We start from the raw sequence: 55,630 nt of genomic DNA, 5'->3' as shown, positions 1-55,630 counted from the left end.
GCCCGCTCGAGGACAAGCGCGTCGCCACCGTCAACCGCATCGCCACCGCCATCGGCCGCACGGCCGAGAAGCCCCAGGGCCTGGACTCCCTGGCCGCCTGCACGCTCACCCAGTGACGTGACAGGCGCTGTGGCCGCCCCGTGTGAGCGCCGGCCGGGGCGGCCACGGTCCCGAAGCCGGTTGCGCGGGCTTCCGCACAACCGGATCGGGAAATTCATTAGACAGGCGAACTAACTACGCTCATAATCGTTAGACATGGGAAAGACTTATGAGCGCATAGACGGCCGGCTCCGCACCTTCATCGAGGAGCAGCCCCTCTTCTTCACCGCGACCGCCCCACTCTCCGGCGACGGCACGGTCAACCTCTCCCCCAAGGGCCTCAAGGGTTCCTTCGCGGTGCTGGACGACCACACCGTGGCCTACCTCGACTTCGCCGGATCCAACGCGGAGACCGTCGCTCATCTGCGGGAGAACGGCCGGATCACTCTCATGTGGTGCGCCTTCCAGGGCCCGCCCAACATCGTCCGGGTGCACGGCCGCGGCGAGCCGGTCTTCCGCGACGACCCCCGCTTCCGGGAACTCCTCTCCCACTTCCCGGACATCGACCCGACGCCGCACGGGCTGCGCGCGATCATCGTCGTGACGGCCGAACTCGTCCGCGACACCTGCGGTTACGCGGTGCCCTTCATGACGTACGACGAGGACCGCGATCTGCACCGCAGGCGCTTCGCGCGCGAGGACGACGCCTCGCTCAGCGCCTATTTCGAGAAGAAGGATCACGTCGGGACCAGCCTGGATGGCCTACCCGGGCTGCCGCTGCCACTGCCGCCGTCTACGGTCTGAGGCATGCGCCCCGGTGTCGTCGCCGCCCTCGCCGCCTCGCCCCTCCTCGTGCTCGGTGCCGCGCCCGAGGGCGCCCCGCCGCTGCCCGCGCGGATGGCGGACACCGGCGGCGGCACCCAGCTGATCACGGCCGTGGCACCCCGGACCGGTGCCACGACCGGCACGGTCACCTGGTGGGACCTGAGTGACGGCCGCTGGGTGAAGGCCGGATCCGCCGCCGCCCGCTTCGGCGCGAACGGCCTCGTCGAGGGCGCCACGCGCAAGCAGGGCACCAACACCACCCCCACCGGCCTGTACGGCATGCCGTACGCCTTCGGCATCAAGGCGGCGCCGCGCGGGACGATGTACACCTACCGTCCCGTGCACCGGAACTCCTGGTGGTGCCAGGACAACGACTCGCGCTCCTACAACCGCTGGACCGAGCCCCTCGCGGCCGACTGCCGGGCCGCCGAGTCGGAGCGGCTCATCTCGTACACCACGCAGTACGACCACGCGCTCGTCGTCGACTTCAACTACCACAAACCCGTCCGCCACCGCGGTGCCGGGATCTTCCTGCATGTCAACGGGCGCGGGGCGACGGCCGGTTGTGTGTCGGTGCCGGCGGACGCGATGCGGCGGATCCTCCAGTGGGCCGACCCCGGCCGCAGGCCGCACCTCGCGATCGGGACGACGAGCGGGCGAACGGCGATCACGCGGTAATGAGTCACTCGATGCACACGGAGCTCGACTGACCGCTGAACACACTGCCGTCGCGGCACGTATCTGTGGGCCAAGGCACAGCCCGTCCGCACGGAGGAACCGTGACCACCACGCTCGCAAGCGGCCGCGCCGCCCGCCGCCAGACGATGCGCCGCATCCGTCCGCGCCGCTCCCCGGCGACCCTCTTGCTGCTCGCCGTATGGGCGGGCGCGGCCGGAGTGCTCTGGCTGTGGTGGAGCAACACCCCGTCCATCGGCGACACCACCGGCAAGATCATCGCCGCGGGCCGGATCACCGGTCTGCTCGCCGGCTACCTGATGGCGCTGGTCGTGCTGCAGATGGCCCGCGTGCCCGCGCTGGAGCGCCGGGTCGGCTCCGACCGGGTGGCGCGCTGGCACGCGATGAGCGGCCGCTACACGCTCTGTCTGACCGTCGCCCATGTCTTCCTGATCATGTGGGGCTACGCCCGCCAGGCCGGCAAGGACCTCGGCTACATCGCCCAACAGACGATCGACTCCGTCAACCAGCTGCCGGACATGGGCAAGGCCGCCATCGGCACCGGTCTGCTGTTCTTCATCGGGATCATCTCCATCGGCGGCATCCGCCGCATGATTCCGTACGACACCTGGTACCACGTCCATCTGCTGACGTACGCGGCGGTGTTCCTGACCTTCTGGCACCAGCTCAGCACCGGCAACGAGTTCGCCGTCGAGCCCCTCGCGAAGACCGTCTGGTACGGGCTCTACGGCACGGTGACGGCGCTGGTGATCTGGTACCGGATCCTCACCCCGATCCGGCTGAACATGCGCCACCGCATGCGGGTCGAGGCGGTCATCGAGGAGACGCCCGGGATCGTGTCCGTGCTGATCGGCGGCCGGAAGCTGCACCGGATGGGCGCGGAGGCGGGCCAGTTCTTCCGCTGGCGGTTCCTGGCGCCGGGCATGCGGTTCAGCTCGCACCCGTACTCGCTGTCGGCGGCGCCCCGGCCGGACATGCTGCGGATCACAGTGAAGGCGATCGGCGACCACAGCGCCCGGCTGCGGGAGCTGACGCCCGGCACGCGCGTGTGGGCCGAGGGCCCGTACGGCGCGCTGACCGCCCAGCGCCGCAGCCGCGGCAAGGTGCTGCTGGTCGCCGGCGGGGTCGGCATCACCCCGATGCGGGCGCTGTTCGAGACACTGCCGGGCGCGTCCGGTGACATCACCCTGCTCTACCGGGCCAACAGCACCCAGGACCTGGCCCTCTGGGACGAGCTGGCCGCCATCGCCGACGAGCGGGGCGCCCGGCTGATGTACGCGGTCAACTCCCCGGACGGGGAACGCCCGGACATCTCGGCGGAGCGGTTGCGCCAGAAGCTGCCGGACATCGACGAGCACGACGTGTTCCTGTGCGGGCCGCCCGGCTTCGCGCAGGGCGTGTACGACGCACTGCGCGGCGCGGGGGTCCCCGCCCGCCGTATCCATCACGAGTCGTTCGAGATGTGACGACGGGAAACGTCAGAACCTTCGGGGTCTTCAGGACCTTCGGGAATCTTCGGGAATCAGGAGTTCAGGAGCGATGAGGAAGACCCATCCCCTTCGGCGTGTCGTGCTGGCCGGCGCCGCCACCGTGTCCGGGATCGTGCTGTTGCTGTCGCTGAAGCCGGGGTCGGATTCCGGCTCCGAGGCGGTGGGCGGCGCGGCACCGGGCCAGTCGATCGGCGCGCAGGAGTCCGCCCAGGGCGGCGCCCAGGCGATCGGCACCGGCACGTTCACCGGTGATGCGGCCGATACGCAGTACGGACCCGTGCAGGTCCGGCTGACCGTGAGCGACGGAAAGATCACCAAGGCCGAGGCGGTGAAGAACCCCACCGGCGGCCAGAGCACCCAGATCAACAACAACGCGATCCCCAAGCTCAACCAGGCCGCCGTGGCCGCCGGGAGCGCGGACATCGACGCGGTCTCCGGGGCGACCTACACCAGCACCGGGTACAAGAAGTCGCTGCAGTCGGCCCTCGACAAGGCGGCGGCGAAGGGCGGCGGCTCGGGGCAGGGCGCGGGGGGCGGCGGGGCCGCGCAGGCTCAGACCGTCACCGGTGACGTGGCCGATACGCAGTACGGGCCCGTACAGGTACGGATCACCGTCAGCGGCGGGAAGATCACCAAGGCCGAGGCGGTACAGACGCCGACCGGCGGCCAGAGCACGCAGATCACCGGCAACGCGGTGCCCAAGCTCAACCAGGCCGCCGTGGCCGCCGGGACGGCGGACATCGACGCGGTGTCCGGAGCGACGTACACGAGCGCCGGGTACAAGAAGTCGCTGCAGTCGGCCCTCGACAAGGTGAAGCCCGCCGGAGGCGGCGCGGCGGCGGGGAGCGGGGCGGAGGCAGGCGCGGGCGCCAGCCCCAGCGCCCCTGCTGGTGCCGGCGGCGATGCCGATGCTGGCGCTGGTGCCGGTGCCGGGCAGGACGCCGGCGGCGGTGTCACCAATGGGACCGGGACCGTCACCGGCGAGGTCGCGCAGACCGAGTACGGGCCGGTGCAGGTCCGGATCACGATGCGCGACGGCAAGATCGTCCAGGCTTCGGCGGTGCAGGCGCCCAGTGGCGGGAAGAGCACCCAGGTCTCCAACAACGCGGTGCCCAAGCTCAACCAGGAGACGGTGGCCGCGGGCAGTGCGGACATCGACGCGGTGTCCGGGGCGACGTACACCAGCGCCGGGTACAAGAAGTCCCTGCAGTCGGCGTTGGACCAGGCCGGTGTCTGAGTCGGTGGCCGAGCACGCCGAATCGGCAGCAGCAGCTCCCGCCGCGGTGCGTCACGTGGAGGAGGTCATGGGGACCGTCTTCTCCTTCGACGTCCGCGGCGGGGATCCCGGTGCGGTCAAGGCGGCACTGGAGGCGGCAGTCGCCGGGCTGCACCGGGTGAACGAGGTGTTCAGCACGTACCGGGAGGACAGCCAGGTGTCGCGGCTGGCCCGCGATGAACTCAGCGTCGGTGACTGTGATCCCGAGGTCGCCGAGGTGCTGGAGCTGGCCGCGGAGGCGGAGCGGCTGAGTGAGGGCTGGTTCAGCACGTCGTACGAGGGGCGGCTCGATCCGACCGGGATCGTCAAGGGGTGGGCCGTCGAACGGGCGGCTCGGTCGCTGGCAGCGGTCGGGGCGAGTGGGGTGAGCGTGAACGGCGGGGGTGACGTCCAGTTGCTGGGCACCCCCGGGCCGCAGCGGCCGTGGCGGGTCGGGGTGGCGGATCCTTTGCGGCCGGGGGGACTCGCGGCGGTCGTGTCGGCTGCCGGGGTGGAGGAGCTGGCCGTCGCCACGTCCGGGACGGCCGAACGCGGCGCGCATATCGTCGATCCGCGGACCGGGCGGTCCGCCGTGACCGATCTGGTGGCGGTGACCGTCGTGGGGCCTTCACTGACGTGGGCGGACTGCTGGGCCACCGCTGCGTTTGCGATGGGTTCGCGGGCGGGGTTGCGGTGGCTGGAGTCGCTGCCGGATGTGGAGGCGTTGCTGGTGACGGCGGGGGACGAGGTGCGGTGCACCGGGGGGTTGGCGGCGCGGTTGGGGTGACCGGTCGGTCGGGGTGGCTGGGGTGGGGTGGGTTGCGCGGGCCGGCGCGGTGGCTGGAGCGGGGGGGATTGCCGGCCCGGCGCGGTGGCTGAGGGCGGGTGGGTCGCGCAGCCCGGCGCTGACGGGGTGCCGCCTGCGCCCACCCGTGCCGCCCCAGGCGGCACGACTGCCCGCAGCTGGGCGGGAAGGTGCGGCCGCCTGCTGGGTGGGCGCTGCCCCTGCGGCACGAATGCCCGCAGCTGAGTTGAGCCTGCGCGCCGCCTGCTGGGTGGGCGCCGCCTGCGGCACGAATGCCCGCAGCTGAGTTGAGCCTGCGCGCCGCCTGCTGGGTGGGCGCCGCCCCTGTGGCACGTATGCCCGCAGCTTGGCGGCTGTGGTCGCCTGCCTCGTCGGTCCGAGCACAGCGGGCGGAAAAAGTTCGCTCGGCGATGTCGAGAACCCGTGGTCGGCTCCGTCCCTGCAGTGAACGCGGCCACAATGGGTCGCATCACACCGAGGAGAACGACCATGGCCAAGTACCTGCTGCTCAAGCACTACCGCGGTGCCCCGGCTGCGGTCAACGACGTGCCCATGGACCAGTGGACGCCGGAGGAGATCACGGCGCACGTGCAGTACATGCGGGACTTCGCGGACCGGCTCGAGAAGACCGGCGAGTTCGTCGGCGAGGTGGCCCTCGCCCCCGAGGGGACGTGGGTCCGGTACGACGGTGAGGGGCGCCCGCCGGTCACCGACGGACCGTTCGCCGAGACCAAGGACCTCATCGCCGGCTGGATGGTGATCGACGTCGACAGCTACGAGCGCGCCGTCGAGCTGGCCGGGGAACTGTCGGCCGCGCCCGGTGCGGGCGGGAAGACGATCCACGAGTGGCTGGAGCTGCGCCCGTTCTACGGCGTGCAGCCCACCGTCACGGAGTGACCTCCTCCATGGACGAGGCCTTGCTCCGCAGCCTCACACCGAGCGTGCTCGCCGTCCTCGTCCGCCGCGGAGCAGACTTCGCGGCGGCCGAGGACGCCGTCCAGGACGCGCTCGTCGAGGCGGTCCGCGTCTGGCAGACCGACCCGCCGCGGGACGCGAAGGGCTGGCTGGTCACCGTGGCCTGGCGCAAGTTCCTCGACGCGACCCGGGCGAACACCGCCCGACGCCGACGCGAGGACCTCGTGGAGGAGGAGCCGGTACCAGGCCCCGCGCCCGCGGTGGACGACACCCTCCAGCTCTACTTCCTCTGCGCCCACCCCTCCCTGACCCCCTCGTCCGCCGTCGCCCTCACCCTGCGCGCCGTCGGCGGCCTCACCACCCGCCAGATCGCCCAGGCCTACCTCGTGCCCGAGGCGACCATGGCGCAGCGCATCAGCCGGGCCAAGCGGACCGTGTCCGGCGTGCGGTTCGACCAGCCCGGCGATGTCGCCACCGTGCTGCGCGTCCTCTACCTGGTCTTCAACGAGGGCTACTCCGGCGACATCGACCTCGCCGCCGAGGCCATCCGGCTCACCCGGCAGCTCGCGGCAGCGATCGACCACCCCGAGGTGGCCGGGCTGCTCGCCCTCATGCTGCTCCACCACGCCCGGCGCGCGGCCCGGACCGCGCCCGACGGCAGCCTGGTGCCGCTCGCCGAGCAGGACAGGAGCCGGTGGGACACCAAGTCGATCGCCGAGGGCGTCGAGATCCTGCAGACGGCCCTCGCCCGCGACCGGCTCGGCGAGTTCCAGGCCCAGGCCGCCATCGCCGCCCTCCACGCCGACGCGCCCTGCGCCGAGGAGACCGACTGGGTCCAGATCGTCGAGTGGTACGACGAGCTGACCCGCCTCACCGACAGCCCCGTCGTCCGGCTCAACCGCGCGGTCGCCGTAGGCGAGGCAGACGGACCACGCGCCGGCCTCGCGGCCCTCGCGCAGCTGGACGACTCGCTCCCCCGCTACACCGCGGTCGCCGCCTACCTCCACGAACGCGACGGCGACCTGGACACGGCGGCACAGCTGTACTCCGAGGCAGCCCAAAAGGCCCCCACCCTCGCAGAACGCAACCACCTAACGAGCCAGGCGGCCCGCCTCAATACACGCCGGTGACACCCACGCCCCGTAAGGGGCGCGGGGAACTGCGCGACAAGCCCCCACCAGCCGCACCCGACACACAACCCCTCAGTGCCCGTTCTGAGCCAACCGCAGCAAATGATCCGCGAGCGCCTGCCCACCCGTAGGATCCCGGCTGATCAGCAGCAACGTGTCGTCACCCGCGATCGTCCCCAGAATGTCGTGCAGTTCAGCCTGGTCGATCGCCGAGGCGAGGAACTGCGCGGCACCGGGCGGCGTACGGAGCACCACGAGATTCGCCGAAGCCTCCGCGGAGATCAGCAGCTCCGCGGACAGGCGCCGCATCCGCTCCTCCTTCGCCGACCCCCCCAGCGGAGCGCGCGGCGTACGGAAACCCCCCTCACTCGGCACCGCATAGATCAGGTCGCCGTCGGTGTTGCGGATCTTCACCGCGTTCAGCTCGTCCAGGTCGCGGGAGAGCGTCGCCTGTGTGACGGTCAGCCCGTCGTCGGCGAGCAGCTTCGCCAACTGGCTCTGCGACCGGACGGGTTGCCGGTTGAGGATGTCCACGATCCGGCGGTGACGCGCGGTGCGGGTCTGCGGCACGGCAGGCCCGCTCGGCTGCTCGTGATCCTGCGCCTGGCTCATCGTCGTCTCATTCTCCGGAATGTCCGTCCCCTTCGGTCACCGTGTCCAGGACACCGGGGAGCGCCCGGAGGAAGGCGTCCACCGCGTCGTCGCCCAGGTTGAGGGGCGGCATCAGTCGTACGACATCGGGGGCGGGCGCGTTCACCAGGAAACCGGCGTCCTGGGCCGCGTGCTGCACCTGTGGCGCAAGCGGCTCGGTGAGCACGATACCCAGCAGGAGCCCCGCGCCCCGGACATGGGAGATCAACGAGTGGTTCAGCGACTCGATTCCGTCGCGCAACCTCTCGCTCTGCCGCTTGACGTTCTCCAGCAACCCGTCGTTCGCGATGGTGTCGAGCACGGCGAGGCCGGCCGCGCAGGCGACGGGGTTGCCGCCGAAGGTCGTGCCGTGGTGCCCGGGCTGGAGCAGTTCGGCCGCCCGCCCGAAGGCCACGGTCGCGCCCAGCGGCAGCCCGCCGCCGAGGCCCTTGGCGAGCGTGACGACGTCCGGCAGGACGCCCTCGTGCGCCATGTACTCGAACCAGTGCCCGGTACGCCCGATCCCGGTCTGCACCTCGTCCAGCACCAGCAGGCTGCTCGTGGCGGCGGTGATCGCGCGGGCCGCCTTCAGATACCCCGTCGGCGGGACCACGACCCCGTTCTCGCCCTGGATCGGCTCGATGATGACGAGGGCCGTCTCCTCGGTGACCGCGGCGGCCAGCGCCTGCGCGTCGCCGTACGGGACGTGGGTGACATCGCCGGGCAGCGGCAGGAACGGGGCTTGCTTGCCGGGCTGTCCGGTGAGCGCGAGCGCGCCCATGGTGCGGCCGTGGAAGCCGCCGTCGGTGGCGACCATGTGCGTCCGCCCGGTCAGCCGCCCGATCTTGAACGCGCCTTCGACCGCCTCGGCCCCGGAGTTGCAGAAGAAGACCCTGCCCTCCCGCCCGAAGAGCTGCAGCAGCCGTTCGGCGAGCGCGACCGGCGGCTCGGCGACGAACAGGTTCGACACATGCCCCAGCGAGGCGATCTGCCGACTCACCGCCTCGACGATCGCCGGGTGGGCGTGGCCGAGCGCGTTGACCGCGATACCGCCGACGAAGTCGACGTACTCCTTGCCGTCGGCGTCCCAGAGGTGCGCACCCTCCCCGCGCACGAGCGGCAGTCGCGGAGTGCCGTAGTTGTTCATGAGCGCGCCCTGCCACCGCGTGGTCAGTTCCTGATTGGCGGTCATACGGCGTCCCCCTCTTGCTCGTCGGGCACGACCATCGTGCCGATGCCCTCGTCGGTGAAGATCTCCAGCAGGATGGAGTGCTGGACGCGGCCGTCGATGACCCGGGCCGTGTTCACGCCGTTGCGCACAGCGTGCAGACAGCCCTCCATCTTCGGCACCATGCCGGAGGACAACTCCGGCAGCAGCTTCTCCAGTTGGGAAGCGGTGAGGCGGCTGATCACCTCGTCGCTGTGCGGCCAGTCCTCGTAGAGGCCCTCGACGTCCGTGAGGACCATGAGGGTTTCGGCGCCCAGCGCAGCAGCGAGTGCCGCAGCCGCCGTATCAGCATTGACGTTGTAGACATGTCCGTCGTCCTGGGAGCGGGCGATCGAGGAGACGACCGGGATGCGGCCGTCGGCGAGCAGTGCCTCGATCGCGCCCGTGTCGATCTCGGTGATCTCGCCCACCCGCCCGATGTCGACCAACTCGCCGTCGATCTCGGGCTGGTGCTTGATGGCGGTGATGGTGTGCGCGTCCTCGCCGGTCAGTCCGATGGCCAGCGGCCCGTGCTGGTTGAGCAGGCCGACGAGCTCGCGCTGCACCTGCCCGGCCAGCACCATCCGTACGACGTCCATGGCGTCCTCGGTGGTGACCCTGAGGCCCGCCTTGAACTCGCTGACGATGCCGTGCTTGTCGAGGGCGGCGCTGATCTGCGGGCCGCCGCCGTGCACGACGACCGGCTTGAGGCCGGCGTGGTGCAGGAACACGACGTCCTGGGCGAAGGCGGCCTTCAGCTCCTCGTCGACCATGGCGTTGCCGCCGAACTTGATGACGACGGTCTTGCCGTTGTGCCGGACCAGCCAGGGCAGCGCCTCGATGAGGATCTGGGCCTTGGGCAGCGCGGTGTGCTTCCGCGCGGGTGTATTGCTCATGAGGAGTAGGCGCTGTTCTCGTGGACGTAGTCGGCGGTCAGGTCGTTGGTCCAGATGGTGGCCGTCTCGGTGCCCGCGGCCAGGTCGGCGATGACGTGCACCTCGCGGTAGCGCATGTCGACCTTGTCGCGGTCCTCGCCGACGCCGCCGTTCTTGCACACCCAGACGCCGTTGATGGCGACGTTCAGCCGGTCGGGCTCGAAGGCCGCGGACGTCGTACCGATGGCGGACAACACCCGTCCCCAGTTGGGGTCTTCGCCGTGGATCGCGCACTTGAGCAGGTTGTTACGGGCGATGGAGCGGCCCACCTCGACGGCGTCGTCCTCGGTCGCGGCGCCCACCACCTCGACCTTGATGTCCTTGCTGGCGCCCTCGGCGTCCCGGATCAGCTGCTGGCCGAGGTCGTCGCAGACGGTCCGTACGGCCTCGGCGAACTCCTCGTCTGCCGGGGTGATCCCGGAGGCGCCGGACGCGAGCAGCAGCACGGTGTCGTTGGTGGACATGCAGCCGTCGGAGTCGACGCGGTCGAAGGTCGTGCGCGTGGCGGCCCGCAGAGCGTCGTCCAGGACGTCGGCGCCCAGGTCGGCGTCGGTGGTGAGGACGACGAGCATGGTGGCCAGGCCCGGGGCGAGCATGCCCGCGCCCTTGGCCATGCCGCCGACGGTCCAGCCGTCCTTGGTCACGACGGACGTCTTGTGGACGGTGTCGGTGGTCTTGATGGCGATGGCGGCCTTCTCGCCGCCGTGCTCGCTCAGCGCCTCGGCGGCGGTCTCGACGCCGGGCAGCAGCTTGTCCATGGGGAGCAGGATCCCGATGAGCCCGGTGGACGCGACCGCGACCTCGGCGGCGTTCAGCCCCAGCGTGTCGGCGACCTTCTCGGCGGTCGCGTGCGTGTCCTGGAAGCCCTTCGGGCCCGTACAGGCGTTGGCGCCACCGGAGTTGAGGACGACGGCGGAGACCTGCCCGCCCTTCAGGACCTGCTCGGACCACAGCACCGGCGCGGCCTTGACGCGGTTGGAGGTGAAGACGCCCGCGGCGGCGAGGCGGGGCCCGTTGTTGACCACGAGGGCCAGGTCCGGGTTGCCGTTCTCCTTGATCCCGGCGGCAATGCCCGCCGCCGTGAATCCCTTTGCTGCCGTGACACTCACGGTGCGACTCCGATCGTGGAAAGCCCGGTGGTCTCGTCGAGCCCGAGGGCGAGGTTCATGCTCTGGACGGCACCGCCCGCGGTGCCCTTGGTCAGGTTGTCGATCGCGCTGATCGCGATGATGCGGCCCACGGCCTCGTCGAATGCGACCTGCACCTGAACGGCGTTGGAACCGTGGACGGACGCCGTGGCGGGCCACCGTCCCTCGGGCAGCAGATGAACGAAGGGCTCGTCGGCGAAGGCCTTCTCGTAGGCGGCGCGCAGGGAGTCGCCGGTGACACCGGGCTTCGCCTGCGCACTGCATGTGGCGAGGATCCCGCGCGGCATGGGAGCCAGCGTCGGCGTGAAGGAGACCGTGACCGGTTCGCCGGCGGCGGCGCTGAGGTTCTGGATCATCTCGGGCGTGTGCCGGTGGCCGCCGCCCACGCCGTACGGCGACATGGACCCCATGACCTCGCTGCCCAGCAGGTGCGGCTTGGGCGTCTTGCCCGCGCCGGAGGTGCCGGACGCGGCGACGATCACGGCCTCGGTCCCGGCGAGGCCCGCCGTGTACGCCGGGAAGAGCGCCAGCGAGACGGCGGTCGGGTAGCAACCGGGCACCGCGATGCGCTTGGACCCCTCCAGTGCAGCGCGGGCACCCGGCAGTTCAGGGAGGCCGTACGGCCAGGTCCCGGCGTGCGCGGAACCGTAGAACTTCTCCCAGTCCCCCGGGTTCCGCAGCCGGAAGTCGGCCCCCATGTCGACCACCAGCACATCGGGGCCGAGTTGCTCGGCGACGGCCGCGGACTGTCCGTGCGGCAACGCGAGAAAGACGACATCGTGCCCGGCGAGGACGTCCGCCGTGGTCTCCTGGAGCACCCGGTCAGCCAGCGGCAGCAGGTGCGGCTGGAGCGCGCCGAGCCGCTGACCTGCGTTGGAGTTCCCGGTCAGGGCGCCGATCTCGACCTCGGGGTGCACCAGCAGCAGACGCAGCAGCTCACCGCCCGCGTACCCGCTCGCTCCGGCCACTGCCGCACGTACCGCCATGACATCCTCCTCCTGGAGAGCATGACTATACGTTTCGCTGCACGTTTATGCAATCCCGTCGAATTTGGTTGTCCGTGTACTGATAAGCGGGATAGGGTCCCCCGGCATCCACAGGGGGATCGCAGTAAGCGGGGGGACATGGCAGACAATATCGGCGCGTCCACGAAGGGCCCGAGCCCTGTGGGGCAGGCCGTGGCGGCCGTAGTGCTGGTGGGAGCACTCGCCGCCGGTTTCTGGACGATGGCGAAGACCTCGGCCGCGGAGGACAACGCCCCACCGGCTCCCACCTGCTCGGACGACAAGCCCGAGACGCCCCCCGCCGCCGGGCAGGTCTCCGGTCAGCAGCTGTGCGAGGCCCTGCACCGTCCCGACCTCGCCACACTGCTCGGCACGCCCGAGGAGATCGCGCTGACCGTTTCCGGCAGCGACAGCTCCGTCGGGGAGGCCGACGGCGAGCAGGTCGCCACTCCCACGGCGCGGGTCGAGTTCGAGACGTACACCGTGGAACTGACGGCCACCTACGACGGCCTTCCGGTGACCGGGTCCGGCCGGCTGCTGGGCAGTGACGCGCGTGAGCGGAAGGTCCTGGGCCGCCCGGCGACCCTCTACTCGTCCCAGACCATCGCCCTCGAATTCCGGCTCGACGGCGGCGACTCCCGCAGCGCTCCCGGCGTCCCCGCCCGCGCCCTCACCGTGGCCCAGGACGCCAAGGACAGCGGCGGCTCCTTCGACCTGGCCATGTGGCGCTCGGTCGGCGGGGTACCGAGCGACGAGGAACTGCTCGCCGTCGCCGAGAAGGTGCTGCCGACGATCCCGGGCTGGAAAGCCGGCACGTAAGGCATCAGCAGCGGGAGACCGTGACAGCAACATCGCCGGGGTGCAACCGAGTTACGTGGGCGACTCCCGGCCCCGCTTCGCCGCGTACGCCCGCGCCGCCCGCACCCGGTTGCCGCACTTCGTCGTGCACCAGCGCCGGGCTCCGTGCGAGCGCAGGAACCAGCGGGCGCAGCCCTGTGCGGCGCACTCGGTCAGCTGCTCGGCCTCGGAGCCGGTGAGCAGGTCGGTGGCGTCCTCGGCGAGCAGGGAGAGCGCGGCGGCGGCCGGATTGCCGGCGTCGGGTTCGTCGGCGCGGTGCGGGCCGTCGGACGTCCAGGCCAGCCGGGGCGTGGACGGGGCCGCCGCGAGCGCGGAGTTGAGCGTGGCCAGATCGTCGACGGCGGGCCGCTCATGGGCGTCGTACGCCTCGAAGAGCGCCCGCACCGCCTCCCGCAGCCCCAGGAGCCGCCCGAACTGCCTGCCACCCAGGGCCACCCGGTCCGGCAGCAGCTCATGGCGTACGAGCCACAGGTGCGCGGACTCGGTGTCGTCGAGCAGGTCGATGTCGCCGTGGCTGAGAGTAAAACGCGTGTTGACCAGGGCCAGCGAGATGTAGCGCTCCTCGCCGGGAACGGGGAGCTGGTGCAGGTAGACAGGGGCGTCGTGATCCACGGCTCTCATGCTAATGGTTGCGATTCTCCGTGAGAATGCCTAGCGTGCCTCACGGTGAACCATCACAGAAACCGTGAGAGGTGAGTGGCCGTGGGCTTCGACGTGGACGCGCTGCGCAAGGACTTCCCGATCCTGGGCCGGACGATGGACAGCGGCGCGCGTCTCGTCTACCTGGACTCCGGTGCCACCACCCAGAAACCGCTCCAGGTCCTGGACGCGGAGCGGGAGTTCTACCTCACGCACAACGCCGCCGTACACCGAGGCGCGCACCAGCTCGCCGGGGAGGCGACGGAGGCGTACGAGAGCGCACGCCGCACCATCGCCCGGTTCGTCGGGGCGGCCGAGGACGAGATGGTGTTCACCAAGAACACGACGGAGGGCATCAACCTCGTCGCGTACGCGCTGGGCAACGCGGGCCGTGTCGGTCCCGGTGACCGGATCGTCGTCACGGAGATGGAGCACCACGCGAATCTCGTCCCCTGGCAGCAGCTCGCCGAGCGCACCGGCGCCACGCTGGACTGGTTCGGGCTGACCGACGAGGGCCGCCTCGACCTCACCCGGACCGACGAGCTGCTCGACGAGCGGACGAAGGTCGTCGCCGTCAGCCATCAGTCCAACGTCCTCGGCACGGTCAACCCGGTGCGCGAACTCGCCGACCGTGCCCACGAGTTCGGCGCTCTGGTGGTGGTCGACGGCGCCCAGTCGGTGCCGCACCGGCCGGTCGACGTGACGGAACTCGGCGCGGACTTCGTCGCCTTCTCCGGGCACAAGATGCTCGGCCCGAACGGCATCGGCGTGCTGTGGGGCCGCCGCGAACTCCTCACGGATCTCCCGCCGTTCCTCACCGGCGGCTCGATGATCGAGATCGTCGAGATGGACCACAGTACCTTCCTGCCGCCGCCCCAGCGCTTCGAGGCAGGCGTCCCGATGACGTCCCAGGCGGTGGGCCTTGCGGCGGCCGTGGCCTACCTGGAGTCACTGGGTATGGCCGAGGTGGCGGCGTACGAGGATCAACTCACCGCCCGCGCCCTGGACTTGCTCGGCGAGATCCCCGGCGTCCGCATCGTCGGCCCCCGCGACCTCACCGACCGCGGATCGGCCGTCTCCTTCACGGTCGACGGCATCCACCCGCACGACGTGGGCCAGATCCTGGACGAGCGCGGTGTCGCGGTCCGCGTGGGCCACCACTGCGCCCGTCCGATCGTGAAGCGGTACGGCATCCCGGCGACGACCCGGGCGACCTTCTACGTCTACAACACACCGGCCGAGGTCGACGCGCTGGTGGAAGGCGTACGGGCGGCCCAGGCGTACTTCGGCGTCGCCTGAGCCGCCCGGAGTGTCACCGCTGCTTGATCCGCAGGAAGGTGATCGAGTTCGCCGGGAAGGTGTACGTGAACTTCTTGGCGACCCCCTGGAAGGTGGACGTCGCCGGAGTCACCGGCGTGTCCGTCTCGGAGTTCACCTCGTCCGGTTCGGCGGCCAGGGTGGTCACCCGGGCCTGGGAGGCGACCTTGGCAGTGCCGAGGTCGATCGCCGTACGGGCCTCGGCGGGCTGCGCGTTGACGACCTTGACGATCAGGTCACCGGTCTTCGCGTCCTTGGTGACGACCTGGCGGAACGGCTCGGCCGGCTTGTCGTCGGCGAAGCTGCCCCACTCCTGGCCGTCCAGGTAGAGGGTCACCTGACGGCCCCGCACCTTGATGTCGATGTCGTAGGCGCGGCCCGTATCGATCGACCCCGCCTTGGAGATCAGCGTCGACTTGCCGCCGTCCACGGCCTGTTCGACGGCGGACTGGGTGTTGTTCCAGCCGCCCAGGTTCCACCAGTAGTAGTTGCCGGTGTCCTTGACCCCGAAGGCGACGAGGAAGCCCTCCTTGCCGGACTTCTTGGTGGCCTTCACATGCAGGTCGTAGTTCTTCCAGGCGGGGTCGCCCGCTGTGACCAGGGTGTTCTCGGCGGCGGCATCCGTCTGGACGTACTGCCCGTCCTGGATGCTCCAACTGCCGGTGCCGCCCGGCGTCCACTTCGACGCGTCACCGGAGAAGTCGTCGCTGAACAGCGTCGAACCGTCCTCGCCGGTGACCTTGACATCGTCGTAGGCCGCACTGGTCGCCCAGGTCGAGAGGCCGACGGCGCCGGTGATCGGGCCGCTGACGTTCGGGGTGTCGGTCGCGGTGGACGGGACCACACGATCGCCGACGTTGTTCATGAACAGCTTCTGGACCTCGTAGTTGGCCGAGTTCCAGGAGGCGTGGTTGTTGAACCAGATCAGGTCCGGGCGCCACTGCACATAGTCCTCGTTGGCGAGCAGCGGGGCGTAGGAGGCGAGCTTGACGATGTCGGCGTTGCGCTCCAGGCCGGTCATGTAAGCGGCTTCGGACAGCGCGTTCTTGAAGGCGTTGCCCTGGGAGGCGTACTCGCCGAGGAAGACCTTGGGGCCGCCGCGGTCGTAGCTGTCGTAGCGCTCGTTGTTCTGCAGGAACCACTGCGGGCTGTTGTAGTAGTGCTCGTCGACCATGTCGACGTTGCCCTCGCGGTTGAGCTTCCAGGCGGTGTCGAAGGTCGTACCGGCGTCGTCCGGGCCGGAGTTGGAGATGACCGTGATGTCCGGGTACTTGGCCTCGATCGCGGCGCGGAACTTCTGGAAGCGGGCGAAGAACTCGTTGGGCAGGTTCTCCTCGTTGCCGACGGCGAGATGCGTGAGATGGAAGGGCTTGGGATGGCCCATCTCGGCACGCTTCTTGCCCCACGTGCTCGTCACGGAGCCGTTGGCGAACTCGATGAGGTCCAGGGTGTCCTGGATGTGCCGCTGGAGCAGCGCCTCGTCGTCGGTGGCCCGGTTCTGGCCGCAGCCGGTGACGAGGGCCGGTACGACGGGCAGCGGCATCGCGCCGATGTCCTCGGAGAAGCGGAAGTATTCGTAGTAGCCGAGGCCGTAACTCTGGTTGTAGCCCCAGAAGTTGGAGTTCGTGGCGCGCTGCTCGACCGGACCGACGGTGTCCTTCCACTGGTACGAGCGCTTGCGCTGCCAGCCGGAGGACTCGCTGTAGTCCTCCATGGAGCCGGTGTTGACCAGACAGCCACCGGGGAAACGGACGAAGCCCGGCCGCAGGGCCTCGATCTTCTCGGCGAGGTCCTCGCGCAGGCCGTTCGGCTGGTGCTTGTAGGTGTCGCGCGGGAAGAGGGAGACCTCGTCGAGCGAGGCGGCGCCCGACGAGGCGACGGTGAGGCGCCCGCGGTTGCTGGTGCGGGTCGCGGTGAAGGTGGCCGTGTACTTCGCCCAGCCGCCCTTCGCGGCGACCTGGCGGGTGGTCGCCAGCGTGCCCGGCGCGTCCTTCAGGGTGACGCTGAGCGTGGTGCCGCTCTGGGCGCGGGCCCACACGGAGAAGTCGTACCTCTTGCCCTGCTCGACGCGGATGCCGGTGTTGTATCCGGCGTTCGTGACCGATGAACCCGCGCCCAGGGAGAGGTAGTTGCGGTTGCGCTCGTTGAGGCGCCCGGCGTCGTTCACGACCTCGGCCGTCCCGGCGACCGCCCAGGAGGTCAGGGGCGTGTACGAGCTGTTGTCGGCGGTGGAGTACTCGAAGGACCGGTTCTGCACCAGCTCGGCGTACAGTCCGCCGTCGGCGGCGCGGTTGATGTCCTCGAAGAAGACGCCGTACATCGCGTCGTCGATCTTCGCGCCCTGAGAGGCGGGGTCGACGGTGATCGCGTAGTCGGTGACGTCCTCGGCGTGCGCGGGGGCGGGCAGGGCGACGGCCGCCATCAGGAGGGCGGTGGCGGTGACGCCTTGTCTCCAGCGGGTGGTGCGTGACATGGATACTCCGCGGCTCGAAGGAGTTCTTCACATGAAGGGCTCGATGATGCGTCGAAGGTGTTCGAAATATCGGACAATGGTCAGCACTTCGAACGGCAAGATAGGGAGGGGACCCAGGCACGTCAATGGGTCGCGCAAGGGCCGATGGGACGGAAAGCGGTACGGAATGGGCGAGTTCTGGCCAGTGCCGGATGTGCTGGCGTATCTGGCCGGGCAGTGGCGGGTGGAGCGGTCGGTGCGGGATCTCGCCGGCGACGAGCGGGGGGAGTTCCGCGGGACGACCGCGTTCAGCCCGCTCGAAGGCGGCGGACTGCTGCACCAGGAGTCCGGCACGTTCGTCTGGCAGGGCATTGCCCGGCCCGCCGAACGCACCCTGCGTTTCCTGCCGTCCCGGGAGCCGGGTGCGGCGGACGTACGGTTCGCGGACGGCCGCCCGTTCCACGACCTGGACCTGACCTCCGGACGGCACACGGCCGACCATCCGTGCTCGGCCGACCTCTACCGGGGCGAGTTCACCGTCACCGACGCGGACCACTGGCGGACGGTGTGGCGGGTGCGCGGCCCGGCGAAGGACCTGGTCCTCACGACCGACTACGCACGCGTGGGCTGAGCCGAGGCCCCCTCGAAGCGCAGATTCCAGCGCCCCGCCCGGCCCGTGACGGTGGTCGTCGACAAGGGGCGGACGTCGATGTTCCAGTACGTCGACGGCGGCGCCTTCAGCACGTACACCAGCGCCGCGCGGATCACCGACGGCTCGGCCACGGCAACGATCCGACCTCCGTCGTCGAACGGCCGCGTGTCGAGCCAGCCGCCGACACGGGTGATGAAGTCGAGCAGCGACTCACCGCCGTGCGGCGTACCGCGCGGGTCGGCCAGCCACGCGTCCACCGCCTCCGGCTCACGCGCCATCGCCTCCCCCAGCGTGAGCCCGCGCCAGCGGCCCATGTCGCAGTCGCGCAGCGCGAGTTGCACCAGCGGTGTGTAGCCGAGGGCGTCACCGGTGGCACGGCTGCGCGGCGTCGGCGAGCAGTAGCGCAGCTCGGCCGCCGCGAGCGGAATCAGGCCCTGGGCGGCACGCTGCACCTCGTCCCAGCCGGCTTGATCCAGCGGACGGTCGTCCTCGAAGCGCTCCGCGAGCAGCGAGGAGCTGCGCGCGGCGGCGACGAACGTGACCCGAAGTTGCATGCGGGGATCGTGAATCGCCGAAGTGTGCAGGTCAAGGGGTATTACCCAGGGTGTGCAAAACCTTACTTCACGGTCAGGACCGATGGGGCAATTCGCTCGAAAATCTCGACTAGCGCCCTGTGGGCTTCTCCCAGACCGAGACATGCCGCCCGCTCTCACCGGTGAACGGCTCGCGCGACCACCCCTCCCAGCGGTCCCGCAGCCGCAGCCCGGCGAGGCGGGCCATCAGGTCCAGCTCGGAGGGCCAGACGTAGCGGAACGGGAGGGACCAGTGCTCGGCGCGGCCGTCGACGATGGTGACGTAGTTCGAGCTCATCGCCTGGGTGGCGACGTCGTAGGTGTCGAAGGCCCATTGGGTGGGGCTGATGGTGAACGGTACGGCGGTCTGCCCCGGCGGCAGCAGGCGCAGTTGTGGCACGCCGACCTCGACGACGAAACAGCCGCCGGGTGCCAGATGCTCGGCGGCGTTGCGGAAGCAGTCCACCTGGGCGTCCTGCGTCGTCAGGTTGTTGATCGTGTTGAAGACGAGGTAGGCGACGGTGAACTCGCCCGCCGCCCGGGTCGTCGAGAAGTCGCCGATGGTCACGGCGATCTCGTCGCCCCCGGGCTTGGCGCGCAGCCGGTCCGCCATCGCCCGCGACAGCTCGATGCCGTGCACCGGCACCCCGCGCGCGGCGAGCGGCAACGCGATCCGGCCGGTGCCGACGCCGAATTCCAGGGCCGCGCCGTCGCCGGCGAGTTCGGCCAGCAGGTCGACCGCCGGATTCACGACCTCCGGGCGGAACATGTCCGCCGCCGACCGGTCGTACCTGGCCGCGACGCTCTCTCCGAAGTACCCGTCCTTGTCGTCCACGCCGGGACCGTACCGCTGACGGCCGCGCGGACGCCTGTCATTTTCGCCCGGCCACCTCGTCGAAGGCCGCACGCAGCCGCCGTGCCCCTTCCGTGATCTCGCCCGTCCCCGCCACGGCCGCGAAGCTCAACCGCACATGTCCGGCCGGGGGTTCGGCGCTGAAGTAGGGGCGGCCGGGGGTGATCGCGACGCCCGCGCGCAGGGCGGCGGCGGTGAGGAGGGCCTCGTCGGTGCCGTCGGGCAGGCGCAGCCACAGGTGGTAGCCGCCGGACGGGATGTGCGGCAGGGCGAGTTCGGGGAGGTCGGCGCGGAGGGTGGCCGTCATGGTGTCGCGGCGGGTCTTCAACTCGGCGGAGATCGACCGGAGATGGCGGGGCCAGGCGGGCGAGCCGGCGAGTTCGAGCGCGGCTTCCTGGAGAGGCCGGGGCACGAAGAAGGTGTCGACGATCTGGATGGCGCGCAGGCGTTCCAGCGCCGGGCCGCGTGCGGCGATCGCGCTCACCCGGAAGCTGGGCGAGGTGGCCTTGGTGAGCGAGCTGACATGGACGACGACTCCGTCGGGGTCGTCGGCGACCAGCGGACGCGGCAGCGGTCCCGCGTCCTCGTGCACCAGCCGTCGTACGAAGTCGTCCTCGATCACGAACGCGCCCGCCGCCCGTGCGATGGCGACCACCTCCGCGCGGCGGTCCGCGGCGAGCACCGCCCCGGTCGGGTTCTGGAACAGCGGCTGGCAGACGAAGAGCCGGGCCCCTGTCGCCCGGAACGCGTCGGCGAGCAGGGCGGGGCGCACCCCGTCCGGGTCGACCGGCACCGGGACCGGCCGCAGCCCGGCCGCGCGGGCGATGGCCAGCATCCCGGGGTAGGTGGGCGACTCGACCAGGACGGGCGCGCCGGGCGGCGCCAGCGCGCGGAACGCGGTGGTCAGCGCCGCCTGGCCGCCCCCGCCGACCAGCACCTCGGCCGCGGTGACGGTGCCGCCGATCTCACGGGCGAACCACTCTCGCAGCTCCGGCAGTCCGTCCATCGGCGGCCGGCCCCACGCTCCGGGCCGGCGTCCCGCACGGGCCAGCGCGGCGGTCAGCGCACGCTCGGGCTGGAGGGTGGGGTGCAGATAGCCGCCGGTGAACTCGATCACTCCGGGTGGCGGAGCGGCGAGCGAGACCACGACTCCGGACGCGTCCACCGAGCGCGGTACGACGTCGGAGGCGCCGTCCGCGCTGAGCGCGACCTCCTGCCAGGAGGTGTCCCCGGCGGGCGCGGCGGTCGTACGGGGCCGGGCGCGGAAGGCACCGGCGCCGGGGCGGGTCACCACCAGCCCCTCGGCGGCCAGCTGAGCCAGGGCCCGCGAGACGGTCACCGGGCTGACCCGGTACCGCTCGACGAGGGCACGGCTCGACGGGAGCTTTCCACCAGGTGAGTAGCGGTCGAGTTCCCGTCGCAGCTGTTTCACCAGTTCACCGACGCTGCTACGCTCTTGCATGAGAACACAGAGTAGCGCTATCGCCTCGACCGGGATAGCGGTCAGCGGTCGGTCCGGTACCCCGATCGGCACTCTTCAGGCCGCGCTGGGAGTCATCGCCTTCTCCCTCACCTTCCCCGCGACCGCATGGGGACTGGAGGGGTTCGGGCCGTGGTCCCTGGTCGCCGTACGCAGCGTGCTCGCGGCACTGATCGCGGGCGCCTGTCTGCTGGCACTGCGGGTGCCGCTGCCCGGGCGAGCGCACTGGCCGGGACTGGCCGTGGTCGCCGCCGGAGTCGTCGTCGGCTTCCCGCTGCTGACGACCCTCGCCCTGCAGACCTCGACCACCGCGCACGCCGCCGTCGTGGTCGGCCTGCTCCCGCTGACCACCGCGCTGTGCTCCGCTCTCCGGGTCGGCACGAAGCGCTCCGCGGGACGTGCCACGATCGGCCGTCGAGCATCTGCGGGGCCGTCGTGGCTGGTCGCGCCCACGCGACGGCAGTCGCATGTCAGACACAGCCCCGCGCCCCTTCGGGGCGCTGCCGAACCGCAGCCGACTTCGCCAGACCCGCTCAGCCCCTCGCGCACCTTCTGGACGGCCGCGCTCGTGGGCGCCGCCGCGGTGGTCGCCTTCACCGTGCAGCAGAGCGGCGGCACGCTGACCACCGCCGACCTGTATCTCTTCGGGGCGCTGCTGGTGTGCGCGGCCGGCTACACCGAGGGCGGCCGGCTCGCCCGCGTCATGCCGGGCTGGCAGGTCGTCGGCTGGGCGCTGGTGCTGTGTCTGCCGATCGGCGTGCCCGCCGCCGCACTCGCCCTGTCGTACGAGCCGGTGCGGCTGACCGCGCACAGCGTGACCGGACTGCTGTGGGTCGCGGCGGGCTCGCAGTTCCTCGGCCTGGTCGTCTGGTACCGGGGCATGGCGGCGATCGGCATCCCGAAGGCCAGCCAGTTGCAGTTGGCCCAGCCCCTGCTCACACTGGTGTGGTCGGTGCTGCTGCTGGGCGAGCATCTGACCGTGGCCGCCCCGCTCACGGCGGCGGCGGTGCTCGTGTGTATCGCCGTCACCCAGAGGGCGCGCGGCTGAGTAGGCCGTACGGCCCCATCCCAACCGGCGTCCCGCGCCGTAAACTCAAGGCCAAGGACCGCTGCTCCCGCACGAGGTGAGGAGGCCCTACAAGATGCGTGCAACCGTGGGCGACCAGCTTGTCCAGCACGGCAGGGTGGTCGGACAGCACGACAAGGTCGGCGAGATCGTCGAAGTGATGGGGCGCGAGGGCAACCCCCCGTACCGCGTCAGGTTCGAGGACGGGCACGAGGGCGTGTGCTCACCGGGTCCCGACACCGAGATCCGCCACAAGGAAACCCGACGCTGAGCGCTCCGCTGATGCGCGGTTCGTTCGCCCGCGGGCCGGTGGGGGCTGGTCGCGCAGTTCCCCGCGCCCCTTGCGGGGCGCTGTTGCGCACCGGACCTCACCCGTCCCGCTTGGATCAGTGCGGGGGCCTCGTCGGTCGCCCGTAGTGGTCGGCTACGACCCGTGCCAGCGCGCCGATGCGGTCCGTCGCCGCGTCCTTCGCGGCGAAGAAGACATGGCCGCGCGCCTCCGGATGGTTCTTGGCGAGCGTGAGATGCCGGGACAGCTCGCCGGCGTTCTGCCAGGCGGCGGGCTGCGCCGGGTCGCCCGCCTTGTAGAGGGCCTCGCCCACGTACAGCCGGGTCCCGCTGCCCCGCACGGCCGAGGCCCACCAGGGCAGGATCTTGGCGTAGTCGGCCACAGCGAGGCCGATGTTCCAGTACAGCTGCGGGCAGATGTAGTCGATCCAGTTCTCGCGGACCCACCTGCGGGTGTCGGCGTACAGGTCGTCGTACGTCTGCACCCCCGCCCGGGTGTCGGAGCCGAGGGGGTCGGTGGCGGCGTTGCGCCACACCCCGAAGGGGCTGATCCCGAACTGCGTGCCCGGCCTGATCGACTTGATGCGGGCCGCCATCTCGCCCACCAGCCGGTTGATGTTGTCCCGCCGCCAGTCGGCCCTGTTCGCGAAGCCGCCGCCGTACAGATTGAAGACGGCGTCGTCGTCGAAGGTCTGGCCCGACACCGGATACGGGTAGAAGTAGTCGTCGAAGTGAACGGCGTCGACGGGGTACTTGCGCACCGCGTCGAGCATGGCTTCCTGGACGAAGGCGCGGACCTCGGGCAGCCCGGGGTTGTAGTAGAGCTTCCCGCCGTACGTCACCACCCAGTCCGGGTGCTTGCGCGCCGGGTGCGAGGCGGCGAGCCGCTGCGGGTCGGTGTGATTGGCGATGCGGAACGGGTTGAACCAGGCGTGCAGTTCCAGGCCCCGGGCATGCGCCTCGGCCACGGCCGAGCCGAGCGGGTCCCAGCCCGGGTCCTTGCCCTGGGTGCCGGTGAGGTACTGCGACCAGGGCTCGTACGGCGAGGGCCACAGCGCGTCGGCCGTCGGGCGGACCTGGAAGATCACGGTGTTGAGGCGGTTGCGGACCGCGGTGTCGAGATGGGTGACCAGTTCCGCCCTCTGCTGGGACGGGCTCAGGCCCGCCCGGGAGGGCCAGTCGCGGTTGGCCACGGTCGCCAGCCACATACCGCGCATCTCGGTCGCCGCCCGCGGATGCCGCGGTACGGCCGACGCACTCGACGCCGGCGTGAGGGCCGCCAGCGCGGCCACCGCGAACGCCCGACGTGACAACCGTCCCATCTGCACACCCCATACGCTGCGGACCCGCTCGGTCACGGATCGTCTCCGCGCCCCAGGATGCCCGTACCCCGGCGATCGATCATCGATACTTACGGGTAACGTGCAGGATCGGAGCAGGCTCCACACCAATGGCGGCCTGTCGCAGGCGTCGATCAGTAAGGGGACGATGTGACCGACATCCAACGCGTCGGAGTCGTGGGCTGCGGACAGATGGGAGCGGGCATCGCCGAGGTGTGCGCCCGCGCCGGACTGGACGTGAAGGTCGCCGAGACCACCGGCGAGGCCCTGGAGATCGGCCGCACCCGGCTGTTCAACTCCCTTTCCAAGGCGGCCGAGCGCGGCAAGATCACGGCGGAGGAGCTGGATGCGACGCAGGCACGGCTCGGCTTCACCACCGACCTCGGCGAGTTCGCCGACCGCGACCTGGTGATCGAGGCCGTCGTCGAGAACGAGCAGGTGAAGACCGAGATCTTCCAGGTGCTCGACCAGGTCGTGACGCGCCCGGACGCGATCCTCGCCTCCAACACCTCCTCCATCCCGCTGGTGAAGCTCGCGGTCGCCACCTCGCGGCCGACCACGTCATCGGCATCCACTTCTTCAACCCCGCCCCGGTGCAGAAACTGGTCGAGCTGATCCCGGCGCTCACCACCTCCGAGGGCACGCTCAGCCGGGCCCAGGCCTTCGCCGAGAAGCTGCTCGGCAAGCACGCCATCCGCGCCCAGGACCGCTCCGGCTTCGTGGTCAACGCGCTGCTGATCCCCTATCTCCTCTCCGCGATCCGGATGTTCGAGTCGGGCATCGCCAGCCGCGAGGACATCGACAACGGCATGGAACTCGGCTGCGCCCACCCGATGGGCCCGCTCAAGCTGTCCGACCTGATCGGCCTGGACACGGTCGTCTCGGTGGCGTACTCGATGTACGAGGAGTACAAGGAGCCGCTGTACGCCGCTCCCCCGCTGCTGCAGCGCATGGTGGACGCGGGCCGGCTGGGCCGGAAGTCGGGGTCGGGCTTCTACACCTACGGCTGATTACGGACGGTCAGATTCCGGCCAAGTACACGGGCCCGGCACCGAAGAGGTGCCGGGCCCGTGTCATTCACACACCGTGTGCGCTCCGGGCTCGCATATGCCCCTCGCACACTCTCCCCACACGCCCACCAGGCGAGTTCACTTTCTCTGCGCATGCCAGGGATGAGAAACGACTACGGAAAGGAGCGGACTCGTGACCGCCGATCCCGAGCATCCGGTCGTAACCGGTGAACTCGCAGAGTTACGACGCCGTCTCGACGTCGCCTACGCCCGTGTGGAGGGCGACCTGGCTCTGCTCACGCACCGTACCGAGGAGTCCGCCAAGGAACTCGACGAGCTGAACACCCGGATCAACACACTGGAACACGCGCGCTGGCCGCTGCCCGCGGTCGCCGCCCTCACCGCCGTGGGTGCTCTCGTCGTGGCGATCTGGCAGGCAGTAGGGCATTGATCAGGGGCGTCGCATCAGGGCAAGACGTCCTGCCCCAGCCTGAGGTGGTGCAGCATCAGTAACGCGGCCGCCATGTTGGCGGCCGGGACCTCCCCACGGGCGATCATGTCGGGGACGAGTTTGAGGGGGACCCATTCCCGGCGGTCCGACTCGAAGTCGTCCACGGGGTGTCCGATGTACTCGCCCTCGTCGGCCCAGTAGATGTGGTGCCGGGCGTCGGTGAGCCCATTGGACGGCTCCACGCTCATCAGGTGGCGCAGCGGTCCCGGCCGCCATCCGGTCTCCTCCTCGAGCTCCCTGGCGGCCGCGTAGGCGATGTCCTCGCCGTCCTCGACGACGCCCGCCGCGAGTTCCCACCCCCAGCTGTCGGTGATGAAGCGGTGGCGCCACAGGAGGAGCACTTCATTGGCCTCGTTGACCACTGTGGCCACGGCGACCGGCCGCAGCCGTATGAGGAAGTGGTCCAGGTGCCGGCCGTCGGGCAGCTCCACGTCTGCCAGGTTGACGGTGAACCAGCGGTTTTCATACACAGTTTGTTCGTTCTGTTTCGTCCACTGCACGGTTCTGCCACCTTCCGTCGAGTAAGTGGCAATATCGCAGCAGGGACTATGAGTGTCGGTGTTCGAGCGCCGGATTACAGCGGTACGCGCAGTGCTCCGTCGATGAGTTCGGCGGCCTCGGCCGTGCCCGCGCAGCCGCTGCGCACCAAGTGCTCGCGTACCGCCCGGAGTCTGTCGCGCAGCCGCTGGGACTCCATCCCCCGCGCCTGTTCGGCCATCTGCACCGCGGTGGCCACCGCCTTGTCCGCGTTGCCCTGCCGCAGCTCGATCGTGCTGAGCATGGCGAGCCGGTGCACCCGCCCGCGATCGTGGGCCGGGTTACCGACGGCAGCCGCGGCATGCTCCCCCGCCGCCGCCAGCTCACCGAGGCTGAGAAGCGCCTCAGCCACCTGGACGTTGACGAGTCCCGGCTGGACATAGCCCGTCTCGTCGGGCTCGTATCCGCGCCGGATGCGTTCGGCGGCCGTCTCGGCACGCCGGATGCAGGACAGGGCGCTCGTGCCGTCGCCCAGGTGCGCGTACGCCTTCGCCTGCATCGCGTACAGGTCGGAGGCGAGAGCGGGGGTGATGTGCTTGCCCGCCGCCCGCAGCGCGGCCTCCGCGAAGGCCACGGCCTGACGGTGCTCCCGCATGAACAGGGCCTGGTTGACGAGGAGCGCGATGATGTACGCCCCAAGTCCCCGGTCCCCGCTGGCCTTCGCCAGCCTCAGCGCCTGGTGGAAGTAGCGCTGGGCGAGCCCGTGCGCGTCGGAGTCGTACGCGCAGATCCCGGCGATCGCCACCAACCCGCCGGTGGCCCGGTGCACTTGGCGGCCGGTGGCGTCGGTGTAGCTGCCGCGCAGCAGCGGTGCGGCCTCGGAGTTGAGGAAGCCGACGATCCGGGTGCGGGTCGCTATCCCGCCGGCCTTGCGGTACATCTGCTCGTAGTGCGTACGGGCGGCGCGCAGCATCTCCAGGTCGGAGGGGGTGACCCGGTGCCGGCCGCCGCGGGAGACGTCGACGTCCTCCGGCGGGTTCTCCCACTCCCAGACCGGCATCACGGCGGGCGTGCCGGTGACGGCGGGGGCGCCCAGGATGTGCGGGCGTTGCTGTTCGTCGGAGCGCCACAGCGCGGTGGCCCGCTCGACGAAGCCGGACAGCGAGGTGCCGTGCGGCGCGGACGGCTCGCCGGGCACGCCGAGGCCGATGTCGTCGAGCGTGACGGGGCGTTGCAGTCGGGCGGCGAGTACCTCGCAGATCAGGTCGGGGACCTGGCCGCGGGGGCGCTGGCCCTTCAACCATCGTGCCACGGCGGTGTGTTCGTACCTGAGCGCGAGGCCGCGGGCCCGTCCCGCCTGGTTCACATGTGCGGCCAGTCCCGCGTGTGAGATCCCCGCCTCGTCCAGGATCGCGTCGAGCAGAGTGTTGGGCTGCATGGATTGCCCCCCGGGTGGCTCGGTGGCGTCAGATTAGTGGTTCCTTCTTCACACGGGGTGTGAACCGAGTGCGCGAATCCGCACCGTGCGCGCGCTGTTGCGGAGAGTTGCCGACCGGTTGACTGAAATGCCTCGTCAGAGGCCGGCCGGGCCGCCGGCTCCCCCTCGTACAGTGCGGCGGCCCTGCCGGGGGCTTGGCGGTGCGACTGAGCGCCGTTCATTGGAGGTTGTTTGTCGGCTGCCGGTGCGTCGTGGCTGGTCGCGCAGTTCCCCGCGCCCCTACAGGCATGTTGCGCTGCACGCTGGTTCGGTCGTTCCGTAGGGCCAGCAATGCCACGTCGTCCGTGAGTCTGCCTGCCGTGTGGCGCAGGAGTTGGGTGAAGACTGTGCCCAGGAGGGGCTGGGGGGTGTTCACGCCGTCGCTCAGGGCCTCTGTGAGCACGGTCGGCAGTGGGAAGAACCGGCCATGAGCGTCTCGGGCGTCCTCGGCGCCGTCCGTGTAGAGGAACAGCGCCTCCTCGGGCTTCAGTTGGCCGCAGGGTACGGCGGGCAGGTCGGGTGGGAGCGGGAAGAGGCCGAGCGGGGGCAGGGGGTCGGCGTGGGTGAGGGGTTCCACGTGGGTGCCGGTGAGGCGGTAGGGCCAGGGGTGGCCGCAGTTGAGGGCGTGCATCTCGCCGTCCGGATCGATCTCCAGCAGCTGGACCGTGATGAACTCCTCGGCGACCGGGCTGTCGGGGGCCGCGCGGGCGCGCTCGCGCAGATGCCGGGCCAGTGCCCGCTCCAGTCTGCGCAGCACACCGCCGAGGTCGGGCTCGTCGTGCACGGCCTCACGGAAGCTGCCGAGGACGGCGGCGACGGTGCCGATGGCCGCGAGACCGTGTCCTCGTACGTCGCCCATCACGGCCCGTACGCCGTGCTCGGTGGCGATGACCTCGTACAGGTCGCCGCCGATGACCGCGCCGCGCTCCGCGGACAGTTGGGCGGCGGCGACATGCAGCCCGTCGATACGGGGCGGCAACGGCCGTAGCAGCACACTCTGGGCGGCGCCCGCGACCCGGCGCACCTGCCGCAGCTCACGCAGCAGCGCCTGCCGGACATGGACGATCAGCCCCGTGCCCACGGCGAAGAAGACGGCGCTGGTGACGATGCGCGCCCCGAACCCGTTCTGCTGAGCGAGCGGACAGGCCATCTTGTACGTGATCGCTATGGCGCCCCACACCGTCGGCAGCCCGATTGCGAGCACCCGGCGCCCCGCCCTGCGGGGAACCCCAGCCTTGATGCGGTTCATGCCGATGGCCCCCCAATAGGCCCTGACAGCACAGAATCGGACCGGCCCCGAAAGACCGGTCCGATTCTGTCGACCACATGGCCCGGAAGAACCAGATCACCCCAAAAGGTCACCCCATCGAGTGAGGTGACTGCAGCGCCCCGTCAGGGGCGCGGACCTAGCCCCTCAGAACCGCCCCCACACGCTCACCCGCAAGGGCAACCGCCGCATCCCGAGCAGCAGACGCCTCGTCCACGGTCAACGTCCGGTCCCCCGCCCGGAACCGCAACGCGTACGCCAGGGACTTCTTGCCATCACCCAGCTGCTCATCGTTCTCGTACACGTCGAACAGCCGGATCGCCTCAAGGAGTTCACCCGCCCCCTCACGCAGCGCGGCCTCCACGTCGGCGTGCGGCACCGGCTTGTCCACGACCAGCGCCACATCCTGCGTGGCCACCGGGAACGTGGAAATGCGCGGCGCCTGCGGGGTGCCGTCGCCCACCTGCTCCAGGGCGTCCAGGTCCAGCTCCATCGCACAGGTACGCGCCGGCAGGCTCAAGGCCTTGAGCACGCGCGGGTGCAGTTCACCGGCGTGACCGACCACCCGCTGCGCACCATCGACCGTGATCGCCAGCTCGGCGCACCGACCGGGGTGCCAGGGCCCGTACTGACCCACCCGCACGATCAGCTCGGCCCCGGCCTCGGAGGCCACGTTCCGCGCAGCGTCAACCGCGTCGGCCCACCCCGCCGGACGGCCCCCGCCCCACCAGCCGGCCTGCTCGCGCGCGCCCGCGAGGACGACCGCGACATGCCGCGGCTGGTCCGGCAGCACGGCGTTCAGCGCGGCGATCTCCTCGTCCGTGGGACGTCGGTCGACCGGCAGATGGGGGGCGGCGACCCGCTGCTCCTCGCGCGGCTGGAAGACCAGCCCGGTCTCGAACAGGGCGAGGTCGTGCGAGCCGCGGCCGTCGTTGCGCCGCAGGGCGCCCAGCAGGCCCGGCAGCAGCGACGTACGGAGCGCGGGCTCCTCGTCGTTGAGCGGGTTGACGAGCTTGACGACCCGGCGCGCCGGGTCGTCCGCGTCCAGGCCGAGCTGGTCGAAGACCTGCTCGGCGATGAACGGGTAGTTCGGCGCCTCGACGTATCCGGCTCCGGCCAGTGCCCGGCCGACGCGGCGGTGCAGCCGCTGCCGGTGGGTCAGGCCCCGGCCGGACGGCGGCTTGGGCAGCGTGGAGGGCAGGTTCTCGTAGCCCTCCAGGCGGATGACCTCCTCGGCGAGGTCGTTCTGCTCCAGGAGGTCGGGCCGCCAGGACGGGACGGTGACGATCAGCTCGTCCTGCCCGTACACATCACAGCCGACCTGCTGGAGACGGCGTACGACGGTCTCGCGGCCGTAGTCGACGCCGGCGACCTTGTCCGGGTGGTCGGCCGGGACGGTGATGGTGTGCGGTGCGGACGGGGCGATGACCTCGGTGACCCCGGCCTCGGCGGTGCCGCCGGCCAGCAGCACCAGCAGGTCGACCGTGCGCTGGGCGGCAGCGGCGGCGGCCTGCGGGTCGACGCCGCGCTCGAAGCGGCGGGACGCCTCGGAGGACAGCTTGTGGCGGCGGGCGGTGCGGGCGATCGCGACCTGGTCGAAGTGCGCGGCCTCGATCACCACGTCGGTCGTCGCGTTGTCGACGTCCTCGTGGTCGGCGATCTTGGTGTGGGCGCCGCCCATGACACCGGCGAGCCCGATCGTGCCGCGGTCGTCGGTGATCACCAGGTCCTCGGCGTGCAGCTTCCGCTCGACGCCGTCGAGGGTGACGATCTTCTCGCCCTCGGCGGCCCGGCGGACACCGATGGTGCCCTGGACGAGGGAGCGGTCATACGCGTGCAGCGGCTGACCGAGTTCCATCATCACGTAGTTGGTGATGTCGACGGCGAGTGAGATCGGGCGCATGCCGACCTTCTGCAGCCGGCGCCGCAGCCAGATCGGGGAGCGCGCCTCGGAGCTCAGGCCGGTGACCGTACGGGCGGTGAAGCGGTCGCAGCCGAGCGGGTCGGAGACCTGGACCGGGTAGCCGAAGGCGTTCGGGCCGGGGACGTCGAGGAGGGCCGGGTCGCGCAGCGGGAGGCCGTAGGCGATGGCGGTCTCGCGGGCGACGCCGCGGATGGACAGACAGTCGCCGCGGTTGGCGGTGACGGCGATGTCCAGTACCTCGTCGACGAGTTGGAGCAGCTCGATCGCGTCCTTGCCGATCTCGGACTCCGGCGGCAGCACGATGATGCCCTTGGTGCCGTCGTCGCCCATGCCCAGCTCGTCGCTGGAGCAGATCATGCCGTGGGACGTCTTGCCGTAGGTCTTGCGGGCGCTGATCGCGAAGCCGCCCGGCAGGACCGCGCCCGGGAGCACGACCACGACCTTGTCGCCGACGGCGAAGTTGCGGGCGCCGCAGACGATCTCCTGGGGCTCACCGGTGCCGTTGGCGGTGCCGACGTCGACGGTGCAGAAGCGGATCGGCTTCTTGAAGCCCTCCAGCTCCTCGATGGTCAGCACCTGGCCGACGACCAGGGGGCCCTTGAGGCCGTCGCCGAGCTGCTCGACGGTCTCGACCTCCAGACCGGCCGAAATGAGCTTGGCCTGCACGTCACGACCGGTCTGCGTCTCCGGCAGGTCGACGTACTCCCGCAGCCAAGAAAGCGGGACCCGCATCAGATCTCCATCCCGAACGGCCGGGTGAACCGGACGTCACCCTCGACCATGTCTCGCATGTCCTCGACGTTGTGGCGGAACATCAGCATCCGCTCGATGCCGAACCCGAAGGCGAAGCCGCTGTACTTCTCCGGGTCGACGCCGCAGGCGGTGAGCACCCGCGGGTTGACCATGCCGCAGCCGCCGAGCTCGATCCAGCCTTCGCTGGAGCAGGTACGGCAGGGCCGGTCGGGGTTGCCGACGGACTCGCCGCGGCAGACGTAGCAGACCATGTCCATCTCGGCGGACGGCTCGGTGAACGGGAAGAAGTTCGGCCGCAGCCGCGTCTTCATGCCCTCACCGAACAGCGACTGCACCATGTGGTCCAAGGTGCCCTTGAGGTCGGCCATGGTCAGGCCCTCGTCGATGGCGAGCAGCTCGACCTGGTGGAAGACCGGGGTGTGCGTGGCGTCCAGCTCGTCCGTGCGGTACACGCGGCCGGGGCAGATCACGTACACCGGCAGCTCACGGTCGAGCAGCGAGCGGATCTGCACGGGCGAGGTGTGGGTACGCAGGACGACGCCGGAGTCTGCGGAGCCGTTCGCGCCCTCGATGAAGAACGTGTCCGCCTCACCGCGGGCCGGGTGGTCCGGGCCGATGTTGAGCGCGTCGAAGTTGAACCACTCCGCCTCGACCTGCGGGCCCTCGGCGACCTCGTAGCCCATGGCCACGAAGACGTCCTCGATGCGCTCGGACAGGGTGGTGAGCGGGTGGCGGGCGCCGGCCGGTACGCGGTCGTACGGCAACGTGACGTCCACCGCCTCCTCGACCAGCACCCGGGCGTCACGCTCGGCCTCCAGTTCTGCCTGGCGGGCGGTGAGCGCCTTGTTCACGGCGCCGCGGGCCATCCCGACACGCTTGCCGGCCTCGGCCTTGGCGTGTGGGGGCAGGGCCCCGATCTCGCGGTTGGCGAGGGCCAGCGGGGAGGTACCGCCGGTGTGAGCGACCTTGGCCTCCTGGAGCGCGTCGAGGGAGTCCGCGGCGGCGAAGGCGGCGAGCGCCTCGTCCCGCATGCGCTCGATCTCTTCCGGTTTCAACGCCTCGACCTCGACAGGGTCGTACGACTTATTCGGTGCCGACATCTCTTCCCGTGCTTCCGATTGGCTGGCTGAAGGTCCCCGTCGCCGACTCGTCAGGGCCGTATCCGGGACACATGGGTGCCAAAGGCCGAGTCTAACGGGGTGGGGGTGTGCGAATGCGCCCGCGGGCTGCTCAGGCCAGGTAGGCCGGAGTGCTCACGGGCAACGTAAATCGGAACTCGGCGCCGCCGCCGGGGGCGCGGCCGACCGTGATGGTGCCGCCGTGGGCCTCGACGATGCCCTTGACGATGTAGAGCCCGAGGCCGGTGCCGCCGCGCTTGCTGCCCCGCCAGAAGCGGGTGAAGACGCGGTTCATGGACTCCTCCGGGATACCTGGGCCCTCGTCGCTCACGGTGACCGATGTGCCGGTGTCCTCTCCCTCGCGGGGGGACGTGGCGGGCGTGACGTCAATCGTGACGGTTCCCTCGCCGTGCCGCACGGCATTTTCCAGCAGGTTGCTGAGCACCTGGTCGACCTTGTCGGGATCGGCCCACAGATCGGGCAGCGGCTGCTCGATGCGGAGCAGGAACCGGTCGGCGGACAGCCCCGCGGCGACGTACGCCTGGATGTGCCGGCCGACGGCGGCGCCGATGTCGACGGGCTGGCGGCGCAGTTCCAGCCGCCCGGAGTCGATACGGGAGATGTCGAGGAGCTCGGCGATGAGCCGGGTGACGCGGTCGGCGTCGGCGTCGACGGTCTCCAGCATCAGCCGCTTCTGGTCGTCGGTGAACCTCTCCCACTTGGCGAGGAGGGTGGCGGTGAAGCCCTTGACGGAGGTCAGGGGCGAGCGCAGTTCATGAGCGACGGTCGCTATCAGCTCGGCATGGCTGCGCTCGGTGCGGCGGCGGGCCTCGGTGTCGCGGAGACAGACGACGACACGGTGGACGGGCCCGGTGGGTTCGGTACGGACGTACCGCGCGGAGACGAGGACTTCACGCCCGCCGGGCAGCAGCAGATTCCGCTCGGGCTGGCCGACCCTGATGGCGAGCCCGCCGTACGGATCGGTCAGCTGCCACCAGCGCCTGCCCTCCAGGTCCTCTAATGGCAGGGCCTTGTCCAGCCGCCGGCCGAGGGCGTCGGCGGCGGGGACGGCGGTGATGCGCTCGGCGGCGGCGTTGAAGCAGACGACGTGCCCGTGCTCATCGGCGACGACAAGGCCGTCGGGCAGCTGATCGGGGTCGATGCCGAGCCCGGCGACATCGCCGGACGGCCGGGACACGGGCGCTCGCCCGACGTCCCGTGCTTCCGGCGCGTTGCTGGTGCCGATGGTCATCCCCGTACCCCACCTCTCACGACGGCGCAGGGCCCCCGAGCAGGTCACCCTACTAGCTCACGGTGACGGAGCGGCACCCTCCGGAGGCGCGCTGTGCACGGGCGGACGCGTAGAGACATACGGCGGCGGCGGTGGCGAGGTTCAGGCTCTCCGCCTTCCCGTGGATCGGAACGCGCACGACGGCGTCCGCCAACTCGCGTGTCTCCTCCGGCAGTCCCCACGCCTCGTTCCCGAACACCCAGGCCGTCGGCCCGCCCATGGTGCCCTTGTCCAGCTCGTCGTCCAGATCGTCGGTCCCGGCCCCGTCAGCGGCGAGAATCCGCACCCCGGCGTCCTTGAGCCCCGCCACGGCCCGCTCGACGGGAACCCCGACGGCGACCGGCAGATGGAACAGGGACCCGACGGAGGCCCGCACGGCCTTGGGGTTGTACAGATCGACGGACGCGTCGGTCAGTACGACCGCCTCGGCACCGGCGGCATCGGCACACCGCAGCACGGTCCCGGCATTCCCCGGGTCCCGCACATGCGCGAGCACGGCGACCAGCTTGGGCCGGGCGGCGAGGATCTCCTCGAACGGCGTGTCCAGGAACCGGCAGATCCCGACGAGGCCCTGCGGGGTGACTGTGGTCGAGATCTCGGCGATGACCTGCTCGGAGGCGAGGTGCACGCGCGCGCCGATGTCCCGGGCCCGCCCGAGGATGTCGGCGTACCGCTCCGCTGCCTCGACGGTGGCGAACAACTCGACCAATGTGTCCGCCTGCTCCCCCGCCTCCCGCACAGCCTGCGGCCCCTCCGCGAGAAACAGCCGCTCCTTCCCCCGGAAGTTCCGCTTGGCCAGCCGCCGGGCGGCGGAGACCCGGGGGGACCGGGGGGAGATCAGCTCGGGAGATACGGGGGGCATGCAGCTCACCTTCAGAAAGACAACCGGTGCTCACACAGCAACGGACCCGCAGGCAAAAACCCACGGGTCCGTTCAGTCACGTCGGCTCGAAGCCAGCGCCAGCGTCACGCGGCCTTCGGCGCGTTGACGTCCGCCGGCAGCGCCTTCTGCGCGACCTCGACGAGCGCGGCGAACGCATGCGCGTCGTTGACGGCCAGCTCGGCGAGGATCTTGCGGTCGACCTCGACGTTCGCGGCCTTCAGGCCCTGGATGAAGCGGTTGTACGTGATGCCGTTGGCGCGGGCAGCGGCGTTGATGCGCTGGATCCACAGCTGGCGGAAGTCACCCTTGCGCTTCTTGCGGTCGTTGTAGTTGTAGACCAGCGAGTGGGTGACCTGCTCCTTGGCCTTGCGGTACAGGCGCGAGCGCTGACCGCGGTAGCCGGAGGCCTGCTCGAGGATCGCCCGGCGCTTCTTGTGGGCGTTGACTGCCCGCTTGACGCGTGCCACTTGTTAACTCCTTGTAGCGGGGCCGTGGTTGGACTCACACGGCCCGGAATCGATGGGGTCCCGGTCCTGGCGTACGGCGCTCGGCGATCAGAAGATCAGGCGCCCGTACGTCACTTGCCGAGAAGCTTCTTGATCTTCTTGGCGTCGCCCGGGGCCATCTCGGCGTTGCCGGTGAGGCGACGCGTCAGTCGGGACGACTTGTGCTCGAGCAGGTGGCGCTTGCCGGCGCGCTCACGGAGCACCTTGCCGGAGCCGGTGACCTTGAAGCGCTTGCTGGCACCGCTGTGCGACTTGTTCTTCGGCATAGCGCCGTTCTCTCCTCGTCGTGGGCGCTCCGATGCCCGGTCGTGAAACCGGGCACGGTGGAGCGTCGCTCTTGTATCGGTTATGTCCTGGGGACTCGCGTCCCCCGGGATCACGCGTCGGCGGAAGCCTCGGCAGGGGCCTCGGCAACCTCGGCGCCCTCGGACTCCGCGGCGTTCTGCGACTTGCCGGGGTTGGCCTTCGCTTCCGCCTTACGGGCTTCCTGCGCCTGGCGGGCCTCAGCCATCGCCTCGGTCTTCTTCTTGTGCGGACCGAGAACCATGATCATGTTTCGGCCGTCCTGCTTCGGGTTCGACTCCACGAAACCGAGGTCCTGGACGTCCTCCGCGAGACGCTGCAGCAGCCGATAGCCCAGTTCGGGCCGGGACTGCTCGCGACCACGGAACATGATCGTGATCTTGACCTTGTCGCCCTGCTTGAGGAACCGGACGACGTGACCCTTCTTGGTGTCATAGTCGTGCGGGTCGATCTTCGGCCGGAGCTTCATCTCCTTGATGACCGTGTGCGCCTGGTTCTTGCGCGCCTCACGGGCCTTCATGGCCGACTCGTACTTGAACTTCCCGTAGTCCATGAGCTTGCACACGGGCGGACGGGCGTTCGCCGCGACCTCGACCAGGTCCAGGTCGTACTCCTGCGCAAGCTCCAGTGCCTTGGCCAGCGGGACGATGCCCACCTGCTCGCCACTGGGACCGACAAGTCGCACCTCGGGAACGCGAATCCGGTCGTTGATGCGGGGCTCGGCGCTGATGGATCCTCCTCGGTAGCACCACACGACTGTCTGGAGGACAGCCGCGTAACGTCTCTTTTCGATAGACCTAACCGCGCCGAAGCACAAAAAATGCCCCGGACGATCACAGGCGGGGCTCCTCGAACTACCGGAGCGACCGCCGCAAGGATCGCGGGGCGCACTTTCGGGCGGATGCCCGTCGCTGGACGAGACCGCCTGACCGGTGACCCGCCGCCCGGGGGGCGGTCAGGTGGGAGTTCGAAAGCCTCCACTTGTAGGTCGGGCCCGGTGCCGTGAGGCATGCGCGTCCGACCGGTCGTTACACAAGGTTAGCAGCAACCCGGGGGTGGTGCGAACCGGCGTGCACCGGGGCCTATCGTGTGCGGCATGAGTGACACCCCTCCTGAGACGCCCGACTTCGACGCCATGACCCGCGACATCGCCGAGGTCCCCGCGGTCGAGGTGATCGTGACGGTCGCCGTGAACCTGATGAGCGCCGCCGCGGTGAAGCTCGGTCTGACGGAGGAGGGCGAGAAGCACAAGGACCTGGACGAGGCCCGCAAGCTGGTGTCCGCCCTCGCCGGTCTCCTCGACGCGAGCGCCACCGAGATCAGCTCCTTCCACGCGGCCCCGCTGCGCGACGGCCTGAAGTCCCTCCAGCTGGCGTTCCGCGAGGCATCGATCGTCCCGGACGAGCCGGGCCAGGGACCGGGCGAGAAGTACACGGGTCCGGTCTACGGCTAGCTCATCCCCGTACGTACAAGGGCTCGCCCGGCGGCGTCGCCCCGGCCGGGAGTAGTGCCAGGTCGAGGCCGCGTACCAGGCGGGCCCTCAGTGTCTCGTCGGCGGCCAGGCGCTCGGCCAGGGTGCGGGCGGCCGGGCCCGGGGTGGCATCGGGGTCCAGGACTAGGGCGAGCGTGCCGTCGGCCTGTCCGGGGCCGAGGTAGGCGCGGAGTACGGCGGGCTCCGCGGCCACGGCGGCACGTACGGCTTGGGTGACGGCGGGGTCGGCGAGCGGATCGGTGGTCGTACGGCCCTCGGCCAGCGCCAGCAGCGCGGGCCGCGTCAGCTCGTACGGCACCGGTCCGGCCAGGTCCAGCACGATCGTGTCCGCCTTCTCGTGCGCCGCGGCCTGCAGCGCCTGGTGCAGGGGTACGGCGACGGGGCGGGCCTCGGGGTCCCAGCGGGCCAGCGAGTCGGTGGAGGTGAAGGCGGGCAGGGCCGTGCGGGTGCCGGCCTTCAGGGTCGGTACGGCCATGTCGCTGGTCTTCTCGCGGCGCAGCCCGTTCTCGTCCTCCTCGACCTCGCCGAGGACGGCCACCACGGGGACGAGGAGCCGGGCGCCCTTGAGGGCCTCAAGCACCGGCTCCACGGCGGTGCGGTCCTCGGCCCAGGCGGCGAGCGCCGCGCTCAGCCGGGGGTCGGCGGAGCCGTCGTCGTCGGAGAAGCCGGAGTCGGGAATGTTCTTGTTCGCCACGGTCACCGACCCTATCGGGGGGATGCTGCTGCGGTTGTGCGGCCCCGGAAACCCGCCCGTGACGCCTTCAGCGTTTTCTCAGACATCCCTGACACACATCTAACCTCCGTCTAACAGACAGCACAGCCGACTGCCCGACGATCGCGGCCATGGAGTCTTCCAGCGCCGCCCCCCGCGCTCCGTCCCGCCGCCGCACACTGGTGTACGCCGCCCTCGCCGCCGTCGCCGTCGTGGGCGGTACGGCAGGGGGGACCGTGTACGTGCAGGCGCAGGCGCACTCCGGTGCGGGGGCCGTATCGTCGGTCTCCGGGTCGCCGTCGGTCTCCGCATCGCCGTCGGCCTCGGTGAGCGGGGAGGCAACAGCGGTGGCATCAGTGGAAGCGGTGGCGCAGCCGGTGGTGGACCACGACGAGCTGCTGGCCGAGGCGATGGAGTCGGTGACCGTCGAGGACGGTGCCGAGGTGTCGGTGGCGGTGCTGGACCTGGCGTCCGGCGCGAGCGCCTCGTACGGGGACGGTCTCTTCGACACCGCGAGCATCGTCAAGGTGGACATCCTGGCGGCACTGCTGCTCCAGGCGCAGGACGCGGGACGTGAGCTGACCACCGCGGAGAAGTCGCACGCCACGGCGATGATCGAGCACAGCGACAACACCTCCGCGTCGGCCCTGTGGCGGACCATCGGGAAGGCGGCCGGGCTCGACGCCGCGAACGGGCGTCTCGGGCTCACCGACACCGCGGGCGGCGAGGACATGCTGTGGGGGCTGACGCAGACCACGGCGGCCGATCAACTGGTCCTGCTCCAGCAGGTGTTCGGGGCGGAGGACTCGGAGCTGACCGAGGCCTCGCGGTCGTACATCCAGGGGCTGATGGCGCGGATAGCCGCCGGGCAGCAGTGGGGCGTCTCAGCGGCGGCCGACGGCTCGGCGTGGGCCCTGAAGAACGGCTGGCTGCCGCGCAGCACCACCGGGCTGTGGGACATCAACAGCATCGGGCGAGTGACCGTCGACGGCCACGAGTGTCTGGTGGCGGTGCTGTCCGACGGCAACTCGACCCAAGCGAAGGGGATTTCACTGGTCGAGGCGGCGGCGCGGGCCGCGGTCTCGGTTTCCCAAGCAGGGGTGAAGTCGGCGACGGTTCAGTAGCGCCCCATAGGGGCGCGGGGAACTGCGCGACCAGCCACAACGGCGCGGCAGACAACCGACGGCATGGCGCGGCTCTTCCAGCGGAGCTACCCGTCGTCGTACCGCCGCCCGCGCCACACCACGACCGCGACGACCAGCAGGACGCCGCCGAAGCTGCCCGCCAGCGGGGCGGCCCAGCTCGACGTCGTGTCCTCGGCCTCGGCGGCGTCGGGGCCCGAGCCGAAGTACTTGGCGTCGTAGGCAGCCGCGTTCAGGCCCTTGGGTTCGAGGCGGTCGGCGGCCTTGATGGCGGCGGCCGGGTCGACGAGACCGTAGCCGCGGGAGTCGTCGCGGCCGTTCGCCGGGGCGTTGCGGGCGGTGTCCTCCAGCAGCTTCTTGATCTGGGCCGGGGTTAGTCCGGGGTGGGCCGCCTTGACGAGGGCGACGGCGCCGGAGACGAAGGCCGCGGCGGCACTCGTACCCCATCCCTCGTAGTACTTGCGGTCGGGGTCGGCGATGACGATGTCGACGCCGGGGGCGCTGACCGTGGCGTACCAGCGGCGGGTGGAGAAGGCGGCGCGGGTGCCGTAGCGGTCCACGGCGGTCGCGGCGATCACTCCCGGGTAGGCGGCCGGGTAGGAGATGTGGTCGCCCTTGTCGCCGCCGTTGCCGGCGGAGGCGACGACGACGGAGCCCTTCTTGAGGGCGTACTGGACGGCTTCGTCCTCGGCGGGTTCGGGGTGGGCGGACTTGGAGTCGTCGCCGAGGGAGAGGTTGATGACGTCGGCGCCGTGGTCGGCGGCCCAGCGGATGCCTTCGGCGAGGGCGTTGCCGCGGGTGTTGCGGGCCTTGCCGCGGGCGGAGTCGCCGTCTTCGAGGATCACGCGGACGGGGAGGATCTTGGCTTCGGGGGCGATGCCCATGACGCCGTCGCCGTTGCCCACGCCATGGCCGTGACCGGCGATGATGCCGGCCATGGCGGTGCCGTGGCGGGCCCAGGCGCGATCGCCCCGGTCGGCGCCGAAGCCGATCATGTCCTTGCCGGTGAGGACGTTGCCGGTGAGGTCGGGGTGGTCGGACTCGACGCCGGTGTCCAGGACGGCGACGGTGACGCCGGCGCCCTTCGTGGTCTGCCAGGCCTCGTCGGTGTGCATGGCCTCCAGGGCCCACTGCTGGGCGCGTATGCCGTCGGCGTGCGCGGCGGTGGGCGGCACCAGGGCGACGGAGGCGGCGAGCAGGACGCTGACGACGCCGACGCGGCGGGTTGCGGTCATGACGGCTGCTCCGTGGCCGAGTCGACAGTCTTGCGCAGCGCCCGTTCGACGCGGTCGGCGAGGCCCCGCGCCTCCTGGCCCAGGCCTGCCTGGGCGACGGCCGTGGTGGCACCGGAGGCCATGGCTTTGGCGGCGGGCTCGGGTTCGTCGACGGTACGGCCGTCGGCCCAGCCGGAGACGGCGTAGACGACGACCGGGGCGTCGGTGAGGACGGAGACGGTCCACGAGGCGCGCTGCTCGCTGCCGAAGCCTGCGGCGACGGTGCCCTTCGCGGCGTACGGGCGGGGCATCAGGTCGGTACGGCTGTCCAGGCTCTCGTTCTTGAACCGGGTGCGCAGGGCGGCCATGGCGGCGGAGTCGCCCTTGGTGAACAGCAGACCGACGGTGGTGACGTAGCTCTGGGTCGCGTCCGTGTAGGTGGCGCGCAGCAGACGCTGACAGCCGACGGGGGCGAGGGCCTTGCGCAGCAGCGGGTCGAAGGCGTCCGCGCAGCCGCTGTCCGGGGCGACGGCGACGCGGGTCCAGGTGCGGTCGGCTCCGCCGGGTCCGGCGCCCTGACCCTCGACGCGGGGCGGGAACAGCTGATCGACCGGCACGCTGTGCCACAGGCTCCCGGCCGCGGCGAACGCGCCGCTCGTACCGCTCTCGCCTCCGTCGGGGAGGAGCCAACTCCCGGTCACCGCACCGCCGATCAGCCCGAGCCCGAGCACCAGGCAGGCTGCCGCCACGACGGTACGATTCCGCACCCGGCCCCCCAGCGGACGCGGCCGCGCCCGGTCGTCATATCCCTCGGGCTCCCCCAACGACACGAACGGCCGCGCCGTCCCGCCCGGCGTCATGGGCGCACTCCACGAGAACGCCGGATCGGGCGAGAAGGGCCGCCCAGCGGCCGGCGGCGAGTCGGGCCGCGGAGGCACACCACTCCGGCCGGGCTCGCCAGCGGTCGCCGGATCCGCCGGGACCGGGCGCAGACGCGTAGTCCTCTCGGAGACGGTCTCGGCAGCTATCGGAGGCGCCACCGGATGCCGCGAGGTCTCGGCGGGCGGCGGGGGTACGTCGGGACGCCGAGGGGTGTCGGGGGGCAGCGGCTGCACAACCGACCGCCGCAAGCTCTCGGCAGGCGCCGGGGGTACGTCGGGACGCCGAGGGGTCTCGGGGGGCAGTGGCTGCGCGACGGGACGCCTCGGGGGCTCAGCGGGCGCCGGGGGTGCGGCGGCCGCATTGCGCGGCTGCGCGGCGGGGGTCTCGGGTACACCCCGGCGCCGCGGCGTCTCGGCAGGCAACGGTTGCGCGACGGGACGCGTCAGTGCCTCGGCGGGCGCGGAGGGTGCGGCGGCCGGATGACGCGGGGGCTGGGCGGGAGCGGCGGGTGCACCCGGACGGTGCGCGGGCTCGGCGGGAGCCGCAGATCCGCTCGGTCGGTGCGAGGGCTCGGCAGGCGCCCCCGTTCCGCCCGGACGGTGCGTGGGCTCGGTGTTCGGGGCTGGTGCGGCCGGATGGCGCGGCGGCGTCGGCGGTCGCTGTGCCGGCCGTGGCGGTGGGGCGGTGTCCATGCCTGTCGGGTGGGTGGTGGGTGGTGGGGTGTCCGGGAAGCGGGCGGAAGCCTTCGGTGGGGGCGGCGGAGCGGTGGGGGCGGTGTCCTGGGAGGACGGGCCGCGCACGTCGGTGAGGTGGGGCTGGGTGCCGGATGCGCCGCGTCCGTCCGTCGCGTCGCGTGCCGGAGTGACAGCGGCGTCCCGCCGGGAACTCCTGCCCTGCGACGGCACGTCGGACATCGGGGCGCCGCTCGAGGACGTATCCGGACCCGTCCCGCGCGTCACCGGCCGACCGGCACTGCGCACCGGCATCTCCGCCGCACCCCGCGCCGCCGCCTGACCGGCATCACCCCGTACCGCTGCCTCGGCCGACGTACCGTTCACCGGCTGCTCAGTGGATGACTGCCCGCCGGTCCCCGGCTGGTCGTAATCCGCCGGAACCGTGGGCGGCTGAGGTGGGCGTGGGGGTACGGAGGCGCGCCTCGCTTCCGTGCTCATGCACCCCCCGTTTCCTCGTGCCCGGGCCTTCCACGGGCCGGAGTCGTTCCTGCGTGCGTGCGCGCAACTCTACGGGTTGCCCCCGGTCGAACGGGAACCGGTCCACGAGGCCGGGGCATCTGCCCGGAACGTCCCCCTACCCTGCGGTAATCCAGTCTGGCAGGCTTCGTTCATGACTGCGCGCGCCGCCGACCGGGCCCGATACGACCGGGCCACCGCCCATCTCGACGCCCCTCTCGCGATCGTGGACCTGGATGCCTTCGACGCCAACGCGGAGGATTTGGTCCGCCGGGCGGGGGGAAAGCCCATCCGGGTCGCCAGCAAGTCCGTACGCTGCCGGACCCTGCTCGAACGCGCCCTCGCCAAGGACGGTTTCGCGGGCATCATGTCCTTCACCCTCGCCGAGTCCCTGTGGCTGGCGCGGTCGGGCTTCGACGACATCCTGCTGGCCTATCCGTCGGCGGACCGCGCCGGATTCGCCGAGCTGGCCGGTGATCCCAAGCTCGCCTCCGCGGTGACCGTGATGGTCGACGACCCGGCGCAGCTCGCGCTCATCGACGCCGCCCGCGACGGCGGGCGTGAAGTGGTGCGGGTGTGCCTGGAGTTGGACACGTCCCTGAAGCTGCTCGGCGGGCGCGTGCGGATCGGGGCGCGGCGGTCCCCGCTGCACTCCCCCGCCCAAGTCGCCGACATGGCCCGTACGGTGGCCCGCCGTCCCGGCTTCGAGCTTGTGGGAATCATGGCCTACGAGGGGCACATCGCCGGCGTCGGTGACGCGATCGCCGGGCGCCCGCTGCGCTCGCGTGCCGTCCGTCTGATGCAGGCCACCGCCCGCCGGGAACTCGCCGAGCGGCGGGCCGAGGTGGTGCGGGCGGTGCGGGCCGTGGTGCCCGATCTGGAGTACGTCAACGGCGGCGGGACCGGCAGCGTGCAGCACACCGCCGCCGAGGACGCCGTCACGGAGATCGCGGCCGGGTCAGGGCTGTATGTGCCACGGCTGTTCGACAACTACACGTCGTTCAGCGGGCGTCCGGCCGCGCTGTTCGCCCAGCCCGTCGTGCGCCGACCGGGCGTCGGGGTCGTGACCGTCCTCGGTGGCGGCTATCCGGCGTCCGGTGCGGCCGGGCTCGACCGGCTGCCCGTGCCGTATCTGCCGGAGGGGCTGCGCTACGACCCGCAGGAGGGGCCCGGCGAGGTGCAGACGCCGCTGCTCGGGCCGCCCGCCGACGATCTGCTGATCGGCGACAAGGTGTGGTTCCGGCATGCCAAGGCCGGTGAGCTGTGCGAGCGGTTCGACGCGCTGCACCTGATCGAGGGGGACGCGGTGACGGCGACCGTGCCGACGTATCGCGGCGAGGGTCTGACGTTCCTGTAGCCCGTCCGTGCAGCTCGTCAGTCCGTCGGGCCGATGCTGCTGCCGACGCCTCCGCCGCCGTCCGCGTCGCCGGTCACCTTGATTCCCTTGGTGATCCGGTCCATGTCGGACAGCGGCGGCCCGTCCGCGCCCGCGTCGAACACATAGCGGACGATGACCCGGGCCTCCGGGCGGACGCCGGCCGGGAAGGCCAGCGACTGGACGTAACCGCCGGGCCCCTTGGCCGTGCTGACCTGCCAGCGCACGTAGTACCCGGCGCGGCCCGCCACCGCGACCTGCCCGGATCCGACGAGCTTGTGGGACTCGATGCCGCCGAAGGGGTGCCGTCCGATGCGGTCCCGGTCGTAGGCGTCACCTGCCGCCTCCGGGATGTCCGCCTTGGCCAGGGCCTCGGGGGACTTCTCGTCGGTGCCGGTGACCGTGCGGGAGATGACGACGCCGTGGCGGCAGACTCCGGCGTCGGCCGGGCACTCGTAGGTGCCGTCGGTGGTCATCAGGACGTCGGGCTCAGCGACGTACTGGGGACGGACCCAGCCGTCGATCAACGGCAGGGTGAGGCCGTTGAGTTGGTCGACGACCACGGCGGGGTCGTCGGCGGACGGCTCGCTCGTGGACGGGGACGGAGTCTCGCTCGTCGGTGCCTCGGCGGTGGGCGTCGCGATCGTCGGGTCGGCGATGGGGTCCGAGCCACCGCCGCCGTCGTCCCGGCCGAGGACGACCGCGCCGGTGACGATCGCGACGACAAGGACGACGGCCGCGGTGGTGACGGCGATGGCCTTGGCGCGCCCGGAGGCCCCGCCGGCGGACGGCGGGACCTGCATCGGCGGCGTGATCTCGGGCGTGCGCCGGTGCTCGGTCCAGGCCGTTCCGTCCCACCAGCGCTCCAGGTGCGGGCCGGAGGGGTCCCGGTACCAGCCGGGTGGGGGCGTCATGCTCATATCCCGGCACTGTAGGGCGAGGCCTACAGGGGCGTGACGTACGCCCCCGAGATTCCGCCGTCGACGAGGAAGTCGGTGGCGTTCACGAAGGAGGAGTCGTCGCTGGCCAGGAAGGCGACCGCGGCGGCGATCTCCTCGGCCTCCGCGAACCGGCCGAGGGGAATGTGGACGAGCCGGCGTGCCGCCCGCTCCGGGTCCTTGGCGAACAGCTCCTGCAGAAGCGGGGTGTTGACCGGTCCGGGGCAGAGCGCGTTGACGCGGATGCCCTCGCGGGCGAACTGCACGCCGAGTTCGCGCGACATGGCCAGGACGCCACCCTTGGACGCCGTGTACGAGATCTGCGACGTGGCCGCGCCCATCCGGGCCACGAAGGACGCCGTGTTGATGATCGACCCCTTGCCCTGGCGTCGCATGTAGGGGATCGCGGCCTTGCAACACAGGTAGACGGAGGTGAGGTTGACCTCCTGGACGCGCTTCCACGCCTCCAGGCCGGTCTCCAGGATGGAGTCGTCGTCGGGCGGCGAGATGCCCGCGTTGTTGAAGGCGATGTCGACACTGCCGTAGGTGTCGTACGCCGTCTTGAACAGCGCCTCGACCTGCTCGGCGTCGGTGACGTCGACCTTCACGAAGAGCCCGCCGACCTCTTCGGCAGCCGCCTTGCCGCGCTGTTCGTCCACGTCGCCGCAGACGACGTGCGCGCCCTCGGAGGCGAGCCGGCGGGCGGTGGCGAGGCCGATGCCGCTGCCGGCTCCGGTGATGACGGCGGTACGGCCGACCAGTCGGCGGCACACATTCTCTTCGGTCACTGTGCGGAGCCTTCCGTGCTGATGAAGACGTTCTTGGTTTCAGTGAAGGCGGCCAGGGCGTCCGGACCGAGCTCGCGGCCGACACCCGACTGCTTGAAGCCGCCGAAGGGGGTCCAGTAGCGGACGGCTGAGTGGGAGTTGACGGACAGGTTGCCCGCCCGGACGGCCTGCGAGACGCGCAGGGCGCGGCCCAGGTCGCGGGTCCAGAGGGACCCCGCGAGACCGTACGGGGTGTCATTGGCGAGGCGGATCGCGTCCTGCTCGTCGGTGAAGGGCAGCAGGACGGCGACCGGGCCGAAGATCTCCTCGCGGGCCGCCGCGGAGTCGTGCCGCTCGCCGGTCAGCACGGTCGGCGCGTACCAGAAGCCGGGGCCGTCGGGGGCGCTGCCGCGCAGGGCCGGTGCGTCCTCGGGGACGAACGACCGTACGCGGTCCAGCTGTTGCCGGCTGATCAGCGGGCCCATCTGGGTCTTCTCGTCGGCGGGGTCGCCCACGACCACCGTGGACAGCGCGTCGGCGAGTAGGTCGCGCACTTCGTCGTAGACGGATTCCTGGACCAGGATCCGGGTGCGGGCGCAGCAGTCCTGGCCGCTGTTGTCGAGGAAGGAGAAGGGGTCGATCGCGCTCTTCAGGTCGGCGTCGGCGAAGACGATGTTGGGGCTCTTGCCGCCGAGTTCGAGCGTCACGGGCTTGACCAGGCGGGCGCAGCGCTCCATGACTTCGCGGCCGGTGCGGGTGGAGCCGGTGAACACGAGCTTCGCCACGTCGGGGTGGTCGACGAGGGCGCGGCCCGCGATATGGCCGTATCCGGGGAGGACGTGGAACAGCCCCTCGGGCAGGCCTGCCTCCAGGGCGAGTTCGGCGAGGCGCAGCGCGGTGAGCGGGGTGGTCTCGGCCGGTTTGAGGACGACCGCGTTGCCCGCGGCGAGGGCCGGGAAGGAGCCCCAGGCGGCGATGGGCATGGGGAAGTTCCAGGGCGCGATGACACCGACCACGCCGAGGGGTTCCTGGAAGGTGACGTTCCAGCCGCCCGGTACGGGGATCTGCCGGCCGAGGAGGCGTTCGGCGCCGCCGGCCGCGTACAGCAGCAGGTCGCGGGCGTTGCCGGCCTCCCAGCGGGCGTTGCCGAGGAGGTGGCCCGCCTCGCGGACCTCCAGCTGGGCCAGCTCCTCGATGTGCGTGTCGACGACGTCGGCGAAGCGGCGCAGCAGCCGGGCCCGGTCGGCGGGGGCGGCGGCCGCCCAGGACCGCTGGGCGACGGCGGCACGGGCGACGGCACGGTCCACGTCGGCCGCGTCGGCGGCGGGGACGGTGGCGACGACCTCCTCGGTCGCGGGGTTCAGTACTTCGAGTTCGTGCTCGGCGGACAAGAAGGGCCTCACAGACGTTCGAAGGAGCGGCGCAGCTCCCAGTCGGTGACCGCGGCGTCGAAGGCGTCCAGCTCGACGCGCGCCATGTTGCGGTAGTGCGCGACGACCTCGTCGCCGAAGGCCGCCTTGGCGATCGGGCTGTTCTCCCACAGCTCGGCGGCCTCGCGCAGGGTGGTGGGTACGTGCTCGAAGTCGGCGGCGTAGGCGTTGCCGGGGCAGGGCTCGGGCAGTTCCAGCTTCTGCTCGACGCCGTACAGCCCGGCCGCGACCAGTCCGGCCACCGCGAGGTGCGGGTTGACGTCACCGCCGGGCAGCCGGTTCTCGAACCGCATCGAGCGGCCGTGGCCGACGACGCGGAGGGCGCAGGTGCGGTTGTCGTAGCCCCAGGCGACGGCGGTGGGGGCGAAGGAGCCGGGCTGGAAGCGCTTGTACGAGTTGATGTTGGGGGCGTAGAGGAGGGAGAAGTCACGCAGGGCGGCCAGCTGCCCGGCGAGGAAGTGGCGCATGACATGGGACATGGCACCGGGGCCCTCCCCCGGCATCACGTTGTTCCCGTCCGCGTCCGCCAGCGACAGATGGATGTGGCAGGAGTTGCCCTCGCGCTCGTTGTACTTGGCCATGAAGGTCAGTGACATGCCCTCCTGGGAGGCGATCTCCTTGGCGCCGGTCTTGTAGACGGCGTGCTGGTCGCAGGTGACGAGGGCCTCGTCGTAGCGGAAGGCGATCTCGTGCTGGCCCGGGTTGCACTCGCCCTTGGCGGACTCGACGGTGAGGCCGGCGGCCGCCATCTCGTTGCGGATGCGGCGGAGCAGGGGCTCGATGCGGCCGGTGCCGAGGACGGAGTAGTCGATGTTGTACTGGTTCGCCGGCGTGAGCCCCCGGTAGTGCGCGTCCCAGGCCTGCTCGTAGGTGTCCTTGAAGACGATGAACTCCAGCTCCGTGCCGACCTGGGCGGTGAGGCCGAGCTCGGCGAGGCGCTCCAGCTGGCGGCGCAGTATCTGGCGCGGGGCGGCGACGACCGGGGAGCCGTCGGTCCAGGCGAGGTCGGCGATCACCATGGCCGTGCCCTCGTTCCAGGGGACCCGGCGCAGGGTGCTCAGGTCGGGGTGCATGGCGAAGTCGCCGTAGCCGCGGTCCCAGGACGACATGGCGTAGCCGTCGACGGTGTTCATCTCGGTGTCGACGGCGAGGAGGTAGTTGCAGCCCTCGGTGCCGTGATGGAGGACCTCGTCGAGGAAGAAGCGGGCGGCGAACCGCTTGCCCTGGAGCCGCCCTTGCATATCGGGGAAGGCCAGGACGACAGTGTCGATCTCACCGCCCGCGACGAGGGCGTGCAGCTCCTCGACGCCGAGCGGGGGTGTGCGGTCTGCCACGGGAAGGGCCTCCTTCGGGCTTCTGCGCGCTGGTTTCAGCCAGCCGAGAGCCATAAGGTATTGCGGAGAACCATTGCTTGGGAAGGGGGCACGGCCATATGTCGGTCGATCCCGACGGCACCACTCGGCAGGACGGGCTGGCCCCGGTGCTGCGGCCGGTGCGCGCGGGCAACGGCTTCGAGGAGGCGCTGGAGCAGATCCTCCAGGTCGTCCGCCTCGGCCTGGTGCCCGGCGGTGAGCGGCTGCCCGCCGAGCGGGAGCTGGCGGAGCGGCTCGGCATCAGCCGGGTCACGCTGCGCGAGGTGCTCAAGGTGCTCCAGGACCAGGGGCTCGTCGAGTCCCGCCGCGGGCGGTACGGCGGAACCTTCGTGCTGCCCCGCAAGGACGGCGGCGGCGAGGACGAGCTGCGGCGGCGGGTCGCCGAGGTCGACATCGAGGACATGCTGCGCTTCCGCGAGGTGCTGGAGGTCGGCGCGGCCGGCCTGTGCGCCGCGCACGGCCTCACCGACGAGCAGACCGCCCGGCTCCGCGAGGCTCTCGCTCGCACGCAGGACGCTCCACTGTCCGACTACCGCCGGCTGGACACACTGCTCCACCTCACCCTGGCCGAGCTGTGCGGTTCACCGTCGCTGACCGCGCAGTACGCGGCGGTCCGGGCCACGGTGAACGACCTGCTGGACTGCATCCCGCTCCTCGTCCGCAACCTCGAGCACTCCCAGCGGCAGCACATCGCGATCGTCGAGGCGGTGCTGGACGGGGACGCGGACGGGGCGCGGGAGATGATGCGGGAGCACTGCGGGGGGACGGCGGCGCTGTTGCGGGGGTTCCTGACCTGAGGGCGGGCTTGCGGTTGGAGGATGGTTACGGCAATGGTGTGATCGCGATCCATTGAAGGGAGCGGGAGGACGTATGACCGGCAGGCCGTTGATCGGCATCAGTACCTATCTGGAGGCCGGGGCCCGCTGGGGCGTGTGGGAGCTGGAGGCCGCGCTGCTGCCCGCCGGGTATCCGCGGCTCGTGCAGGCGGCGGGCGGGCTGGCCGCGATGCTTCCGCCGGACGAGCCTTCGCTCGCCGCGTCGGCCGTGGCGCGGCTCGACGGGCTGGTGATCGCGGGCGGGCCGGATGTCGAGCCGGTCCGGTACGGCGCCGAGCGCGACGACCGGACCGGGCCGCCGGCGCGGGCGCGGGACGCCTGGGAACTCGCGCTGATCGAGGCCGCGTTGGAGGCCCGCGTGCCGTTGCTGGGCATCTGCCGGGGCATGCAGCTGCTGAACGTCGCGCTCGGTGGCACGCTCGTGCAGCATCTCGACGGGCATGCGGAGGTGGTCGGCGTCTTCGGGCGGCACTCGGTGAAGCCGGTGCCGGGGACGTTGTACGCGGGTGTCGTCCCGGAGGAGACGGCCGTGCCGACGTATCACCATCAGTCCGTGGACCGGCTGGGGGCCGGGCTCGTGGCGTCGGCGCATGCGGTGGACGGGACCGTGGAGGCGGTGGAACTTCCTTCCGCGGGGTGGGTGTTGGGGGTGCAGTGGCATCCGGAGATGGGGGAGGATCTGCGGGTCATGCGGGCGCTGGTGCGGGCGGCAGCGTGACCGGCGGGTTTTCGCCCCCGCCGCCCCTACCCGTCCCATCCTCCAGGGGCTCCGCCCCTGGACCCCCGCTCCTCAAACGCCGGAGGGGCTGATTTTGCCTACCCTCGCGTCAGCGACAGCAAGTCCCTCGCCGGGCCCGTCGGGCGGTGGCCCGTTGGCCAGACTGCTCGGAGGTCTCTTGCCAGGGAGACCTTCTCGAGGGGGACGCGCACCAGTCGGCGCATCGAGAGTTCCTCGCCCACCGCCAGCTCGCTGAGGACTGCGGGGCCCGCGCCGCTTACCGCTGCTGCCTTTACCGCTGTGGTGGAGGAGAGTTCGATCAGGGGTCTGGCGAGGCCGCCCAGGGCTGCGTCGAGGACCTGGCGGGTGCCTGAGCCCTTCTCGCGGAGGATGAGGGGGGTTGCCGCCAGTTCGGCCGCCGCCAGGGGGCTTCGGCGGCGGGCCCAGGGGTGGTTGGGGGCCGTGACGACGATCAGGTGGTCGTGGGCTATGACCACCGAGTCGAGGCCGGTCGGGACGGACAGGCCTTCTACGAAACCCAGGTCGGCCTCGTCGGAGAGCAGGCGTTGTGCCACCGCCGCCGAGTTGCCCGCGTGGAGGGACACCGCGGTGTCGGGGCGGGCGGCGCGCAGGGCCAGGAGCCAGCCCGGCAGGAGGTATTCGGCGATCGTCATGCTGGCCGCGACCCTGAGGCGTGAGTCCCGTCGGTCTCGCAGTGCCTGGGCCCCCGCATCGAAGGCCTCGGCCGCCTCGACGATTCTGCGCGCCCAATCCGTCACCAGTGCGCCGGCGTCGGTGAGGCGGGAGCCGCGTGGGGAGCGGTCCACCAGCGCCACGCCCAGCTGGCGTTCCATCGAGCGGATACGACTGCTCGCCGCGGGCTGGGTGATGCCCATTTCGCGGGCCGCCCCGCCGAGGCTGCCGAGCCGTGCGACCGCCAGCAGCAGCTCCAGGGCTCCCAGGTCCGGCACCCGGTGGGCGAGGAGGGCCGGAGGGCGGTGGGGTTCTTCCGTGGCGCTGCTCATAAGGTCAGTTTATGCCCTCATAGACACGTGCCCTCTGGTCGGCGACCTTCCGCGACGGGACCGTGACTGCATGGTCACCGCAGCCCAGCTCCTCCCCCGTGCCACCGCACGGCCCCTGCGCGTCCCAGCTGTCCGTCACCTCGGGCCCAACTGGTACGCCACCGTCATGGGCACCGCCATCGTCGCCACCGCCGGCGCCGCACTGCCCGCTCCCCTCTCCGGCATCCCCGGCCTGCGCACCCTCTGTGCCGCCGTCTGGGCCCTGTCCTTCCTCCTGCTCGCCGCACTGCTCTGCGCCCGGGCCCTCCATTGGGTTCACCACCGCGACCAGGCCCGCGCCCATCTCCTCGACCCGGCCGTCGCGCCCTTCTACGGCTGCCTCGCCATGGCCCTGCTGGCCGTCGGCGGCGGTGCCCTCACCGTCGGACGGGACTGGATCGGGACGGACGCGGCGGTCGCCCTCGATGCCGTGCTGTTCACCGCCGGTACGGTCGTGGGGCTCGCGGCTGCCGTCGCCGTCCCGTACCTGATGGCCGTACGACATCGGGTGGAGCCCCATCAGGCCACGCCCGTATGGCTGTTGCCCCTCGTCGCGCCCATGGTGTCCGCCGCGCTCGGGCCGCTCCTCGTGCCGTATCTGCCGCCGGGGCAGGCTCAGGAGACGCTGCTGCTCGGCTGCTTCGCGTTGTTCGGGCTCAGTCTTCTGGCGACGCTGCTCATGCTGCCGCTGGTCTTCGGCCGGCTGATCACCGGAGGGCCGTTGCCGCTCGTGCTCACGCCCACGCTCTTCCTCGTACTGGGGCCGCTCGGGCAGTCCACCACCGCCGTCGGCCACTTCGCGGACGTGGCTCCCGGGGTCGTGCCCGCCCCGTACAGCGACGGGTTCGGGATCCTCGCCGTTCTGTACGGCGTGCCGGTGATGGGCTTCGCCCTGCTCTGGTTCGTCTTCGCCACCGCCCATGTGCTGCGCGCCCGGCGGGACGGGATGAGGTTCGCCATGACCTGGTGGGCGTTGACCTTTCCGGTCGGCACGTGTGTCACCGGCGCGGAGGCACTGTCGCGGCACACCGGGCTCGTCGCCTTCGAGTGGCTTGCGATTGGCTTGTACGTCGTCCTGGTCGTCGCCTGGGGCACGGCCGCCCTGCATACGGCGCGCGGACTGGTCAGCGGTGAGCTGCTCGCAGGGCCTCGGCCAGCACTCGTGGGGCCTCGGTCAGCGACGGGCCGTACCAGGTGAGGTGGCGTCCGTCGACCAGTGCGCAGGGCAGATCCGGGAAGGCCTGAGGGCCGTCGTCCGCCGTGAAGCGGTACGGCTCGTCCGGGAGCACCACCAAGTCGGGGGCCGCCGCGCACAGTTCGGCCACGGGGATGCGGGGGTAGCGCTCGGGGTGGGTCGCGTACAGGTTGTCCACGCCGAGGCGGGACAGTACGTCGCCCGCGAAGGTGTCCCGGCCCAGGACCATCCAGGGGCGGCGCCAGATGGGGACGACCGCCGTCGTGCGGGCCTGTGGGGCCGGGAGTGCGGACCAGGCCGTCTCCGCCTCGTCCAGCCAGCGGGGGCGGCTCTTCGCGCCGCACGCGGTCAGCGTCCGCTCCAGCTCACTGAAGGCCTGCGGCACGCTCCGCACTTCGGTGACCAGGACGGCGATGCCTCGGGAACGCAGGGCCTGGAGGTCCGGTGCCTGGTTCTCCTCCTCGTTGGCGACGACCAGGTCGGGACGGAGCGCGGTGATCCGGCCGATCGCCGGGTTCTTGGTGCCGCCGACGCGGGGCACGTCCAGGTCCGCCGGACGGGTGCACCAGTCGGTGACGCCGACGAGGGTCCCCGGCAGCGTCCGGGCGACGGCCTCGGTGAGCGACGGGACGAGAGAGACGACTCTCACCGGCGCGGCCGGTCCCGGACGGCCTCGATGTGCTCGGCCACCGCGACGACGACCACCCGGGTGTCCGGCTCGGTGGCGCGCCAGCGGTGACGCACCCCGCCGGTCAGGTACAACGTGTCGCCACGGCCCAGGCGGTAGGCGCGGCCCTCCGCCTCGATCTCCACCGCTCCGTCGGCGACGTACATCAACTGGTCGTTGCGGTACTGGAATTCGCGGCCCGCGTCATGGTCGCCCGTGAACTCCGAGGCGTGCATCTGGTGGTGACCGCGCACCAGGGAACGCGTGCTGGGTTCCGGACCCGGTTCGCACTCCGCGCGGACGACGTCGACGCTGCACGCCGGGTCGGCGGCGGCGAGGAGCTCGACGGCGGTGGTGCGCAGGGCGTCGGCCATCTTCTCCAGGGAGCTTCTGCTGGGGCGCGCGCGTTCGTTCTCGACCTGGCTCAGGAACGGGACCGACAGGCCGCTGCGCTCGGCCACGACGGCGAGCGTGAGGTCCAGCGCCCGGCGCCGCCGCCGTACGGCCGCGCCCACGCGAAGCGGTTGTTCTTTGTGGTCGCCCATCGCTTCGGCTCCCTCCTTCGCCCTCGCTCGTCGGTCCGCTGCCGGTGCACCGCCGTCCGGGCGCACTCCTTCTGATGAGTTCTCTGCACCCTACGCATGTTCGTCAAACCGTTTCATGCGCCTGTCACATCGCCGATACACAGAGTGCCGGGCGACCTCACAGTTCTCGCCAGTAGATCAGCTCTGCGGATTCTCCGGGCGCGGATTCCTCCTTAGGGGCGAAGAGGCCGACCAGGAGGGCCGGGTGACCATGGACCGGGCCCTGACCCTCGTTCAGCACGAATGGGGTGCTGTTCAGTTCAATGCGCGCGCGGTCCCGGGTGTTCCCGGGCTCGGCGGGTGACGTGGCGCTGTGTGGTTGTCCGGATTCTTTTCGTGGGCGGAGACAGAGAACGGCGCGCGCCCCGGTCCGTCAGGTGCCGGGGCGCGCGCCAGGTCGGGGCCGCACTCGACTTTCCCAAGACCGCTCAGGCGGCCGGAGTCATCCGGTCCACCATGTCCGGGTGCACCTTGAGCCAGGCGGCGACGGCCTCCTCCTCATGGCCCTGTCCGCGGTTCTTGATCTCCTGCTCCAGGGTGCCGAGCTCGTCCTCGCTCATCTTGAAGTTCTTGATCCACTTCGTGAGCTGCGGGTACCGCTCGGGGAAGTCCTGGTTGGAGATGGTGCGGATGGTGTTGCCCTCGCCGAAGTACTTCTCCGGGTCGGCGAGCTTGGTCAGCTTGTACTCGCTGTACGCCCAGTGCGGCGACCACAGGACGACGGCGATCGGCTCCTGCTTGGCGTAGGCCCGCTTGAGCTCGGCCAGCATCGCCGGCGTGGAGCCGTCGACGACCTTGTACTCCTTGTCGAGGCCGTACCCGGGCAGGACCTTCGTCTTCAGGAGGTTCATCTCCCCGGTGCCGGGCTCGATGCCGATGATCTTCCCGTCGAAGGTGTCGGCCTTGCCCTTGAGGTCCTGGAGGGAGTCGATGCCCTTCACATACGAGGGGACGGCGACTTCCAGTGACGTCGGCTCGTACCAGGTGCCCAGGTCGTGGAGTTTGTCCTTGCTCTTCTCCCAGTACTGGGACTGGGCGTACGGCAGCCAGGCGTCGAAGTTGAGATCGAGGTCGCCGGAGGCCAGGCCGGTGTAGACCGGGCCGACGTCCATCTGCTTGAGGTTCAGCTTGTAGCCGCGCCGCTCCAGGACGTTCTTCCAGAGGTAGGTGACGGCGATGTCCTCGTCCCAGGGGAACCAGGCCACGTCCAGGGGACGCTTCGCCTCGGCCGGGCTCGCGGTGCTCTGCACCGGGGCCATCTTGTCGACGACACCCGGGTTGGACTTCAGCCAGGTGCGTACGGCCTGCTGCTGCTTGCCCTGGCCGGCCTTGTTGATCTCCGACTCCAGGCTGGTGAGCTGTTCCTCGGTCAGCTTGAAGTTCTTCAGCCACTGGCCGACGACCGGGTTCTCCTGGGTGAAGCCCTTGCGCGCGAGGGTGTGCACGCCGTCGCCCGAGCCCCAGGCGCCCTTCGGGTCCTTGAGCTTCTTCAGCTTGTAGTCGCTGTACGCCCAGTGCGGCGACCAGAGCGTGACGACGATCGGTTCCTGCTTGTCGTAGGCACGCTTGAGCTGGGCCAGCATCGCCGGCGTGGAGCTGTCGACGACCTTGTACTCCTTGTCGAGGCCGTACTCCTTGAGAACCTTGCTCTTGAGCAGGCTCATCATGCCGGCGCTGGACTCGATGCCGGTGATCTTGCCGCCGAACTCCGCGGCCTTGCCCTTGAGGTCGTCGAGTGAGTCGACGCCCTTCATGTAGGCGGGCACGCTCAGCTCCAGGGAGGTGGGGCCGTACCAGGAACCCAGGTCCTCCAGCTGCTTGCCGTACTTCTTCCAGTACTGCTCGTGCGTGACCGGCAGCCAGGAGTCGGTCTGGAAGTCGATGTCGCCCTGGGAGAGCGAGGTGTAGAGCGGTCCGGCCTCGAACTGCTTGGTCTCCACCTCGTAGCCGCGCTGCTCCAGCACCTCCTTCCAGAGGTAGGTGGAGGCGACGCCCTCGTCCCAGGGGATGTAGCCGATGCTGATCTTCTTGCCCTGGCCGACGTTCGTGCCGGAGGCGAACGGTTCGGTCTTGTCGCCGCCGCCGAAGACGCCCATGCCGCCCGCGACGAGCGCGAGGACGACGACGCCGACCATGGCGACGGCCGGGCGGGGACGGTACGACCAGATCTTCAGACCCTGCGCGGCGCGCAGCCGGGCGGCGGCGCGGCGGCCGAGCGGCGAGACCTGGGTGCCCAGTGCGCTGGTCATGCGGTCGAGGTAGATCGCGAGGATCACGATGGCGATGCCCGCTTCGGCGCCCAGGCCGACGTTGAGCTGGCCGATGGCCTCGTTCACGTCACCGCCGAGGCCGTCGGCGCCGACCATGCCGGCGATCGCGGCCATGGACAGGCCGAGCATGATGACCTGGTTCACGCCCGCCATGACGGTGGGCAGCGCCAGCGGGAACTGGACGCGCATCAGGGTGTCGCGCGGGGTGGTGCCGAACGCCTCGGCGGCCTCGACCAGTTCCTTGTCGACCTGGCGCAGGCCCAGCTCGGTCATGCGCACGCCGGGGGCGAGCGCGAAGATCAGGGTGGCGACGATGCCCGCGGCGGCGCCGCTGCCGAAGAAGAGGATCGCCGGGATGAGGTAGACCATCGCCGGCAGCGTCTGCATCAGGTCCAGCGCGGGCCGTACGACCGCGCTGACCCGGTTCGAGCGGGCCGCCCAGATGCCCACGGGCACCGAGATGACGAGCGCGATCACGGTGGCGACGAAAACGAGTGACAGGGTCATCATCGCGTTCTCCCACAACTCCAGGGAGATGATGAAGGCGAATCCCGCGAAGGTGAGGACGCCGGCGAGCGTGCCGCGCAGCCAGAAGGCGATCACCGCGAAGATGCCCGCGAGGAGCAGCGGCTCGGGGGCCTGCAGCACGGAGTCGACGCCTTCGT

General features: G+C 71.0%; 53 protein-coding genes and 1 pseudogene (2 of these 54 running past the window's edge). 22 read left to right on the top strand and 32 right to left on the bottom strand.

Annotation, left to right across the window (positions count from 1 at the left end; all coding sequences use genetic code 11):
* The 8 genes from ACTWQO_RS17240 to ACTWQO_RS17205 form a co-directional block, all read left to right on the top strand.
* Nucleotides 1-116, top strand: the 3' portion of a protein-coding gene (locus tag ACTWQO_RS17240) for a hypothetical protein (RefSeq protein ID WP_443238197.1). Its footprint begins 787 nt before the window's first position; only the last 116 of its 903 coding nucleotides appear in the window; the start codon falls outside the window, past its left edge; its stop codon occupies nt 114-116.
* A 139-nt stretch (nt 117-255) separates the two neighbouring features.
* Entirely contained in the window at nt 256-843 is a 588-nt protein-coding gene (locus tag ACTWQO_RS17235; RefSeq protein WP_443238196.1) for a pyridoxamine 5'-phosphate oxidase family protein, read from the top strand.
* A gap of 3 nt (nt 844-846) precedes the next feature.
* On the top strand, nt 847-1,542 hold the full coding sequence (locus ACTWQO_RS17230) for a L,D-transpeptidase family protein (RefSeq protein ID WP_443238195.1): 696 nt from the start codon (nt 847-849) through the stop codon (nt 1,540-1,542).
* Between the two features lie 101 nt (nt 1,543-1,643).
* Nucleotides 1,644-3,026 (top strand): ferredoxin reductase family protein, encoded by a 1,383-nt coding sequence (locus tag ACTWQO_RS17225; RefSeq protein WP_443238194.1) that lies wholly within the window; start codon nt 1,644-1,646, stop codon nt 3,024-3,026.
* A gap of 73 nt (nt 3,027-3,099) precedes the next feature.
* Nucleotides 3,100-4,287 (top strand): FMN-binding protein, encoded by a 1,188-nt coding sequence (locus ACTWQO_RS17220; RefSeq protein WP_443238193.1) that lies wholly within the window; start codon nt 3,100-3,102, stop codon nt 4,285-4,287.
* A gap of 67 nt (nt 4,288-4,354) precedes the next feature.
* Nucleotides 4,355-5,092 (top strand): FAD:protein FMN transferase, encoded by a 738-nt coding sequence (locus tag ACTWQO_RS17215; protein WP_443238211.1) that lies wholly within the window; start codon nt 4,355-4,357, stop codon nt 5,090-5,092.
* A gap of 507 nt (nt 5,093-5,599) precedes the next feature.
* Nucleotides 5,600-6,007, top strand: a complete 408-nt coding sequence (locus tag ACTWQO_RS17210) for a YciI family protein (protein ID WP_443238192.1) — start codon at nt 5,600-5,602, stop codon at nt 6,005-6,007.
* A gap of 8 nt (nt 6,008-6,015) precedes the next feature.
* Nucleotides 6,016-7,155 (top strand): RNA polymerase sigma factor, encoded by a 1,140-nt coding sequence (locus tag ACTWQO_RS17205; protein WP_443238191.1) that lies wholly within the window; start codon nt 6,016-6,018, stop codon nt 7,153-7,155.
* Nucleotides 7,156-7,227: 72 nt separating this feature from the next.
* On the opposite strand, the gene ACTWQO_RS17200 is transcribed toward ACTWQO_RS17205, so the two are convergent.
* From ACTWQO_RS17200 to argC, 5 genes are read right to left on the bottom strand one after another with little or no spacing between them, the layout of a single operon-like run.
* Entirely contained in the window at nt 7,228-7,767 is a 540-nt protein-coding gene (locus ACTWQO_RS17200) for an arginine repressor (protein WP_210574963.1), read from the bottom strand.
* A gap of 7 nt (nt 7,768-7,774) precedes the next feature.
* Nucleotides 7,775-8,977: an acetylornithine transaminase gene (locus ACTWQO_RS17195; RefSeq protein ID WP_443238190.1), complete on the bottom strand. Its 1,203-nt coding sequence runs from the start codon at nt 8,975-8,977 to the stop codon at nt 7,775-7,777.
* On the bottom strand, nt 8,974-9,888 hold the full coding sequence (gene argB / locus ACTWQO_RS17190; protein WP_443238189.1) for an acetylglutamate kinase: 915 nt from the start codon (nt 9,886-9,888) through the stop codon (nt 8,974-8,976). The genes ACTWQO_RS17195 and argB overlap by 4 nt, the downstream gene beginning before the upstream one ends.
* Entirely contained in the window at nt 9,885-11,036 is a 1,152-nt protein-coding gene (gene argJ / locus ACTWQO_RS17185; protein WP_443238188.1) for a bifunctional glutamate N-acetyltransferase/amino-acid acetyltransferase ArgJ, read from the bottom strand. The genes argB and argJ overlap by 4 nt, the downstream gene beginning before the upstream one ends.
* On the bottom strand, nt 11,033-12,061 hold the full coding sequence (argC, locus tag ACTWQO_RS17180; RefSeq protein ID WP_443238187.1) for an N-acetyl-gamma-glutamyl-phosphate reductase: 1,029 nt from the start codon (nt 12,059-12,061) through the stop codon (nt 11,033-11,035). Before argC ends, argJ begins: the two co-directional genes overlap by 4 nt.
* Before the next feature lie 138 nt (nt 12,062-12,199).
* Here argC and ACTWQO_RS17175 point away from each other — a divergent pair, with 138 nt between their 5' ends.
* Nucleotides 12,200-12,898, top strand: a complete 699-nt coding sequence (locus tag ACTWQO_RS17175) for a DUF6215 domain-containing protein (RefSeq protein WP_443238186.1) — start codon at nt 12,200-12,202, stop codon at nt 12,896-12,898.
* 51 nt (nt 12,899-12,949) lie between these two features.
* Here ACTWQO_RS17175 and ACTWQO_RS17170 read toward each other — a convergent pair whose 3' ends face one another.
* Complete coding sequence (locus tag ACTWQO_RS17170) at nt 12,950-13,558, bottom strand: ABATE domain-containing protein (RefSeq protein WP_443238185.1); 609 nt, start codon at nt 13,556-13,558, stop codon at nt 12,950-12,952.
* 81 nt (nt 13,559-13,639) lie between these two features.
* Here ACTWQO_RS17170 and ACTWQO_RS17165 point away from each other — a divergent pair, with 81 nt between their 5' ends.
* Nucleotides 13,640-14,875, top strand: a complete 1,236-nt coding sequence (locus ACTWQO_RS17165; protein ID WP_443238184.1) for a cysteine desulfurase — start codon at nt 13,640-13,642, stop codon at nt 14,873-14,875.
* Between the two features lie 13 nt (nt 14,876-14,888).
* Here ACTWQO_RS17165 and ACTWQO_RS17160 read toward each other — a convergent pair whose 3' ends face one another.
* Nucleotides 14,889-17,366, bottom strand: a complete 2,478-nt coding sequence (locus ACTWQO_RS17160) for an alpha-L-arabinofuranosidase C-terminal domain-containing protein (RefSeq protein ID WP_443238183.1) — start codon at nt 17,364-17,366, stop codon at nt 14,889-14,891.
* Nucleotides 17,367-17,532: 166 nt separating this feature from the next.
* Between ACTWQO_RS17160 and ACTWQO_RS17155 the strand changes: the two genes are divergently transcribed.
* Nucleotides 17,533-17,976, top strand: coding sequence for a DUF6314 family protein (locus ACTWQO_RS17155; RefSeq protein WP_443238182.1), 444 nt, complete (start codon nt 17,533-17,535; stop codon nt 17,974-17,976).
* Here ACTWQO_RS17155 and ACTWQO_RS17150 read toward each other — a convergent pair.
* The 3 genes from ACTWQO_RS17150 to ACTWQO_RS17140 all read right to left on the bottom strand — a co-directional run bounded on the left by ACTWQO_RS17150 (nt 17,958) and on the right by ACTWQO_RS17140 (nt 20,884).
* Complete coding sequence (locus tag ACTWQO_RS17150; protein ID WP_443238181.1) at nt 17,958-18,551, bottom strand: histidine phosphatase family protein; 594 nt, start codon at nt 18,549-18,551, stop codon at nt 17,958-17,960. The two genes, ACTWQO_RS17155 and ACTWQO_RS17150, sit on opposite strands and share 19 nt — an antisense overlap.
* Before the next feature lie 109 nt (nt 18,552-18,660).
* On the bottom strand, nt 18,661-19,404 hold the full coding sequence (locus ACTWQO_RS17145; RefSeq protein WP_443238180.1) for a class I SAM-dependent DNA methyltransferase: 744 nt from the start codon (nt 19,402-19,404) through the stop codon (nt 18,661-18,663).
* 37 nt (nt 19,405-19,441) lie between these two features.
* A complete protein-coding gene (locus ACTWQO_RS17140) occupies nt 19,442-20,884 on the bottom strand; it encodes an aminotransferase-like domain-containing protein (RefSeq protein ID WP_443238179.1) in 1,443 nt (480 codons plus the stop codon).
* Here ACTWQO_RS17140 and ACTWQO_RS17135 point away from each other — a divergent pair.
* Both ACTWQO_RS17135 and ACTWQO_RS17130 read left to right on the top strand, forming a co-directional pair.
* Nucleotides 20,883-21,950 carry a DMT family transporter gene (locus ACTWQO_RS17135; RefSeq protein ID WP_443238178.1) on the top strand — a complete coding sequence of 356 codons (1,068 nt, stop codon included), beginning with the start codon at nt 20,883-20,885 and terminating at the stop codon, nt 21,948-21,950. The two genes, ACTWQO_RS17140 and ACTWQO_RS17135, sit on opposite strands and share 2 nt — an antisense overlap.
* Before the next feature lie 94 nt (nt 21,951-22,044).
* Nucleotides 22,045-22,239 (top strand): DUF1918 domain-containing protein, encoded by a 195-nt coding sequence (locus ACTWQO_RS17130; protein WP_443238177.1) that lies wholly within the window; start codon nt 22,045-22,047, stop codon nt 22,237-22,239.
* Between the two features lie 115 nt (nt 22,240-22,354).
* On the opposite strand, the gene ACTWQO_RS17125 is transcribed toward ACTWQO_RS17130, so the two are convergent.
* Nucleotides 22,355-23,578, bottom strand: a complete 1,224-nt coding sequence (locus tag ACTWQO_RS17125) for a glycoside hydrolase family 10 protein (RefSeq protein ID WP_443238210.1) — start codon at nt 23,576-23,578, stop codon at nt 22,355-22,357.
* 168 nt (nt 23,579-23,746) lie between these two features.
* Here ACTWQO_RS17125 and ACTWQO_RS17120 point away from each other — a divergent pair.
* A pseudogene (locus ACTWQO_RS17120) lies at nt 23,747-24,606 on the top strand (3-hydroxybutyryl-CoA dehydrogenase).
* 193 nt (nt 24,607-24,799) lie between these two features.
* Nucleotides 24,800-25,057 (top strand): hypothetical protein, encoded by a 258-nt coding sequence (locus ACTWQO_RS17115; RefSeq protein WP_210574939.1) that lies wholly within the window; start codon nt 24,800-24,802, stop codon nt 25,055-25,057.
* 14 nt (nt 25,058-25,071) lie between these two features.
* Here ACTWQO_RS17115 and ACTWQO_RS17110 read toward each other — a convergent pair whose 3' ends face one another.
* The 10 genes from ACTWQO_RS17110 to infC all read right to left on the bottom strand — a co-directional run bounded on the left by ACTWQO_RS17110 (nt 25,072) and on the right by infC (nt 35,870).
* Nucleotides 25,072-25,617, bottom strand: coding sequence for an NUDIX hydrolase (locus tag ACTWQO_RS17110; RefSeq protein WP_443238176.1), 546 nt, complete (start codon nt 25,615-25,617; stop codon nt 25,072-25,074).
* Nucleotides 25,618-25,691: 74 nt separating this feature from the next.
* Entirely contained in the window at nt 25,692-27,032 is a 1,341-nt protein-coding gene (locus ACTWQO_RS17105) for a transcriptional regulator (RefSeq protein WP_443238175.1), read from the bottom strand.
* 217 nt (nt 27,033-27,249) lie between these two features.
* Entirely contained in the window at nt 27,250-28,320 is a 1,071-nt protein-coding gene (locus ACTWQO_RS17100) for a PP2C family protein-serine/threonine phosphatase (RefSeq protein WP_443238174.1), read from the bottom strand.
* Between the two features lie 157 nt (nt 28,321-28,477).
* Entirely contained in the window at nt 28,478-30,994 is a 2,517-nt protein-coding gene (gene pheT, locus ACTWQO_RS17095) for a phenylalanine--tRNA ligase subunit beta (RefSeq protein WP_443238173.1), read from the bottom strand.
* Entirely contained in the window at nt 30,994-32,115 is a 1,122-nt protein-coding gene (pheS, locus tag ACTWQO_RS17090; RefSeq protein WP_443238172.1) for a phenylalanine--tRNA ligase subunit alpha, read from the bottom strand. The genes pheT and pheS overlap by 1 nt, the downstream gene beginning before the upstream one ends.
* Nucleotides 32,116-32,245: 130 nt before the next feature.
* Nucleotides 32,246-33,385, bottom strand: coding sequence for an ATP-binding protein (locus ACTWQO_RS17085; protein WP_443238171.1), 1,140 nt, complete (start codon nt 33,383-33,385; stop codon nt 32,246-32,248).
* 52 nt (nt 33,386-33,437) lie between these two features.
* Nucleotides 33,438-34,286, bottom strand: a complete 849-nt coding sequence (locus ACTWQO_RS17080; RefSeq protein WP_443238170.1) for a TrmH family RNA methyltransferase — start codon at nt 34,284-34,286, stop codon at nt 33,438-33,440.
* A gap of 104 nt (nt 34,287-34,390) precedes the next feature.
* Nucleotides 34,391-34,774, bottom strand: coding sequence for a 50S ribosomal protein L20 (gene rplT, locus ACTWQO_RS17075; RefSeq protein ID WP_210574925.1), 384 nt, complete (start codon nt 34,772-34,774; stop codon nt 34,391-34,393).
* Nucleotides 34,775-34,884: 110 nt separating this feature from the next.
* Nucleotides 34,885-35,079: a 50S ribosomal protein L35 gene (rpmI, locus tag ACTWQO_RS17070; protein WP_007829094.1), complete on the bottom strand. Its 195-nt coding sequence runs from the start codon at nt 35,077-35,079 to the stop codon at nt 34,885-34,887.
* Between the two features lie 110 nt (nt 35,080-35,189).
* A complete protein-coding gene (gene infC / locus ACTWQO_RS17065) occupies nt 35,190-35,870 on the bottom strand; it encodes a translation initiation factor IF-3 (RefSeq protein WP_301978465.1) in 681 nt (226 codons plus the stop codon).
* 342 nt (nt 35,871-36,212) lie between these two features.
* On the opposite strand from infC, the gene ACTWQO_RS17060 reads away from it, so the two are divergent.
* On the top strand, nt 36,213-36,569 hold the full coding sequence (locus ACTWQO_RS17060) for a DUF1844 domain-containing protein (RefSeq protein ID WP_155060114.1): 357 nt from the start codon (nt 36,213-36,215) through the stop codon (nt 36,567-36,569).
* Nucleotide 36,570: 1 nt separating this feature from the next.
* Here ACTWQO_RS17060 and ACTWQO_RS17055 read toward each other — a convergent pair whose 3' ends face one another.
* A complete protein-coding gene (locus ACTWQO_RS17055) occupies nt 36,571-37,302 on the bottom strand; it encodes an SseB family protein (protein ID WP_443238169.1) in 732 nt (243 codons plus the stop codon).
* Nucleotides 37,303-37,451: 149 nt separating this feature from the next.
* Between ACTWQO_RS17055 and ACTWQO_RS17050 the strand changes: the two genes are divergently transcribed.
* A complete protein-coding gene (locus tag ACTWQO_RS17050) occupies nt 37,452-38,444 on the top strand; it encodes a serine hydrolase (RefSeq protein WP_443238168.1) in 993 nt (330 codons plus the stop codon).
* A gap of 86 nt (nt 38,445-38,530) precedes the next feature.
* Here ACTWQO_RS17050 and mycP read toward each other — a convergent pair whose 3' ends face one another.
* Nucleotides 38,531-39,697 (bottom strand): type VII secretion-associated serine protease mycosin, encoded by a 1,167-nt coding sequence (gene mycP, locus ACTWQO_RS17045; protein WP_443238167.1) that lies wholly within the window; start codon nt 39,695-39,697, stop codon nt 38,531-38,533.
* Nucleotides 39,694-40,425: a hypothetical protein gene (locus ACTWQO_RS17040; RefSeq protein ID WP_443238166.1), complete on the bottom strand. Its 732-nt coding sequence runs from the start codon at nt 40,423-40,425 to the stop codon at nt 39,694-39,696. The genes mycP and ACTWQO_RS17040 overlap by 4 nt, the downstream gene beginning before the upstream one ends.
* 823 nt (nt 40,426-41,248) lie before the next feature.
* Between ACTWQO_RS17040 and ACTWQO_RS17035 the strand changes: the two genes are divergently transcribed.
* Nucleotides 41,249-41,572, top strand: a complete 324-nt coding sequence (locus ACTWQO_RS17035; RefSeq protein ID WP_443238165.1) for a hypothetical protein — start codon at nt 41,249-41,251, stop codon at nt 41,570-41,572.
* A 330-nt stretch (nt 41,573-41,902) separates the two neighbouring features.
* Entirely contained in the window at nt 41,903-43,105 is a 1,203-nt protein-coding gene (locus ACTWQO_RS17030) for an amino acid deaminase/aldolase (RefSeq protein ID WP_443238164.1), read from the top strand.
* A 17-nt stretch (nt 43,106-43,122) separates the two neighbouring features.
* Here ACTWQO_RS17030 and ACTWQO_RS17025 read toward each other — a convergent pair whose 3' ends face one another.
* Genes ACTWQO_RS17025 through ACTWQO_RS17010 form a run of 4 tightly spaced genes read right to left on the bottom strand, consistent with a single transcriptional unit; the run spans nt 43,123 to nt 47,592 of the window.
* Complete coding sequence (locus ACTWQO_RS17025) at nt 43,123-44,037, bottom strand: DUF2510 domain-containing protein (RefSeq protein ID WP_443238209.1); 915 nt, start codon at nt 44,035-44,037, stop codon at nt 43,123-43,125.
* A 29-nt stretch (nt 44,038-44,066) separates the two neighbouring features.
* The gene (locus tag ACTWQO_RS17020) at nt 44,067-44,849 is read right to left on the bottom strand and encodes a 3-oxoacyl-ACP reductase (RefSeq protein ID WP_443238163.1); all 783 of its coding nucleotides are present in this window, start codon (nt 44,847-44,849) and stop codon (nt 44,067-44,069) included.
* On the bottom strand, nt 44,846-46,219 hold the full coding sequence (locus tag ACTWQO_RS17015) for an aldehyde dehydrogenase family protein (protein WP_443238162.1): 1,374 nt from the start codon (nt 46,217-46,219) through the stop codon (nt 44,846-44,848). The genes ACTWQO_RS17020 and ACTWQO_RS17015 overlap by 4 nt, the downstream gene beginning before the upstream one ends.
* An 8-nt stretch (nt 46,220-46,227) precedes the next feature.
* Entirely contained in the window at nt 46,228-47,592 is a 1,365-nt protein-coding gene (locus ACTWQO_RS17010) for a glutamine synthetase family protein (RefSeq protein WP_443238161.1), read from the bottom strand.
* 98 nt (nt 47,593-47,690) lie between these two features.
* Here ACTWQO_RS17010 and ACTWQO_RS17005 point away from each other — a divergent pair, with 98 nt between their 5' ends.
* Together ACTWQO_RS17005 and ACTWQO_RS17000 are read left to right on the top strand one after the other, a co-directional pair.
* The gene (locus ACTWQO_RS17005; RefSeq protein ID WP_443238160.1) at nt 47,691-48,428 is read left to right on the top strand and encodes a FadR/GntR family transcriptional regulator; all 738 of its coding nucleotides are present in this window, start codon (nt 47,691-47,693) and stop codon (nt 48,426-48,428) included.
* 73 nt (nt 48,429-48,501) lie between these two features.
* Nucleotides 48,502-49,185: a gamma-glutamyl-gamma-aminobutyrate hydrolase family protein gene (locus ACTWQO_RS17000; RefSeq protein WP_443238159.1), complete on the top strand. Its 684-nt coding sequence runs from the start codon at nt 48,502-48,504 to the stop codon at nt 49,183-49,185.
* A gap of 98 nt (nt 49,186-49,283) precedes the next feature.
* On the opposite strand, the gene ACTWQO_RS16995 is transcribed toward ACTWQO_RS17000, so the two are convergent.
* Entirely contained in the window at nt 49,284-50,210 is a 927-nt protein-coding gene (locus tag ACTWQO_RS16995) for a LysR family transcriptional regulator (RefSeq protein WP_443238158.1), read from the bottom strand.
* A 70-nt stretch (nt 50,211-50,280) separates the two neighbouring features.
* On the opposite strand from ACTWQO_RS16995, the gene ACTWQO_RS16990 reads away from it, so the two are divergent.
* The gene (locus tag ACTWQO_RS16990) at nt 50,281-51,447 is read left to right on the top strand and encodes a TDT family transporter (protein ID WP_443238157.1); all 1,167 of its coding nucleotides are present in this window, start codon (nt 50,281-50,283) and stop codon (nt 51,445-51,447) included.
* Here the strand turns inward: ACTWQO_RS16990 and ACTWQO_RS16985 are convergent.
* From ACTWQO_RS16985 to ACTWQO_RS16975, 3 genes are all read right to left on the bottom strand, one after another.
* The gene (locus ACTWQO_RS16985; RefSeq protein WP_443238156.1) at nt 51,374-52,093 is read right to left on the bottom strand and encodes a helical backbone metal receptor; all 720 of its coding nucleotides are present in this window, start codon (nt 52,091-52,093) and stop codon (nt 51,374-51,376) included. The genes ACTWQO_RS16990 and ACTWQO_RS16985 overlap by 74 nt on opposite strands.
* Nucleotides 52,090-52,656: a helix-turn-helix domain-containing protein gene (locus ACTWQO_RS16980; protein WP_443238155.1), complete on the bottom strand. Its 567-nt coding sequence runs from the start codon at nt 52,654-52,656 to the stop codon at nt 52,090-52,092. The genes ACTWQO_RS16985 and ACTWQO_RS16980 overlap by 4 nt, the downstream gene beginning before the upstream one ends.
* Before the next feature lie 467 nt (nt 52,657-53,123).
* Nucleotides 53,124-55,630: the 3' portion of an ABC transporter permease/substrate binding protein gene (locus ACTWQO_RS16975; RefSeq protein ID WP_443238154.1), read on the bottom strand. The gene runs 106 nt beyond the window's last position; 2,507 of the gene's 2,613 nt are visible here — the last part of the coding sequence; the start codon falls outside the window, past its right edge; the stop codon is at nt 53,124-53,126.

Source organism: Streptomyces sp. 4N124 (assembly GCF_052245395.1).
In the GTDB taxonomy this organism is placed as follows: domain Bacteria; phylum Actinomycetota; class Actinomycetes; order Streptomycetales; family Streptomycetaceae; genus Streptomyces.
The sequence above is the reverse complement of the archived record's forward strand: the minus strand, read 5'-3'. Positions and strand labels throughout refer to the sequence as shown.

Excerpts from the sequence above, each read along its gene's own strand:
- argB (WP_443238189.1), bottom strand. The coding sequence starts at position 9,888 with ATGAGCAATACACCCGCGCGGAAGCACACCGCGCTGCCCAAGGCCCAG.
- ACTWQO_RS17220 (WP_443238193.1), top strand. The coding sequence starts at position 3,100 with ATGAGGAAGACCCATCCCCTTCGGCGTGTCGTGCTGGCCGGCGCCGCC.
- ACTWQO_RS17155 (WP_443238182.1), top strand. The coding sequence starts at position 17,533 with ATGGGCGAGTTCTGGCCAGTGCCGGATGTGCTGGCGTATCTGGCCGGG.
- argC (WP_443238187.1), bottom strand. The coding sequence starts at position 12,061 with ATGGCGGTACGTGCGGCAGTGGCCGGAGCGAGCGGGTACGCGGGCGGT.
- ACTWQO_RS17230 (WP_443238195.1), top strand. The coding sequence starts at position 847 with ATGCGCCCCGGTGTCGTCGCCGCCCTCGCCGCCTCGCCCCTCCTCGTG.
- ACTWQO_RS17215 (WP_443238211.1), top strand. The coding sequence starts at position 4,355 with ATGGGGACCGTCTTCTCCTTCGACGTCCGCGGCGGGGATCCCGGTGCG.
- ACTWQO_RS17135 (WP_443238178.1), top strand. The coding sequence starts at position 20,883 with ATGAGAACACAGAGTAGCGCTATCGCCTCGACCGGGATAGCGGTCAGC.
- ACTWQO_RS17200 (WP_210574963.1), bottom strand. The coding sequence starts at position 7,767 with ATGAGCCAGGCGCAGGATCACGAGCAGCCGAGCGGGCCTGCCGTGCCG.
- ACTWQO_RS17150 (WP_443238181.1), bottom strand. The coding sequence starts at position 18,551 with ATGCAACTTCGGGTCACGTTCGTCGCCGCCGCGCGCAGCTCCTCGCTG.
- ACTWQO_RS17100 (WP_443238174.1), bottom strand. The coding sequence starts at position 28,320 with ATGAACCGCATCAAGGCTGGGGTTCCCCGCAGGGCGGGGCGCCGGGTG.
- ACTWQO_RS17160 (WP_443238183.1), bottom strand. The coding sequence starts at position 17,366 with ATGTCACGCACCACCCGCTGGAGACAAGGCGTCACCGCCACCGCCCTC.
- ACTWQO_RS17035 (WP_443238165.1), top strand. The coding sequence starts at position 41,249 with ATGCCTGTCGGGTGGGTGGTGGGTGGTGGGGTGTCCGGGAAGCGGGCG.
- ACTWQO_RS17235 (WP_443238196.1), top strand. The coding sequence starts at position 256 with ATGGGAAAGACTTATGAGCGCATAGACGGCCGGCTCCGCACCTTCATC.
- rpmI (WP_007829094.1), bottom strand. The coding sequence starts at position 35,079 with ATGCCGAAGAACAAGTCGCACAGCGGTGCCAGCAAGCGCTTCAAGGTC.
- ACTWQO_RS17030 (WP_443238164.1), top strand. The coding sequence starts at position 41,903 with ATGACTGCGCGCGCCGCCGACCGGGCCCGATACGACCGGGCCACCGCC.
- ACTWQO_RS16995 (WP_443238158.1), bottom strand. The coding sequence starts at position 50,210 with ATGAGCAGCGCCACGGAAGAACCCCACCGCCCTCCGGCCCTCCTCGCC.
- ACTWQO_RS17170 (WP_443238185.1), bottom strand. The coding sequence starts at position 13,558 with ATGAGAGCCGTGGATCACGACGCCCCTGTCTACCTGCACCAGCTCCCC.
- ACTWQO_RS17125 (WP_443238210.1), bottom strand. The coding sequence starts at position 23,578 with ATGGGACGGTTGTCACGTCGGGCGTTCGCGGTGGCCGCGCTGGCGGCC.
- ACTWQO_RS17175 (WP_443238186.1), top strand. The coding sequence starts at position 12,200 with ATGGCAGACAATATCGGCGCGTCCACGAAGGGCCCGAGCCCTGTGGGG.
- ACTWQO_RS16990 (WP_443238157.1), top strand. The coding sequence starts at position 50,281 with ATGGTCACCGCAGCCCAGCTCCTCCCCCGTGCCACCGCACGGCCCCTG.
- ACTWQO_RS17210 (WP_443238192.1), top strand. The coding sequence starts at position 5,600 with ATGGCCAAGTACCTGCTGCTCAAGCACTACCGCGGTGCCCCGGCTGCG.
- ACTWQO_RS17105 (WP_443238175.1), bottom strand. The coding sequence starts at position 27,032 with ATGCAGCCCAACACTCTGCTCGACGCGATCCTGGACGAGGCGGGGATC.
- ACTWQO_RS17080 (WP_443238170.1), bottom strand. The coding sequence starts at position 34,286 with ATGCCCCCCGTATCTCCCGAGCTGATCTCCCCCCGGTCCCCCCGGGTC.
- ACTWQO_RS17050 (WP_443238168.1), top strand. The coding sequence starts at position 37,452 with ATGGAGTCTTCCAGCGCCGCCCCCCGCGCTCCGTCCCGCCGCCGCACA.
- ACTWQO_RS17060 (WP_155060114.1), top strand. The coding sequence starts at position 36,213 with ATGAGTGACACCCCTCCTGAGACGCCCGACTTCGACGCCATGACCCGC.
- mycP (WP_443238167.1), bottom strand. The coding sequence starts at position 39,697 with ATGACCGCAACCCGCCGCGTCGGCGTCGTCAGCGTCCTGCTCGCCGCC.
- ACTWQO_RS17130 (WP_443238177.1), top strand. The coding sequence starts at position 22,045 with ATGCGTGCAACCGTGGGCGACCAGCTTGTCCAGCACGGCAGGGTGGTC.
- ACTWQO_RS16980 (WP_443238155.1), bottom strand. The coding sequence starts at position 52,656 with ATGGGCGACCACAAAGAACAACCGCTTCGCGTGGGCGCGGCCGTACGG.
- ACTWQO_RS17195 (WP_443238190.1), bottom strand. The coding sequence starts at position 8,977 with ATGACCGCCAATCAGGAACTGACCACGCGGTGGCAGGGCGCGCTCATG.
- ACTWQO_RS17005 (WP_443238160.1), top strand. The coding sequence starts at position 47,691 with ATGTCGGTCGATCCCGACGGCACCACTCGGCAGGACGGGCTGGCCCCG.
- ACTWQO_RS17025 (WP_443238209.1), bottom strand. The coding sequence starts at position 44,037 with ATGACGCCCCCACCCGGCTGGTACCGGGACCCCTCCGGCCCGCACCTG.
- pheT (WP_443238173.1), bottom strand. The coding sequence starts at position 30,994 with ATGCGGGTCCCGCTTTCTTGGCTGCGGGAGTACGTCGACCTGCCGGAG.
- ACTWQO_RS17000 (WP_443238159.1), top strand. The coding sequence starts at position 48,502 with ATGACCGGCAGGCCGTTGATCGGCATCAGTACCTATCTGGAGGCCGGG.
- ACTWQO_RS17140 (WP_443238179.1), bottom strand. The coding sequence starts at position 20,884 with ATGCAAGAGCGTAGCAGCGTCGGTGAACTGGTGAAACAGCTGCGACGG.
- ACTWQO_RS17205 (WP_443238191.1), top strand. The coding sequence starts at position 6,016 with ATGGACGAGGCCTTGCTCCGCAGCCTCACACCGAGCGTGCTCGCCGTC.
- pheS (WP_443238172.1), bottom strand. The coding sequence starts at position 32,115 with ATGTCGGCACCGAATAAGTCGTACGACCCTGTCGAGGTCGAGGCGTTG.
- ACTWQO_RS17085 (WP_443238171.1), bottom strand. The coding sequence starts at position 33,385 with ATGACCATCGGCACCAGCAACGCGCCGGAAGCACGGGACGTCGGGCGA.